Annotated in this window: 42 protein-coding genes and 1 tRNA gene (1 of these 43 running past the window's edge); 25 read left to right on the forward strand and 18 right to left on the reverse strand. The window is 64.7% G+C overall.

Annotated features, from left to right (window positions below):
* From HHL25_RS17395 to HHL25_RS17415, 5 genes are all read right to left on the reverse strand, one after another.
* Positions 1-41: the start of an electron transfer flavoprotein subunit beta/FixA family protein gene (locus HHL25_RS17395; RefSeq protein ID WP_169593911.1), read on the reverse strand. 709 nt of this gene lie to the left of the window's left edge; only the first 41 of its 750 coding nucleotides appear in the window; its start codon is at positions 39-41; its stop codon lies beyond the left edge, outside the window.
* A gap of 175 nt (positions 42-216) precedes the next feature.
* Positions 217-1002: a rhomboid family intramembrane serine protease gene (locus tag HHL25_RS17400; RefSeq protein WP_169593913.1), complete on the reverse strand. Its 786-nt coding sequence runs from the start codon at positions 1000-1002 to the stop codon at positions 217-219.
* 28 nt (positions 1003-1030) lie between these two features.
* A complete protein-coding gene (locus HHL25_RS17405; RefSeq protein WP_169593915.1) occupies positions 1031-1609 on the reverse strand; it encodes a cob(I)yrinic acid a,c-diamide adenosyltransferase in 579 nt (192 codons plus the stop codon).
* A gap of 13 nt (positions 1610-1622) precedes the next feature.
* A complete protein-coding gene (locus HHL25_RS17410) occupies positions 1623-1820 on the reverse strand; it encodes a twin transmembrane helix small protein (RefSeq protein ID WP_169593917.1) in 198 nt (65 codons plus the stop codon).
* A gap of 27 nt (positions 1821-1847) precedes the next feature.
* Complete coding sequence (locus HHL25_RS17415) at positions 1848-2681, reverse strand: SDR family oxidoreductase (RefSeq protein ID WP_169593919.1); 834 nt, start codon at positions 2679-2681, stop codon at positions 1848-1850.
* Positions 2682-2777: 96 nt separating this feature from the next.
* On the opposite strand from HHL25_RS17415, the gene HHL25_RS17420 reads away from it, so the two are divergent.
* The gene (locus tag HHL25_RS17420) at positions 2778-3677 is read left to right on the forward strand and encodes a YihY/virulence factor BrkB family protein (RefSeq protein ID WP_169593920.1); all 900 of its coding nucleotides are present in this window, start codon (positions 2778-2780) and stop codon (positions 3675-3677) included.
* On the opposite strand, the gene gluQRS is transcribed toward HHL25_RS17420, so the two are convergent.
* Positions 3645-4538 carry a tRNA glutamyl-Q(34) synthetase GluQRS gene (gene gluQRS / locus HHL25_RS17425; RefSeq protein ID WP_169593922.1) on the reverse strand — a complete coding sequence of 298 codons (894 nt, stop codon included), beginning with the start codon at positions 4536-4538 and terminating at the stop codon, positions 3645-3647. The genes HHL25_RS17420 and gluQRS overlap by 33 nt on opposite strands.
* 53 nt (positions 4539-4591) lie before the next feature.
* Between gluQRS and HHL25_RS17430 the strand changes: the two genes are divergently transcribed.
* The gene (locus tag HHL25_RS17430) at positions 4592-5239 is read left to right on the forward strand and encodes a DNA-3-methyladenine glycosylase family protein (protein ID WP_169593924.1); all 648 of its coding nucleotides are present in this window, start codon (positions 4592-4594) and stop codon (positions 5237-5239) included.
* Positions 5240-5324: 85 nt separating this feature from the next.
* Positions 5325-5882 carry an HNH endonuclease gene (locus HHL25_RS17435; protein WP_169593926.1) on the forward strand — a complete coding sequence of 186 codons (558 nt, stop codon included), beginning with the start codon at positions 5325-5327 and terminating at the stop codon, positions 5880-5882.
* 4 nt (positions 5883-5886) lie between these two features.
* Here HHL25_RS17435 and HHL25_RS17440 read toward each other — a convergent pair whose 3' ends face one another.
* Positions 5887-6402, reverse strand: a complete 516-nt coding sequence (locus HHL25_RS17440; protein ID WP_169593928.1) for a disulfide bond formation protein B — start codon at positions 6400-6402, stop codon at positions 5887-5889.
* A 15-nt stretch (positions 6403-6417) separates the two neighbouring features.
* Positions 6418-7008, reverse strand: coding sequence for a YqaA family protein (locus HHL25_RS17445; protein ID WP_169593930.1), 591 nt, complete (start codon positions 7006-7008; stop codon positions 6418-6420).
* A gap of 191 nt (positions 7009-7199) precedes the next feature.
* Here HHL25_RS17445 and HHL25_RS17450 point away from each other — a divergent pair.
* Positions 7200-7284 (forward strand) — tRNA-Leu (locus HHL25_RS17450).
* Between the two features lie 227 nt (positions 7285-7511).
* A complete protein-coding gene (locus HHL25_RS17455) occupies positions 7512-8549 on the forward strand; it encodes a lysylphosphatidylglycerol synthase transmembrane domain-containing protein (protein WP_169593932.1) in 1038 nt (345 codons plus the stop codon).
* A gap of 31 nt (positions 8550-8580) precedes the next feature.
* On the opposite strand, the gene HHL25_RS17460 is transcribed toward HHL25_RS17455, so the two are convergent.
* Positions 8581-9444: a LysR substrate-binding domain-containing protein gene (locus HHL25_RS17460; protein WP_169593934.1), complete on the reverse strand. Its 864-nt coding sequence runs from the start codon at positions 9442-9444 to the stop codon at positions 8581-8583.
* Positions 9445-9559: 115 nt separating this feature from the next.
* On the opposite strand from HHL25_RS17460, the gene HHL25_RS17465 reads away from it, so the two are divergent.
* The gene (locus HHL25_RS17465; protein ID WP_169593935.1) at positions 9560-9967 is read left to right on the forward strand and encodes a tautomerase family protein; all 408 of its coding nucleotides are present in this window, start codon (positions 9560-9562) and stop codon (positions 9965-9967) included.
* Between the two features lie 51 nt (positions 9968-10018).
* Here HHL25_RS17465 and HHL25_RS17470 read toward each other — a convergent pair whose 3' ends face one another.
* On the reverse strand, positions 10019-10453 hold the full coding sequence (locus tag HHL25_RS17470; RefSeq protein WP_169593937.1) for a hypothetical protein: 435 nt from the start codon (positions 10451-10453) through the stop codon (positions 10019-10021).
* 200 nt (positions 10454-10653) lie between these two features.
* On the opposite strand from HHL25_RS17470, the gene HHL25_RS17475 reads away from it, so the two are divergent.
* Positions 10654-12291 (forward strand): AMP-binding protein, encoded by a 1638-nt coding sequence (locus HHL25_RS17475; protein ID WP_169593939.1) that lies wholly within the window; start codon positions 10654-10656, stop codon positions 12289-12291.
* Between the two features lie 11 nt (positions 12292-12302).
* On the opposite strand, the gene HHL25_RS17480 is transcribed toward HHL25_RS17475, so the two are convergent.
* The 3 genes from HHL25_RS17480 to secA all read right to left on the reverse strand — a co-directional run bounded on the left by HHL25_RS17480 (position 12303) and on the right by secA (position 17873).
* Positions 12303-13580 (reverse strand): GNAT family N-acetyltransferase, encoded by a 1278-nt coding sequence (locus tag HHL25_RS17480; protein WP_169593942.1) that lies wholly within the window; start codon positions 13578-13580, stop codon positions 12303-12305.
* A 2-nt stretch (positions 13581-13582) separates the two neighbouring features.
* A complete protein-coding gene (locus tag HHL25_RS17485; protein ID WP_169593945.1) occupies positions 13583-14986 on the reverse strand; it encodes a lipopolysaccharide biosynthesis protein in 1404 nt (467 codons plus the stop codon).
* A 169-nt stretch (positions 14987-15155) separates the two neighbouring features.
* Entirely contained in the window at positions 15156-17873 is a 2718-nt protein-coding gene (secA, locus tag HHL25_RS17490) for a preprotein translocase subunit SecA (protein ID WP_169594066.1), read from the reverse strand.
* A 244-nt stretch (positions 17874-18117) separates the two neighbouring features.
* On the opposite strand from secA, the gene HHL25_RS17495 reads away from it, so the two are divergent.
* The 6 genes from HHL25_RS17495 to HHL25_RS17520 all read left to right on the forward strand — a co-directional run bounded on the left by HHL25_RS17495 (position 18118) and on the right by HHL25_RS17520 (position 22143).
* Positions 18118-18978 carry a peptidylprolyl isomerase gene (locus tag HHL25_RS17495; protein ID WP_169593947.1) on the forward strand — a complete coding sequence of 287 codons (861 nt, stop codon included), beginning with the start codon at positions 18118-18120 and terminating at the stop codon, positions 18976-18978.
* A gap of 64 nt (positions 18979-19042) precedes the next feature.
* On the forward strand, positions 19043-20284 hold the full coding sequence (gene argJ / locus HHL25_RS17500; RefSeq protein WP_169593949.1) for a bifunctional glutamate N-acetyltransferase/amino-acid acetyltransferase ArgJ: 1242 nt from the start codon (positions 19043-19045) through the stop codon (positions 20282-20284).
* A gap of 8 nt (positions 20285-20292) precedes the next feature.
* Entirely contained in the window at positions 20293-21075 is a 783-nt protein-coding gene (locus tag HHL25_RS17505; protein ID WP_169593951.1) for a GNAT family N-acetyltransferase, read from the forward strand.
* A complete protein-coding gene (gene mutT / locus HHL25_RS17510) occupies positions 21072-21485 on the forward strand; it encodes an 8-oxo-dGTP diphosphatase MutT (RefSeq protein ID WP_169593954.1) in 414 nt (137 codons plus the stop codon). The genes HHL25_RS17505 and mutT overlap by 4 nt, the downstream gene beginning before the upstream one ends.
* 99 nt (positions 21486-21584) lie before the next feature.
* Complete coding sequence (locus HHL25_RS17515; RefSeq protein ID WP_169593956.1) at positions 21585-21905, forward strand: hypothetical protein; 321 nt, start codon at positions 21585-21587, stop codon at positions 21903-21905.
* Positions 21906-21969: 64 nt separating this feature from the next.
* Complete coding sequence (locus HHL25_RS17520; protein ID WP_169593958.1) at positions 21970-22143, forward strand: Flp family type IVb pilin; 174 nt, start codon at positions 21970-21972, stop codon at positions 22141-22143.
* Positions 22144-22212: 69 nt separating this feature from the next.
* Here HHL25_RS17520 and HHL25_RS17525 read toward each other — a convergent pair whose 3' ends face one another.
* Positions 22213-23112: a methyltransferase domain-containing protein gene (locus tag HHL25_RS17525; protein ID WP_169593960.1), complete on the reverse strand. Its 900-nt coding sequence runs from the start codon at positions 23110-23112 to the stop codon at positions 22213-22215.
* 65 nt (positions 23113-23177) lie between these two features.
* On the opposite strand from HHL25_RS17525, the gene HHL25_RS17530 reads away from it, so the two are divergent.
* From HHL25_RS17530 to HHL25_RS17550, 5 genes are read left to right on the forward strand one after another with little or no spacing between them, the layout of a single operon-like run.
* On the forward strand, positions 23178-23954 hold the full coding sequence (locus HHL25_RS17530; protein WP_169593962.1) for a ComF family protein: 777 nt from the start codon (positions 23178-23180) through the stop codon (positions 23952-23954).
* Between the two features lie 56 nt (positions 23955-24010).
* The gene (gene grxC / locus HHL25_RS17535; protein ID WP_169593964.1) at positions 24011-24268 is read left to right on the forward strand and encodes a glutaredoxin 3; all 258 of its coding nucleotides are present in this window, start codon (positions 24011-24013) and stop codon (positions 24266-24268) included.
* A gap of 13 nt (positions 24269-24281) precedes the next feature.
* Entirely contained in the window at positions 24282-25139 is an 858-nt protein-coding gene (locus HHL25_RS17540) for a carbon-nitrogen hydrolase family protein (RefSeq protein ID WP_169593966.1), read from the forward strand.
* Complete coding sequence (locus HHL25_RS17545; RefSeq protein WP_169593969.1) at positions 25136-25564, forward strand: DUF1178 family protein; 429 nt, start codon at positions 25136-25138, stop codon at positions 25562-25564. Before HHL25_RS17540 ends, HHL25_RS17545 begins: the two co-directional genes overlap by 4 nt.
* Entirely contained in the window at positions 25565-26149 is a 585-nt protein-coding gene (locus HHL25_RS17550) for a DUF3291 domain-containing protein (protein WP_169593971.1), read from the forward strand.
* A 69-nt stretch (positions 26150-26218) separates the two neighbouring features.
* On the opposite strand, the gene HHL25_RS17555 is transcribed toward HHL25_RS17550, so the two are convergent.
* The 3 genes from HHL25_RS17555 to HHL25_RS17565 are packed head-to-tail and all read right to left on the reverse strand — an operon-like array spanning position 26219 to position 28011.
* Complete coding sequence (locus tag HHL25_RS17555) at positions 26219-26770, reverse strand: DUF924 family protein (protein ID WP_169593973.1); 552 nt, start codon at positions 26768-26770, stop codon at positions 26219-26221.
* Positions 26770-27528 carry a bifunctional 2-polyprenyl-6-hydroxyphenol methylase/3-demethylubiquinol 3-O-methyltransferase UbiG gene (gene ubiG / locus HHL25_RS17560; protein ID WP_169593975.1) on the reverse strand — a complete coding sequence of 253 codons (759 nt, stop codon included), beginning with the start codon at positions 27526-27528 and terminating at the stop codon, positions 26770-26772. The genes HHL25_RS17555 and ubiG overlap by 1 nt, the downstream gene beginning before the upstream one ends.
* 57 nt (positions 27529-27585) lie before the next feature.
* Positions 27586-28011: a hypothetical protein gene (locus HHL25_RS17565; RefSeq protein WP_169593977.1), complete on the reverse strand. Its 426-nt coding sequence runs from the start codon at positions 28009-28011 to the stop codon at positions 27586-27588.
* Positions 28012-28509: 498 nt separating this feature from the next.
* On the opposite strand from HHL25_RS17565, the gene HHL25_RS17570 reads away from it, so the two are divergent.
* The 7 genes from HHL25_RS17570 to clpB all read left to right on the forward strand — a co-directional run bounded on the left by HHL25_RS17570 (position 28510) and on the right by clpB (position 38927).
* The gene (locus HHL25_RS17570; protein WP_169593979.1) at positions 28510-29145 is read left to right on the forward strand and encodes an SH3 domain-containing protein; all 636 of its coding nucleotides are present in this window, start codon (positions 28510-28512) and stop codon (positions 29143-29145) included.
* 267 nt (positions 29146-29412) lie between these two features.
* A complete protein-coding gene (locus tag HHL25_RS17575; RefSeq protein WP_169593982.1) occupies positions 29413-30687 on the forward strand; it encodes an aspartate kinase in 1275 nt (424 codons plus the stop codon).
* Between the two features lie 91 nt (positions 30688-30778).
* Positions 30779-33046: a phosphoenolpyruvate--protein phosphotransferase gene (ptsP, locus tag HHL25_RS17580; protein WP_169593983.1), complete on the forward strand. Its 2268-nt coding sequence runs from the start codon at positions 30779-30781 to the stop codon at positions 33044-33046.
* 23 nt (positions 33047-33069) lie between these two features.
* A complete protein-coding gene (prfA, locus tag HHL25_RS17585) occupies positions 33070-34149 on the forward strand; it encodes a peptide chain release factor 1 (RefSeq protein WP_169593985.1) in 1080 nt (359 codons plus the stop codon).
* Positions 34146-35021 carry a peptide chain release factor N(5)-glutamine methyltransferase gene (gene prmC / locus HHL25_RS17590; protein WP_169593987.1) on the forward strand — a complete coding sequence of 292 codons (876 nt, stop codon included), beginning with the start codon at positions 34146-34148 and terminating at the stop codon, positions 35019-35021. The genes prfA and prmC overlap by 4 nt, the downstream gene beginning before the upstream one ends.
* A 331-nt stretch (positions 35022-35352) precedes the next feature.
* Positions 35353-36039 carry a DUF4167 domain-containing protein gene (locus HHL25_RS17595; protein ID WP_169593988.1) on the forward strand — a complete coding sequence of 229 codons (687 nt, stop codon included), beginning with the start codon at positions 35353-35355 and terminating at the stop codon, positions 36037-36039.
* Positions 36040-36326: 287 nt separating this feature from the next.
* A complete protein-coding gene (clpB, locus tag HHL25_RS17600) occupies positions 36327-38927 on the forward strand; it encodes an ATP-dependent chaperone ClpB (RefSeq protein WP_169593990.1) in 2601 nt (866 codons plus the stop codon).
* Between the two features lie 129 nt (positions 38928-39056).
* Here clpB and HHL25_RS17605 read toward each other — a convergent pair whose 3' ends face one another.
* Positions 39057-41012, reverse strand: coding sequence for a M23 family metallopeptidase (locus tag HHL25_RS17605; protein WP_169593992.1), 1956 nt, complete (start codon positions 41010-41012; stop codon positions 39057-39059).
* Positions 41013-41343 lie beyond the last annotated feature (331 nt).

Consider the following 41343-nt stretch of genomic DNA (forward strand, 5'->3'; position numbering starts at 1 on the left):
TTGTAGTCAACAACCCGCTTGACGGTAACGAGTACTTTCATGAGTTCCTTCCTTCATTGCCCTGCCTGAAAATGCGCTTTCAGGCGGCTATCCGATAGTCAGTGGGCGACATGGATACGCATTTTTTTCCCAATTACAACGTCCTCGGGTGCCGATGACTATCCTTAAAACGATTAACTGACGTTTACGTCCACGTAAAATATTGGCTCTGGCCGCTCATCGGCCCCATTGCAGCGTCCGTCGCGGTCCGCCGGCTTGCGGGACGGGGGTCGACGGCGGCGTGGTGGTCCGGTGCACGACCGCCTTCGGGGTGACGATCGTCCGGTCGAACAGCGGCACGCCGCGCCGCCGCATAACGACGACCAGAAGCGCCCCGGCGAGAATGCCCCCGACATGGGCGCCCCAGGAGACCGTGCCTTCGCCATCGGTCGCCAGCATGACGAATTGCTGGCCGATCCAGAAGGCGAGCGGCAGGAAGGCCGGAAGTGGCAGTGGAAAGCGGAGGAGCACGAGCACCCAGATCCGCACCTTCGGATGCAGCATGAGGTAGGCGGCGACGACGCCGGACACGGCACCCGAGGCGCCGATCAGCGGGGCCTGCGAGAGGGGTGCGACCAGTCCGTGAAACAGCGCACCGGCGGCGGCGCAGAGAAGATAGAAGAGCAGATACCGGACATGTCCGAGCGCGTCTTCGACATTGTCGCCGAACACCCAGAGGAACAGCATGTTCGAGCCGAGATGCATCAGGTCGGCATGGAGGAAGGAATAGGTGACGAGTGTCGCATCCGGCGGCACGATGGCGAGCGCCGGATCGAGCACGGCGCTGTCGAAGACCACCGCCGGGATGAAGCCGAACCCGTAGACACTGGCCTCCGCGACCGCTTCAGGGGTCAGCAGGACGGTGAAGGCGAAGACCAGCGCGTTGACGAGGATCAGGCCGCCGGTGACGTATTGGCGCCGGATGTGCTTGAGGGCGTTGCGATCGTGCAGCGGAATGAACATTCGCGCGCCCCTTCGGCCCGTTGGCGGTTCAGCGGTTCTTGCCGGGAACCCAGAGGATGTCGGCCTTGCCGCCGTCATTGGCGAAACGGGCGGCCACGAAGAGGAAATCCGACAGGCGGTTGATGTATTTCAGCGCCGGTTCGGCCACCGTCTCGCCGTCGAAGCGCGACAGTTCCACCATGATGCGTTCCGCGCGCCTTGCGACGGTGCGTGCGAGGTGCAGGTGTGCGGCTGCCAGCGAGCCGCCCGGGAGGATGAAGGATTTCAGCGGGTCGAGATCGGCGTTCAGCCGGTCGATCTCGCTTTCGATGCGGATCACCTGCGCCTCGATCACCCGCAGCGGTTCATAGGACAACACTTCGCCGGTCTCGGGCGCTGCAAGGTCCGCGCCGAGATCGAAAAGATCGTTCTGGATGCGCATCAGCATGGCATCAAGCTCCGCCATCTCGCCGGTGTGCAGGCGGGCGACGCCGATCGTCGAGTTCACCTCGTCGATCGATCCATAGGCGTCGACGCGCAGGTCGTGCTTGAGGCGGCGCGGACCCGAGACAAGGGCGGTCGTGCCGTCGTCGCCGGTGCGGGTGTAGATCTTGTTCAGTCGGACCATTGCCGGTTCCCCCTCAGCGGCCGCCGCCGGTCAGCCACAGTGTCAGCATGATCAGCGCGATGGCGATCGCCTGCAGGACGAGGCGCGCCTGCATCAGCTTGTTCGACGTGTTGCCGCTGCCGCCCTTCAGCATGTTGAACAGGCCCCGGATGAGGACGAGGACGACGAGGCCCATGACGATCAGGGCGAGGACGGTGGTGAAGCCGGACATGTTTTCTCTGTTGCTTTCTTTTCAGGCTCAGTCCAGCGATCGCATCAGCCTGTAGAACAGGTCGGCCGGCAATAGCCGTTTCAGCAACGCGCCCTGCCGGGCCGGTGTGGTCACGAGATAATGTGGGCGGGGTCGCGCCGCGGTCAAGGCATGTTTCAGCACTTTGTAGACCGCCTCCGGACCGAGCTTGTGGCGATTGATCGGGCCGGTTCCGTTGAGGCGGGCAAGCTGGCGCCTGTACTCCTCCGCATGGGCCGAATTTTCCAGGTCGACATTGGCCTCGATCATCTTCAGCGCGTTGGCGGTGAAGCGGCTTTCGATCGGGCCTGGTTCGATCAGGCTGACATGGATACCGGTGCCCTCGAGCTCCATGCGGAGCGTCACGCTGAGCCCCTCGAGAGCATATTTCGAAGCCGTGTAGGCTCCGCGGTAGCGGTAGGGCAGGATGCCGAGGATCGACGAGCACTGGACGATGCGGCCTTCGCCGCGGGCGCGCATCAGCGGTATGATGCGCCGGGTCAGTTCATGCCAGCCGAAGACGTTCGTCTCGAACTGCCGGCGCAGGACATCGGTCGAAAGGTCCTCGATCGCGCCGGGCTGGCCATAAGCGCCGTTGTTGAAGAGGGCATCGATGCGGCCGCCGGTGCGCTCGGATACGGTGTCGACGAGCGCGGCGATGCTGTCGGTGTCGGTATAGTCCATCAGCAGGGTCTCGATGCCGTCCGCTTCGAGCGAGGCCCTGTCTTCCTCGTTGCGCACCGTGGCGAAGACCCGCCAGCCATCGGCCTTGAGCGCCCTGGCGCAATGGGCGCCGATGCCCGACGAGCATCCGGTCACGATGATGTTGCGGCGATCGGTCATCGAATGTGTCCTGTACAAACCGCTTCCGTTTCCCATATTCGTTCGCGGGTGACAATCGGCCGTCGATCGGTGGCCGGCCGAATTCAAGGAGATCGGATGCCGGCATTCCTGCGCATGCTCTACAAGGTCAGCTTCGACGCGCTCAATCATTTCAGCGAGGATGACGGCTGGGCCATGGCGAGTCACGTCGCATTGTCGGTGCTGCTCGCCGTCTTTCCCTTCCTGATCTTCGGAACTGCGCTTGCCAGTTTTCTCGGTGCCGACAGCTTTGCCGAGACCGCCGTACACATCATCTTCGACACATGGCCGGAAGCGATCGCCAAGCCGCTTTCCGAACAGGTGGTGCAGGTGCTCACCATTCCACGCGGCGGCCTTCTGACGATCTCGGTGCTTGCGGCCGCCTATTTCGCCTCCAACGGGGTCGAGGCGCTGCGGGTCTCCCTGAACCGGGCCTATCGCGTCGTCGAGACGCGCCGGTGGTATCTGACGCGTCTCCTCAGCCTCGGCTTCATGCTCGGCGGCGTGGCGGTGCTCGCCGCGATCAGCGCGCTGCTCGTCGCGGTGCCGGTTGCGCTCGGCTTCGCGGAGAAATGGTTCCCCTGGCTCGAAGGTGTGCTCGCGACCCTTTCGGACTGGCGCATCTACGGCACGCTCGGGCTGCTCGCCTTCGGCCTGGTGCTGTCGCATCTCAGCCTTCCCGATGGTCACCGCCGCATTCGAGATGTCCTTCCCGGGGTTCTGCTGACTCTCGTTCTCTGGCTGATCGGCGCCCTGATCTTCGCCTATTACCTGGCGAGCTTCGCCAACTATGCCGCCACCTATGCCGGTCTGGCGTCGATCATGGTCGTGCTGGTCTTCCTCTACATGGTGGGCGCGATCTTCATCATCGGCGCCGAATTCAATGCGGCGCTCCTGAAGTTCGAGGTGCTCGGCCAGAAGGGCCTGGTCGAAGAGGCCAAGCCGTCAAAGGCCGACGAGCCGGCGAATATCGGCTGAGGTCGCCCCTTCCGCCCTGAGCGCCGAAAGGCCCGTATCGCCCTCGCTCTTCGATAGCTTCCGTCCGTCAGGCCCGAGGATCAGCCGGTGGTGGTAATAGACGGGTGCCGGAAGACCGAGCAGCGTCTGCAGCACCCGATGCACCGACGTCGCGTGGAAGAGGTCGAGGCCGCGCACCACATGGGTGATGCCCTGCGCCGCATCGTCGACGGTGACGGAGAGGTGATAGCTCGACGGCGCGTCGGACCGCCACAGGACCACGTCGCCCCAGGCCGCCGGATCGGCGGCGATTATTCCCGTTTCGCCGTCGCCCGTTTCCGTCCAGGAGAGCGTTCCGCCACATTCCTTGAGGGCGCGAAGCATGTCGAGCCGCCAGGCATGGCGCGTGCCCTCATCGATCATTCTCCGTCGCTCGTCCCCGCTGCGCTCCCGGTCGACGGGGGGGTAGCGGAGGGCGCCGTCCGGATCGCGCGGCCAGGGCGCGCCTTGCTTCCCCCCGGCTGCCTCCATGGTCGCCACATGGGCTTTCACCTCACCGCGGGTCATGAAGGCCGGATAGGCAAGCCCCCGGGCGATCAGGTCGTCGAGGGCCGCCCGATAGGCGTCGAGATGCTCCGACTGGCGGCGGACCGGGCGCTCCCAGTCGAGCCCGAGCCAGGCAAGGTCGTCATAGATCGCCTGTTCGAATTCGGGTGTACAGCGGATCACGTCTATGTCTTCCATGCGCAGCAGGAAGCGCCCGCCGAGCGCGCCGGCCATGTCGGCATTGAGCAGCGCCGAGAGGGCGTGGCCGAGATGCAGGAGGCCGTTGGGGCTTGGCGCGAAGCGCAGGGCCGGTCTTTGAATGGCAGGCGGGATCATCGGTCCATCTGGCACGAAATGCCGGGTGGCGAAAAGAGGGATTACGGGACGACATGACGATCCGCACCGCTGCCGATGTCGAGGCCGGCCTTGCCGCGCTTGTCGCGCTCGACCCGCGGCTCGAGCCGCTCGCCGTGCGGCTTTCCCCCCTGCCACTGCGCCTTGCCGAGCCGGGTTTTGCCGGTCTCGCCCACATCATCGTCTCGCAGATGGTCAGCCGCGCGAGTGCCGAGGCGATCTGGCGCCGCATCCTGCAGGCGGCGGGCGGCCTGCCCTCCGCCGAGACCTACCTGTCGATCGACCCGGAAGCGGCCGCCGGCCTCGGCCTGTCGCGGGCCAAGGCGGAAACTTTGCTCAACGCCGCGCGCGCGGTCGTCTCGGGCGATCTCGATCTCGAAGCGGTGGCAAAGCTCGATGCGGATGCTGCCGTGGGGCAACTGACCGCCCTGAAGGGCATCGGGCTCTGGACCGCGGAAGTCTACCTGATGTTCTGCGGCGGGCATCCCGATGTCTTTCCGGCCGGCGACGTGGCGCTTCGGGCCGCGGTCGGCGATGCGCTCGGTCATGCCGTGCGGCCCGAAATCCGTGAGGTCGCGACGATCGCCGAGGCGTGGACGCCCTGGCGCTCGGTCGCGGCCCGTCTCTTCTGGGCGCATTACGCGTCGCGGACTGGTCGCGAGGCGGCGCCGGCGGCCGAATAGCGCGGGCTTCGGAATTGGGCTTCACAATGCTGTAACAACGGACCTAATATGTAGGCGTAGGTGCCGAATCGCTCAGGAGAATGCCTTGACGATTGCAGTCTCGCCCCAGGCCTTGCCGGCGCTCGTCCTGAATGCCGACTACAGGCCGCTGAGTTATTATCCCTTGTCGCTGTGGTCCTGGCAGGACGCGATCAAGGCGGTCTTCCTCGACCGTGTCAACATCATCGCCGAATACGATCATTCCGTCTGCTCGCCGAGTTTCTCGATGCGGCTGCCGAGCGTCGTCAGCCTCAAGACCTATGTCCAGCCGACCCGCAATCCGGCCTTCACCCGCTTCAACGTGTTCCTGCGCGACAAGTTCGAGTGCCAGTATTGCGGCTCGGATCACGACCTGACCTTCGATCACGTGATCCCGCGCGCCCATGGCGGCGAGACCACCTGGGAAAATGTCGTCGCGGCCTGTTCGCCCTGCAATCTGAGGAAGGGCAGCAAGCTGCCGCGGCAGGCGCAGATGTTCCCGCACCAGAAGCCTTACCGACCGACCGTACAGGACCTGCACAACAACGGCCGTCTTTTCCCGCCCAACTATCTGCACGACAGCTGGGTCGACTATCTCTACTGGGATTCCGAACTGCAGCCCTGAGCGCTCAGGCGATGCGTCGGCGGAAGGTGGCCCAGACCGCGATCGCCGCAAGGGCGAGACTCGTCAGCACGTTCCAGCCGGCAAAGGACAGGCCGAGCACGCGCAGCGCCGCTTCGGTGCAGGAGGGGCCGCGTGTCTCGTTCAGGGCTTCCAGCACATTGCCCGGTGCGGCCCCGCCAGTCGCGCCGACCGCGCAGGTCGTCGGGCCTTCCCAGAACTTCCATTCGACGCCGGCATGATAGGTGCCGAGCCCGATGCTGACGATCATCAGCACGGCGATCACGGCGAACAGGCCGCGGGTGACGGCCGGTGGCAGCCTGAAGGCCGAGGACAGGATGGCGAGGAGACCGACGCCGACGCCGATGTAATAGGGGTTACGCTGCAGCAGGCAGAGCGCGCAGGGAATGTAGCCGCCGATGTGCTCGAAGCCGAGGGCCGAGCCGACGACGACGGCCATGCCGAACGTCAGAACCGCCGCGATCGCGGTGTCGGAGGTAAGGAGGGATGCGGGCTGGTTCATGGACGGTGTCCGATCTCAGTGAAGAAAATAGCGGTAGGCGACGTATAGCACGATCAGCACGGCGGCACCGACGCCGGCGATCTGGCCGAGACGCCTTTCGATGAAATCGCGGATCGGCTCGCCGTAGCGCTTCAGCAGCCAGGCAAGCAGCAGGAAGCGGGCGCCGCGGGCGACGATGGCCGACACGATGAACAGCCAGATGTTGATGTGGGCAACGCCCGAAAGGATGGTCACCACTTTGATCGGCGGAAGATGCGCGAGCCCCGAAGTCACCAGCAGCAACAGCACCATCTGGTAGTCGACCGAGGTGCGCAGGCGCTCGAAGGCGTCGAACTTGCCGTAGAATTCGAGGATCGGCTTGGCCACTGTCTCGAATGCGTAATAGCCGAGGAACCAGCCGGCGATGCCGCCGAGCACGGAGGCGACGGTGGCAATCAGCGCATAGCGATAGGCCTTCTGCGGTCTGGCGAGCGCCATCGGCAGGTAGAGCACGTCGGCGGGCACGAGGAAGACCGAGCTTTCGATGAAGGCGATGACCGCCAGCCATTTCTCCGCCGACTTGCGCGCGGCAAGCGACATGGTCCAGTCATAGAGGCGACGCAGCATGCTTCATTCCCTGATCTTCGGCCCGAGCGGTTTAAAGCAAGCGGACGGCCGCTGTAAACTCCCGGCGCCGCGACCCTTTATCCGCCGGGCAAACATTTGCGTGAACGGTCGCCGGCGTGAAAAAGGCGGTTGACCGCCTCGGCCCGCTTCGTATAGTCCGGCGCAGTCCTACCGACGCAAGTCGCTTCCGTGCCCCATTGGCGGAACTGGTAGACGCGCTCGACTCAAAATCGAGTTCCGAAAGGAGTGCTGGTTCGATTCCGGCATGGGGCACCATCGACATCCGATTCCAACATGCCGAGATGATGTCTTCACGGTCTCCACCCCGTGCAGCAAATGGTCGCGACTTCTTGATTTTCCCGGTGGTCCGGGGGAAGCTCCTGCCGCGGCGGTGAGCTTTGCCGGCGCGTCCGGAAATGACGAGTGCCCCCAGACCGATGTCCGAAACTCCCCGCAAGACCACGTGTGACTCGCTGTCTTCCCCGGTCGACGGAGGGTCTGTCGTGCCGCCTTCCGATGAGGACGCTGCCGGCTCTGCACTTTTCGACGAGATCGCGCGCCAGGGCGCGGGTGTCAGGCGCGCTGCGCTGTGGAGCTGGATCCCGGGCCTGCTTCTCGTCGCGGTCCTTCTCCTTGCGGTTTCCCGGTTCACGGAACTCCAGCATTTCGTCGCGCTCGCTTCGGCGGCCGATCCGCGCTGGCTCCTGCTCGGTCTCGTCGCCCAGGCGCTTACCTATCTCTGTGCCGGGGGCGTCTGGTGGCTGTCGCTCAAGCATGCGGGCTACCGGATGCGGCTGGCCGGTTTCGCCTCGCTCGGGCTCGGAAAGCTGTTCGTCGACCAGGCTCTGCCGACCGGCGGGGCGAGCGGCACGCTTCTGGTCGCGGCGAGCCTGCGCAATCGCGGCGTACCGCTCAGGATCGCGTTCTTCGCCATGCTGGTCGGGCTGTTCTCCTACTATGCGGCCTATCTCACCGCGGCGATCGCGAGCTTTGCGATCATCTGGACGAGCCATCGCATGGGCGCGGCGCTTGCCTCCGCCTTTGCCGTCTTCGCCGTCGTCGCGCTCTTCATCCCGCTTGCCGTCATCGCCATCAAGTCGGTGAGCGCGCGCTTCATCCCGGGCTGGCTCAGGCGCCGCCCGACCGTGCGGATCGTCCTGATGGAAATGGCCGAGGCGCCGCTGTTCGAGCTGATGAGCCTGCCGCTCTTTCTCGGTGCCTTCGGCTTCCAGCTGGCCGTCATCCTGCTCGATGCCGCCACCCTCTGGCTCGCCTTCCGTTCGATCGGCGTCGACGTCGATCCGTTCGTCGCCTTTGCCGGTATGGTCGCGGGCTCGATCGGGGCGACCATCGGTCCCGCCCCCCTCGGTCTCGGCACCTATGAGGCGTCGGCGGTGGCGGTCATGTCCATCCTCGGCATCCCTGTCGCTCCCTCGTTGACGGCCGTCGTCGTTTTCCGCGGCCTGTCCTTCTGGCTGCCGATGCTGCCAGGCCTGTGGTTCTCGCGTCGTGAGCTCGGCAGGTCCGCGCATCGGGCCTGAGATCCCGTCGAGCCCAGTTTGAAAGATCATTTCAGCCTCGATTGCCTGCCAGCGGCAACATCTCTGCCAGCAGATCGGCCAGGTCGGTTGCAGGCGCGCCGGCGTCGGGGCGCAGGCGGAGGGCGAATTCCGCCTCCGGCAGTTTCGGAAGACCGAGATCCCCGTCGAGCGGCCGAATCCCGTCGCCGGCCATGCGTCCGGTGCGGGCGGTGACGGCGATCCCGGCCTTCACCGCGGCCGCGAGGCCCGACAGGCTGGCGCTGGTCGCGGCGATCCGGTAGCGGCGGCCGGCGGCATCGAGGGCGGCGATCGCGGCATGGCGGAAACCGCAGGGCGCGTCCAGCAGGGCAAGCGGTACTTCTCCGTCGATCCCGTGGAGGCAGCGCGGCAGTCCCAGCCACAGCATCGGCTCGCGCAGCACCAGCCGTTCGTCGGTCGACGGGCCGCTGCGCATGGTGAGGGCGATGTCGAGTTCGGCGCGGTCGAAGGCCCCCGTCAGTTCCGCGGATCGACCAATCCGCAAATCGAGGCGCAGGCGCGGATGGCTCTCGGCAAACAGATTTAGGATGGACGGCAGCCCGCTTTCGGCAAAATCCTGGGTGCAGCCGAGGGCAATGCGTCCCTCGGCGCGCGTGCCCTTGAGGCTCAAGAGCGCCTCGCGATGGGCCGCGAGGATGCGGCGCGCATGGCCCACCAGCGCCTCGCCGGCCGGCGTCAGGCTCCGGCCACGGCCCACCTGTTCGAGCAGCGCGTCCCCGACGGTGCCTTCCAGGCGTTGCATCTGTGCCGTGACGGCAGAGGGCGAGCGGCCGACGATGTCGGCGGCGCGGGTCAGCGAGCCGGTCTCGGCGAAGGCGAGGAAGGTGCGGAGCAGTTCCGGATCGAGCGTTTCCATATTTCGATTTTGTCGAAATAATTTTGAATTACAATTCGATTTTTCTGATGTGTTGTTTCTGCGAAAACGGACTGGCCGGCCGAAATGTCCGGTCATCCATCGAGAAAGGTCCATCATGCCGATCATATCCGTCGCCATCACCACGCCACCCGACGCGGAGCGCTCCGCCCGCATCGCCGAGACTGTCACCGAGCTGACCCGCACGCATCTGCGTAAGGATCCGACGGTGACGGCCGTTGCCGTCACCCATGTCGATCCGGCCCACTGGTTCGCCGGCGGACGCGCGCTCGCCGACCAGGGGGCACAGAGCTTCTGGCTCGACATCAAGGTCGTGGACGGAACGAACACCAAGAGCGAGCTCGCCGATTATCTCGCGGCGATCTATGCGGCCTTCGGGGCACTGCTCGGCAATGTTCATCCGGAAAGCTACGTGCTCGTGCACGAGGTTCCCGCCGCCGCCTATGGCTTCGGCGGCAAGACGCAGGAGTTCCGTTTCATAGAGGGGCGCATGAGGGCCGCCTGACTGCGATCGGCCGAGGGTGCATCATCGGCCTGCCATGACAGGGGAAGGATGTCAGGCCTTGTCGGCGGCTTCCTTGCTCAGATGTTCGAGCAGGGTCTTCAACTCGCCGGCGCGGACCATCTGTGCCGGCGTGCGGCCGCCGAGCTCGGCCAGATGGTGGCCGCGATACCATTTTTCGGCGGCCTCGACCGAACCGAGGCTCTTTGCCGTGCGGGCGATCAGCAGGCGCTTGGCCTCCGCAGCCGGCAGGCTGCCGGCTTCGATCGCCGCTCCGACCCGGGAAATCGTGGTCTTCAGAGCCTGCTGCTTGATCTTCTGGCGCGTGGCGGAAACGGCCGGATGCACCGGCGCAACGATGTTGACCTTGGCGGTCGCGCCCGTGTCGGTGGCGGGTTTCCGGTTGATCGTCTTGGGGAGCAGGCTGGCATCCACGGTCACCTGTTTGACGGGTTGGCCCAGGCGGACCTTCTTGCCGGGAGTTTTCATGGATGTGCTTTCTGCCAGTTCGGGACGAATTCGATGCGATGCCGGCAAGGCCGGCTGACGGTCTTTAACGTTAGCATGCGGCTTTGAACGGTGTCCAGCGAACCGCCCCGCGGATCGGCCTTTCGGGGGCAGAGTGCACATCCATTGTGCAGTTGCGAAATGAATGATAGCAAAATGGCGATGTGAACTGGAAAACCGGCATGTTCCTGCCCGAAAACGGCTCCTACGAGCGCATTTATCGCGATTTTTCGTGGGAGATCCCGAAAGACTTCAATATCGGCCGCGCGGTCAGCGACGATTGGGCCGCCCGCGATCCGGATCGCGTCTGTCTGGAGCATTTCTCGCTCGACGGCGTGCATCCGTCGATGACCTATGGCGAACTCGCGGCGAAATCGGCCTCGTTTGCCAATGCGCTTACGGCGCTCGGCGTCGCGCCCGGTGACCGGGTCGCCCTGCTGCTGCCGCAGTCTTTCGAGACGGTTGTCGCCCATGTGGCGATCTACAAGATGGGGGCGATTGCACTGCCGCTCGCGCTGCTCTTCGGCGCCGAGGCGCTGGAGTACCGGCTTGCAGCAGCCGGGGCAAAGGTGATCGTCACCAATGATTTCGGCCTTTCGCGGCTCGGCGAAATCCGTTCCCGCCTGCCGGATCTCACGCAAGTGATCTCGATCGGGGCTGCCGGCGACGGCGTGCATGCATTCGGCGATCTCGTCGCGGCGCATCCGCCGGTCTTTGCCGTTGCCGATACGGGACCGGATACGCCCGCGCTGATGATCTTCACCTCCGGGACCACCGGCCCGCCGAAGGGCGCGCTGCATGGCCACCGGGTCCTGCCGGGCCATCTGCCCGGGTTCCAGATGGTGCATGATTTCCTGCCGCGTCCCGGCGACAAAATGTGGACCCCGTCCGATTGGGCCTGGGCCGGCGGGCTTCTCAACGCTCTGCTTCCGGCGCTGATGCTCGGCGTGCCGGTGGTCGCATCGCCTGCGCAGAAATTCGACCCCGACACGGCCTACCGGATCATGGCCGAGATGAAGGTTGCCAATGCCTTCATTCCGCCGACGGCACTCCGGCTGTTGAAATCGGTCGAGCGTCCGCGCGAACGCTATGATCTCTTGCTGCGCAGCATCGGCTCGGCCGGTGAGGCGCTCGGACGCGAGACCTATGAATGGGTGAAGGCGACGCTCGGCATCGTGCCGAACGAATTCTACGGCCAGACCGAATGCAACTTCGTTCTCGGCTCGGCCGCCCATCTCGGGGTGACGAAGGCCGGCGCGATCGGACGGGCGGTGCCCGGGCATCGAGTGGCGATCATCGACGACGCCGGTCGCGAGCTTCCGGCCGGAACGACCGGCCAGGTGGCCATCGCGCGGCCGGATCCGGTGATGTTCCTCGGTTACTGGAACGACGAGGATGCGACCCGGCGCAAGTTCGTCGGCGACTGGATGAAGACCGGTGATCTCGGGCGTCAGGACAAGGACGGCTATGTCGAGTTCTTCGGCCGCGACGACGACGTCATCACATCGTCGGGCTATCGCATCGGACCGGCCGAGATCGAGGACTGTCTGATCGGCCATCCGGCGGTCAGGCTCGCGGCGGCGATCGGCAAGCCCGATCCGCTGCGCACCGAGATCGTCAAGGCCTTCGTGGTGCTCGCCGAAGGCCATACGCCGAGCGTCGCACTTGCCGGTGAAATCCGCGACTGGGTCAAGCAGCGGCTCTCGATGCATGAGTACCCGCGCGAGGTCGAGTTCATCGACGAGATGCCTCTGACCACCAGCGGCAAGGTGATCCGCCGCCTGTTGCGTGATCGCGAGATGGCGATCGCGGCCGAATAGCCACGGATCCGTCAGTCGGCGAAGCGGCGGGACAGGATCTTGTCGCGCAGGATGCGGGCGAGATTGCGCGTGTTGCGATACATGTGGAGCTGGGTTGCCGCCTGGCGCATGTCGCGGTCGGCATTGGGCCTCAACCCGATCACCAGCGTTCCCATCTCCTCGCGCTCCTTCCAGAAGCGGCTCATGATCGGATGGTCCGACACGGCGCAACTGTCGGTGCGCTCGATGTTCGGGTCGTCGAGATGCCATTCGGTCAACTCGGAGAGCAGCAGCTTGCCCGGCGAATAGCGGGCGAAGCTCTCGTCATAGGCCGTCTTCCACGTATAGGCCTCGCCGGCCATGATGAAAACCACCATCGAGGCGACCGCGCGGCCGTTGAGGTCGAGCGTGTGGATACGCACGGCGTCGACTTCGGCGAGGTTGGTGATCGCTTCGCGGGCGAAAGCGGCGCGGAAGCGGTCCATGACCATGGCGGAACGCTTGCGGCCCTTCCAGCCGCTCGCCTCGAGCGCCAGGAATTCCTCCATCCTGAGCCGGATCTCCTCGGGCTGGCGGGCGACGTTATAGGTGACGCGGCCGTGCTCTCCCAGAAGGCGGAACTGGCGGCGCATCTCGCGCAGGTGCGACTTCGAGATCGTTTCCTTCAGATAGGTGTCGCCGTCGTCGTAGCTCTGCAGCATCGGCCGGTCGAAGGTGTTGGTGACGGTCAGCGGCAGGTCGCGGCCGATCGCCACTGCCTTGGCGAGCTGCGAGAAGCGGCCGTTGAGGCGCAGGTCCGGCAGAACGAGAATGCCCGGCAGCTTCGCCTCGGGACGGGAGAAGGCATCAAGCAGGTTGTCGATCGTCTCGGCCGCACCTTCGGCATCGACCAGCGGCGTGCCGAGCGGACCGAAGGGGTTCGACCACGCCCGGATGATCGAGGGGCCGACCGAAAAGCCGGGCTTCTCGACGGAGAAGGGCAGCATCAGGCGAACGCGGCTGCGGGTGCCGTTCTCGTCGCGCAGCACGGCGAGCCGGATCTGCCGTTCGTCGAGGCGCGGCATGGCGGGTGCAAGGAAGCGCGGAGCGAAAAAGACATTCGCCTCCATCACACGATAGGTGAGGAAGTCGAGTTCCTCCTGCAGGTCGTAGCCGACGCGGCCCGGATAGAGACTGAGCTGGCGGCCGGGGCGGCCCACATCGACACGCAGGTCCGCCGCGGGGCGCATCTCGCGCTCGTCCGCCAGGTTGTCGACCAGGCGATTGGCGCTGCTGTTCATGCTCTCGTTGTAGACTGGAGGTTCCACCATGGTCAGGTCGTCCTCGTCCTGTTCAGGATGGCGAGCGGGTCGGCGAAGGCGAAGAGCACGATGCCGAGTGAGGCGCGTATGGCCACGTGCAGCAGCAGAGCTTCCGTCATCGTCGCCGCCGCAGTTGCGACAGCCGCCCCCGTCAGACCGTAAAGCGGGATCAGCGTCACGTTCAACGTGATGTTGGTTGCGAGCGCGCCGACATAGAGCAGCACGCAGAGCTTCTGCTTGCCGGCCATCGTCAGAAGCACCTCGCCCGGGCCGACAAGGGCCTTGGAAAGGCTGCCGACGAAAAGGATGGCCATCAGGCCGTAGCCGGCCGTAAAGGCAGGGCCGAACAACCCCAGCAGGAACTCGCCGACCGCCAGCACCGAGAGCCCGACCATGAGCGATGGCCAGAAGCTCCAGCGCGCCGTCTTGCCGGCGAAGGCGGCGAGCGGGCGCATGTCGCCTTCGGCCATCATCGCGGAGAAGCGCGGGGCGGCGGCGGCCTTGACCGCGAAGAAGACGAACTGCACCAGCGCCATGGTCTTGGCGGCCGCGAAATAGATGCCGACCTGGTCCGGGTCGAGATAGAGCCCGACGACGACGACGTCCGAATTGGTGAGCAGGAAGCCAAAACCCTCGATCAGGAAGATCGGCAGGGCCACCTTGAACCAGGCCATGAAATCGATCCGGCGCGGACCGTCGATGAAGCGCTTCTGCAGGCGGCGATCGATCGTCAGGAACTGGCCGAGGCTGGTGACATAGGTCGCCGCAAGGGCCGCCTGCATGGCCGTCGTCGCCGTGCGCGGCGCGCCGAGCCAGACGGCGGCGATCATGAAGAGCAGAATGAGGGTCGGCCGGACGATATAGGTCGGGCTCAGCGCCGCGACCGGCCAGCTGTTGGCGCGCGCCGTGCCGTCCAGCACGTCGCCGAGCGCGATCATCGGCAGCGCGAAGAGGCCGAGGAAGAGCGGAATGACGTAATAGGCCTCGATCCGGTCGCCGAAGAAATGCAGGAATCCAAGACCGAAGAGCGCAAGCGCGCTCGCCGATGTCAGCGCGAAGATCCGGGCCGTCATGGTCAGCCCGCGGATCTCGTCATGCTCGTCGCGGGCGTCGTATTGCGGCAGGAAGCGGATGACGGCAGTGTGGAAGCCGAGGCAGGAGAGGTTGCCGAACAGGACGACCAGAACCCAGACGAAGACGAAGATGCCGTATTCGAACTCGCCCATCAGCCGCGCCTGGATGATCTGCGAGACGAAGGCGATGGCGGCCGAAACGATGCGAATGGCAAAGGCAATCAGCGCCATGCGCTGCGCACGCGCCGTCTCGTCGTCGCGGGTAATGGCGGCAACGACCTTGCGCAATGCCGGATGGAGACCGGATGGCAGGAGCTTTTCCGCTGTCTGGATGACTGCCATGATCGACACAAAAGGCCCATTGGTGACGCACGAACAACAGCGTGGACCATGTCAGATCAGGGTTAAGAAACGGTTCCGATCGGCATGGCAGGGCGGATTTCCATTTACGAAAAAAGGCGGCCCGAGGCCGCCTTTTTCGATGTCGATGCCGGTCTGCAATTCGCTACCGTCAGGCGTTTTCGAACGCGCCGTGGCAATGCTTGTACTTCTTGCCGGAACCGCAGGGGCACACCTCGTTGCGGCCGATCTTGCCCCAGGTCGACGGATCGTTCGGATCGCGGTTTTCCGGTGCGACGAAGGGCAGGTTGGAGGTTGCGGAACCTTCGCCGAAATCGTCCTCGCCGGTGGTGGCGTCGAGATGGTGGCCTTCCATCTCCGGCAGGGCAGGCGCCGGCGGCGTCTCGCGCACCAGTTCGACGCGCATCATCTGCGAGGTGACGGCGTCGCGCAGGTTGGCGAGCAGGGCCTGGAAAAGCTCGAAGGCTTCGGCCTTGTATTCCTGCAGCGGATCGCGCTGGGCATAACCGCGGAAACCGACGACCGAACGCAGGTGGTCGAGGTTGACGATGTGCTCGCGCCACAGCGTGTCGATCGTCTGCAGTACGACCGAGCGCTCGACATAGGCCATGATCTCGGGGCCGAAGCGCTCGGCCTTGTCGGCCATTGCCTTGTCGGCCGCTTCGGTCACGCGATTGACGATGTCGTCTTCGGCAATGCCTTCCTCGGCCGCCCAGATCTCGACCGGGAGGTCGAGGTTAAGGGTGACGGCGATCTGCTGCTTCAGGCCGACGACGTCCCACTGCTCGACATAGGCGCGCTCTGGGATATGGGTACGGACCAGGGTCTCGATGACCTCGTGGCGCATGTCCTCGATCGTGCCGGACACGTCGGTCGCGTCCATCAGCTCGATGCGCTGTTCGAAGATGACCTTGCGCTGGTCGTTCAGCACGTCGTCATACTTCAAGAGGTTCTTGCGGATGTCGAAGTTGCGCGCCTCAACCTTCTTCTGGGCGCGTTCCAGCGCCTTGTTGATCCACGGATGGACGATCGCTTCGCCGTCCTTGAGGCCGAGCTTCTGCAGCATCGAGTCCATGCGGTCGGAGCCGAAGATGCGCATCAGGTCGTCCTGGAGCGACAGGTAGAACTTCGAACGGCCCGGGTCGCCCTGGCGGCCCGAACGGCCGCGCAGCTGGTTGTCGATGCGGCGGCTTTCGTGACGCTCGGTGGCGATGACGTAAAGGCCGCCGGCGGCGAGGGCCTTTGCCTTGAGTTCCTGGATTTCCGCCTTGATCGCGGCGGTCTTCGCCTCGCGTTCGGCGTTGTCCTCGACGCCCTCGAGCTCGCGCTCGAGACGCATGTCGATGTTGCCGCCGAGCTGGATGTCGGTACCGCGGCCGGCCATGTTGGTGGCGATCGTCACCGCACCCGGCACGCCGGCCTGGGAAACGATGTAGGCTTCCTGCTCGTGATAGCGGGCGTTCAGGACCTGGAACTTTTCGAAGCCGGTCTGGCGCAGCAGGTTGGCAAGCAGTTCGGACTTTTCGATCGAGGTGGTGCCGACGAGAACCGGCTGGCCGCGTTCATGGGCATCCTTGATCTCGGCGATGATCGCCTTGAACTTCTCTTCCGCGGTCCGGTAGACCTCGTCGTCCTCGTCGATACGCTTGATTGGCAGGTTGGTCGGGACCTCCACGACCTCGAGGCCGTAGATGTTGCCGAACTCTTCCGCTTCGGTCGAAGCGGTACCGGTCATGCCGGCGAGCTTCGAGTACATGCGGAAGTAATTCTGGAAGGTGATCGAGGCGAGCGTCTGGTTCTCGGGCTGGATCTGCACCTTTTCCTTGGCTTCGAGCGCCTGGTGCTGGCCTTCCGAGTAACGGCGGCCCGGCATCATGCGGCCGGTGAACTCGTCGATGATGACGATCTCATCGTTGCGGACGATGTAGTCCTTGTCGCGGGAGAAGAGCTTGTGGGCCTTCAGCGCGTTGTTGATGTGGTGGACGATCGCGACGTTCTCGACGTCGTAAAGCGATGCACCCTTCAAGAGACCGGCCTGGCGGAGCAGGTTTTCCAGCTTCTCGGTGCCGACTTCGGAGAAGTTCGCCGAACGCTGCTTCTCGTCGATCTCGTAGTCTTCTTCCGTCAGCTGCGGAATGAAGGCGTCGATCGTGTTGTAGAGGTCCGAGCGGTCGTCGAGCGGACCGGAGATGATGAGCGGGGTGCGCGCCTCGTCGACCAGGATCGAGTCGACTTCGTCGACGATCGCATAGTTGTGGCCGCGCTGCACCATCTGGCCGCGCTCGTACTTCATGTTGTCGCGCAGATAGTCGAAGCCGAGCTCGTTGTTGGTCGCGTAGGTGATGTCGCAGGCATAGGCCGCGCGGCGTTCCTCGTCGGAGAGCCCGTGCACGATCACGCCGGTGGTCAGGCCGAGGAAGCGATAGAGCTTGCCCATGGTCGCCGCGTCGCGGCTGGCCAGATAGTCGTTGACCGTGACGACATGCACGCCCTTGCCGGCGAGCGCGTTGAGATAGACGGCGAGCGTCGCCACCAGCGTCTTGCCTTCGCCGGTCTTCATTTCGGCGATCGCATTGTCGTTGAGGATCATCGCGCCGATGAGCTGCACGTCGAAGGGGCGCATGCCGAGGGCGCGGCGCGAGGCCTCGCGGGCAACCGCAAAGGCCGGGACGAGGATGTCGTCGAGCGTCTTGCCTTCCGCGAGCAGCTTGCGGAATTCCTGCGTCTTGCCTGCCAAGGCCTCGTCGGAAAGCGCCTTGATGCTCTCTTCGAGTGCTCCAATGGCGGCTACCTTCGGCTGGTACGAGCGAACGCGGCGCTCGTTGGCCGAACCGAAGAGTTTGCGGGCGAGCCCACCGAGACTGACCATTCGACGGTCCTTTCTGACCTTCGTCATGTTTTCGTGCGCGTCCCTGAACCCTGTCGCAAATTCGGCGATTAGGCTCCGAGCCCCGGGAAACGGCTCTGGACGCGCGGTTGCGTGACAGATAAGAGGGGGGTCGAATGATGTCAACGGCGTGGGTCTGCCGGAAAAGCCTGCCTCGCCTTGCATCTGACAATTTTTCGCCCGATTCGAACGGTCTTGAAACGGTTCACCCTCCGAAAGGTTTCTTATGCTTCGTTTTCATAAATTTGCTCTCGCAGCTTGTGTGGCGTTCATCGGGCTGCAGGGCCAGGTCGTCGCGCAGGACGCCGATGCAGTCGTTGCCAAGGTCGGCAAGCTCGAGATCACCCAGTCCGAGCTGGATCTGGCGATCGCCAACCTCGACCCGCAGCTCGCCCAGCTGCCGGACGAACAGAAGAAGGTCGCGGCTCTTTCCGGTGCGATCGACGTCAAGCTGCTCGCCGGCAATGCCGACGGCGAAGGCCTGAAGGACGACGCCGAGTTCAAGAAGCGCATGGCCTTCATCGCCGATCGCGAACTGCACAACCTCTATTTCAAGAAGCATGTCGTCGACGCTGTCACCGAAGACGAAGTCAAGGCGCGCTACGAAAAGGAAATCGCAGCCCTTCCCAAGCAGGAGGAAGTGCGCGCCCGCCACATCCTCGTGAAGACCGAGGAAGAAGCCAAGGCAATCATCGCCGATCTCGATGCCGGCAAGGATTTCGTCGAACTCGCCAAGGAAAAGTCGACCGACCCGAACAAGTCTGAAGGCGGCGATCTCGGCTATTTCACCAAGGGACGCATGGTTCCGGAATTCGAAGAAGCAGCCTTCGCCATGGAAAAGGGCTCCTATTCCAAGGTTCCGACCAAGACCCAGTTCGGCTTCCACGTCATCAAGGTCGAGGACAAGCGCGATGCCGCGCCGCCGGCATACGAGCAGGTCGGCCAGCAGATCCGTCAGCTGGTGATGCGCGACAAGTATCTCGCCATCATCGAAAAGGCCAAGGCCGAGCAGAAGGTGGAGATCCTCGACGAAGCGCTGCGCAAGGGCTACGAGGACGTCAACAAGCCTCAGCAGCCGCAGCAGTAAGCGATAGTCTCCCTTTATCACGGGCCCGCATTTTCGCGGGCCCTCCCATTCCAGGCAGCCGAAGATGTCCGCAACCGTTTCCCCACTCGCCCCCACGTCCTATGCCGACATGCCGTCGATCCGCGGCGTGCGGATGGCAACAGCCGCCGCCGGCATCAAGTACAAGAACCGGACCGACGTGCTGCTGATGGCCTTCGATCGTCCGGCCGCCGTCGCGGGCGTCTTCACGAAGTCGAAGTGCCCGTCCGCGCCCGTCGACCACTGCCGGGCGAATCTCGGCCACGGCCTGGCACTCGGTGTCGTGGTCAATTCGGGCAATGCCAACGCCTTCACCGGCGTCAAGGGCAAGGCTGCCACCCAGCTCACCGCCAGGTCGGCGGCAGAGGCACTCGGTTGCGGCGAGAACGAAATCTACCTTGCTTCGACCGGTGTCATCGGCGAACCGCTCGACGCCACCAAGTTCGCCGGCGTGCTCGGCGACATGGCGAAGGGTGCGACCGGTGACTTCTGGCTGGAAGCGGCCAAGGCCATCATGACCACCGACACCTATCCGAAGGTTGCGACCCGTTCGGCCGAGATCGGTGGCGTCACCGTGACCATCAACGGCATCGCCAAGGGCGCCGGCATGATTGCGCCCGACATGGCCACCATGCTGTCCTTCGTGGTGACCGATGCCGACATCGCGGCTCCGGCACTCCAGGCGCTGCTTTCGGCCGGCGTCGAGCCGAGCTTCAATTCGATCACCGTCGACAGCGACACCTCGACCTCCGATACGCTGATGCTCTTCGCAACGGGTGCGGCGGCGGCCGACGGACAGACGAAGGTCGAGGATGCGAACGACCCGCGTCTTGCCGGCTTCCGTGCCGCGCTCGACGACCTTCTCAAGGACCTGGCGCTGCAGGTGGTCCGGGACGGCGAGGGTGCACGCAAGATGGTGGAGATCACCGTCACCGGCGCCGAAAGCGATCTGGCTGCCAAGAAGATCGCCATGTCGATCGCCAACTCGCCGCTGGTGAAGACTGCGGTTGCCGGCGAAGACGCCAACTGGGGTCGTATCGTCATGGCCGTCGGCAAGTCCGGCGAGATGGCCGACCGCGACCGGCTGGCGATCTGGTTCGGCGACATTCGCGTCGCCGTCGATGGCGAGCGCGATCCGGCCTATTCCGAGGCCGCCACGACGGCCGTCATGCAGGGCCAGGACATTCCGGTCCGCGTCGACATCGGGCTCGGCGCGGGCAAGGCCACCGTCTGGACCTGCGACCTCACCAAGGAATATGTCGCGATCAACGGTGACTACCGGAGTTGATTGCCGCGATGTCGTCCGTGCCCTTCGATCAGAACCTGCCGCTCGTCCGGCGCCTCGAGGCCGTCGGCTTCAGGGCATGGCCGGCGACGAGCGTTCAGTATGACGGCAGCTGGCAGATCCGCCTGACCGGTGGTCATCCCTCCAAGCGGCTGAACTGCATCGTCGCGCTCGATCCTTCCGACTGCCGCGACATCGGGCTGCGGCTGGAAAAGGCCGCACGCAAGTTCGAGGCCCATGGCCGTCCGATCCTGGTGCGCGAGACGCCGCTCACGCCGCCACCGCTTCTCGACCTGATGAAAGGCGAGGGCTGGGAACGCTTCGAGGAAGTGGTCACGATGACCTGCGATCTCGGCGCGATCGAACTGCCGGGCGATACGCTCGATCACCTGCCGAGCCATGACGTCGGCCGTTATGTCGATGCCGACCTTCTCGTGCACGGCAGCGATCCGGCCCTGAAGCCGGCACTTGCCGAAGTGGTGAGCGGCATCAAGCCGCCGACCGGGCTGTTCGTCATCGAGGAGCCAGAAAGCGGGCCGGTCGCGGTGGCGCTCTGCGTTCAGGACAACGATCTTGCGGGCATCATGTCGCTCGCCGTGCGGGCCGATCGACGCCAGCGTGGTCTCGGGCTCGAAATCCTGACGGCGGCACTGCGCTGGGCGCGGATGCGCGGCGCCCGGACGGCCTGGCTTCAGGTGGTCGCCGGCAACGAGGCGGCGCTTGCGCTCTACGCCAAGCTCGGTTTAGTCGAGGCCTATCGCTATGCCTACTGGCGCAAGGGAGCGGATGCATGAGCAACGGCAACAAGCCCATCCTCCTCGTCGCCGCCTGCGCCCTTGTCGATGCCGACAACCGGATCCTTCTGGCGCAGCGCCCTGAGGGAAAATCCCTCGCCGGGCTCTGGGAGTTTCCGGGCGGCAAGGTCGAGCCCGGTGAAACGCCGGAGGAAACCCTGATCCGCGAACTCGAGGAAGAACTTGGGATCGCCACCAAAGTGCCGTGTCTCGCGCCGCTGACCTTTGCCAGCCACACCTACGAGACATTTCACCTGCTGATGCCGCTCTATATCTGCCGCCGCTACGAGGGCATCGCCCATGGTCGCGAAGGTCAGGCGGTGAAATGGGTGCGCGCCAATGCGCTTCGCGACTATCCGATGCCGCCGGCCGACGGGCCGCTGATCCCGTTTCTCCAGGATCTTCTTTAGCCGTTTCTATAATTTGCTGACGTTCTTAACGCAAAGTTTACAGCCATGGGGCAAAGCTCTTGGCTGTTCATACGTTCAAGCGTGTGTGTGGAGCGTGTCATGGCAAACGAGGATTTCTGGAAGGCCGTAAGGTCGAGAGAACGGTCTTCGCAAAGGTCCGGTAAGACGGGCGTACTCAACCTCGCCCTGCTGTTCGGTACGGCGGCGGTGGCGCTTTCGCTCGTCGTCACGCCGATGCTTGCCGGCAAGACCGAGAAGAAGAGCCTGGCTTTCGAGCCGGACCAGTATGACATGATGAGCACCGGTTCTATCCCCAAGGCGGAAGGCGGAAAGCGCTACACCATCCGCCGCAGCGTCCTGCAGGAAACACCTGGATCCGTCTGCATCGTCGACGGCTTCGGAACGGGCCAGGGTTGCTGACCATCCAGAGACTTCATTCCCGTGATCCGGCAAAATGACGGCCGGCGGGTGCCCAGGAGAGACCATGCATCTCGTTCGCAAGTTCTTTGCCGACAACAGGGCCGCGACGGCCGTCGAATACGGTCTGATGGCGGCCCTGATCTCTGTCGCGCTGATCGGCGGGTATGGACAGTTCGCCGATTCGCTGATGAACGTGTTCGGAACGGTCGAAACGTCCGTAAACGGCGCCGGCAACTGATACGATCAGACCACCAGGCAGACCTGTTCGCGCGCACTCCCCGTGCGGGAAGGCGCTTCTCCCCGTGTCTCAGCCGTCCCCCTTGCCCGTCGGTGGTTGACCCTTGGTCGGGTCGAGCGCGTCGGCGAGGCGCATTTTCGCGGAGCCCGGTTTCAGTGGCTTCTGCTGACTTTCGTGGGGCGCCCAGCCTGAAACGTAGATGACCGAAAAGGTGGCGCGGATGCGTCCGTCCGGATCGGAGTATCGTTCGGCATAGCGTTCCGCCGCCTTCAGAAAGAAGGCCCGGCCGAGCGGCTTGCGGCTGCGCCCGATCAGCGGATTGGACATGCCCATCGCCTTCAGATCCCGCATCAGCGCGAAGAGATTGTCGTAGCGGACGGTGTAGCTTTCCTCGTCGATCACCGGCAGGGCGAAGCCGGCGCGCTGCAGGAGCCCGCCGACGTCGCGGATGTCGGCAAACGGGATGACCCGCGGGCTTGCGCCTCCGTAGAGCTCGACCTCGGTCGTCAGCAGCACGTCGCGCAGTTCGCCGAGCGTTCCGGCACCAGGGATCGCCGCAAGGAACAGGCCGTCGGGCTTCAGGGCCCTGCGAATGCGGACCAGCATGCCCGGCGTGTCGTTGGTGAGATGCAGGGCAAGCGGGGAGAGAACGAGGTTCACCGATTGAGGCTCGAGCGGGACGTCCTCGAAGGGGGCGACAGTGAGAGCTTCTCCGGCCCCGCGGTATTCGGCATGCGTCTCGACACGATCCAGACGATCGATCTTGCCGGTCGCGAGTGCGAGCCTTGCGGCAGCGCCGGTTACGCCATGCAGTTCCACGGCATGTTCGAAGCGACGCTCGACGATCGCCAGGCGTTCGGCAAGTTCGCGGGCGGCGACTTCCAGGAGAAAGTCGCTGCCGGCCTCCTGCCTGCGGTGTGCCCGTAGCCGGTTCGCCGTCAGCAGGTCCTGATCGAAAAGCCGCTCCATGTGCCTGTGCTCCAGTCGAAAACTCGGTCTGGCAAAGGCGCCGCCGAGCGCCTAAAGTCAACCGCATGCCGGGTCAAATAGTGCAAAAAGCTCTAGGCGTCAGCCTCGCCGTGCCGCTCGGCATCGCGACCGTGCTGCGCGATCTCGTCTTTCCGCCGAGCTGTGCCCATTGCCACGTGCGGACGGAAAGACATGGCGGCCTCTGCGCGCGCTGCTGGTCGTCCCTGCGTTTCATCGAACGGCCGTATTGCGAGGTGCTCGGCACACCCTTCGCCCACGATCCCGGGACCGGGATGCTGTCGGCGGAGGCGATCGCGCATCCGCCGGTGTTCGACCGGCTGCGCTCGGTGGCACTGCACGAGGGTATCGCCCGCGACCTGGTGCACGATCTCAAATATCGCGACCGCACGGATCTCGCTCCGATGATGGCGGCGTGGATGGCGCGGGCGGGAACCGAGGCACTCGCAGACTGCGATGTCGTCATCTCGGTGCCCTTGCACCGTTTCCGCCTGTTCGGGCGCAAGTTCAACCAGTCCGCCGAACTCGGCCGCCATGTGGCGCGACTTGCCGGCAAACGCTTCTGCCCGCAGGCGCTGCTGCGAAAGAAGCGCACCGCGCAGCAGGTGGGGCTCACGGCCAATGCGCGGGCGCTCAACGTGCGGGGTGCCTTTGTGGTCCCCGAGGCCATGGCGCCCGAGGTTTTCGGTCGGCACGTCGTTCTGGTCGACGATGTCTTCACCACCGGCGCAACCGTCAGTGCCGCGACCCGAGCCCTCAAGAAGGCGGGTGCGCGCGAAGTCACAGTTTTAACCTTTGCAAGGGCAATCTCCGGTCTTATATGACCGCTATACCCATATCCTTTCCGGCATTTGCCGGCTCGTTCCGACCGGAGACATACATGGCATCGGTGACCATCTATACCCGCCAGGGCTGCGGCTACTGCTCGCGCGCCAAGGCGTTGCTCGAATCCAAGGGCGTCGATTTCCTCGAGCACGATGCGACCGGGAAACCGGAACTGCGCCAGGAGATGATCAGCCGGTCGAATGGCGGCATGACCTTCCCGCAGATCTTCATCGGCGATAGCCATGTCGGCGGTTGCGATGACCTTCACGCGCTCGACCGCGCCGGCAAGCTCGACGCCCTTCTGGCAAACTGAGGAAAAGAGACCCATGACCTTCAAGGCTGCCGCCATCCAGATGTGCTCGAGCGTTGACCCGGAAAAGAACGCCGCCGCCATGGCCCGCCTCGTTCGCGAAGCTGCCGGCCACGGGGCGATCTACGTGCAGACGCCGGAAATGACCGGCGCCGTGCAGAAAGACCGTCCGGGCCTGATGGCGGTTCTGCGCGACGAGGCGAATGATATCATCGTTCGAACCGCCGGGGATCTTGCCCGCGAACTTTCGATCTACCTGCATGTCGGATCCACGGCGATCGCGCTTGCCGACGGCAAGATCGCCAACCGTGCCTTCCTCTTCGGACCCGATGGCCGCAAGATCTGCACCTACGACAAGATCCACATGTTCGACGTGGACCTCGACAATGGCGAGAGCTGGCGTGAGAGCGCGGTCTACCGGCCGGGCGAAAAGGCGACGGTCGCCGACCTGCCCTTCGCCAAGCTCGGTTTCGGCATCTGCTACGACGTGCGTTTCCCGCAGCTGTTCCGCACGGAAGCCGTTGCCGGCGCGCAAATCCTCACCACGCCTGCCGCCTTCACTCGCCAGACCGGCGAGGCGCATTGGGAGATCCTGCTTCGTGCCAGGGCGATCGAGAACGGCGCCTTCGTCATCTCCGCGGCCCAGGCCGGGGTGCACGAGGACGGCCGGGAGACCTTCGGCCACTCGATGATCGTCGATCCGTGGGGCAAGGTGCTTGCGTCTGCCGGTGGCAGCGGCGAAGCCATCGTGCTTGCCGACATCGATGTCGCGGCGGTCGGTGCGGCACGCGCCAAGATCCCGAACCTCAAGAATGCCCGCGATTTCGAGCTCAACATGCAGCCAGAACTCGCGAAAGGGGGCGTCACCGTTTGATCCGCTACTCGCTCCACTGCGACAATGCCCACGAATTCGAGGGCTGGTTCTCGGAAAGCGCCGACTTCGAACGCCAGAAGTCGAGCGGTTTCCTGAGCTGTCCGGTCTGCGGCTCGCTCGAGGTGACGAAGGTGCTGATGGCACCTTCGGTCTCGACCGCGCGGCAGAAGGAGGCGGTTCAGGCGCTCGCGGCGAACGAGGTGCAGAAGGAAGCGCTGACCAAGCTCAAGGAGGCCGTCGTCGCGATCCGCGCGAACAGCGAGGATGTCGGTGAGCGCTTTCCGGAAGAGGCCCGCAAGATCCATTACGGCGAGGCCGAGGCCCGCGGCATCATCGGTGAGGCGTCGCTGACCGACGTCAAGGCTCTGGTCGAGGAGGGCATCGAAATCGCGCCCCTGCCGGTCCTGCCTGACGACGTCAACTAAATGAAGTCTCACGGCTTCCACGTCGCAATCTACAATTTCGGCATCCATGTTGCAGAATACGGCGATCCCGCGATCGATGGGTTTCTAACGCGGGAACCCCTGAATTTCGAGGCGGCGGCGCGAGCATCGGGCTTCGTTGCGCGATCGGGTTATGACGGGGAACCGGGACCGGCGAGTTGGGGGCCTCAGGTGTTTCCACGGTTCCTCTCGGGAAGCGGCCGCCAATCCGGCCCATCCTCCCTCTCGCTCTGGCGGGACATCGAGAGCCTGATGGCATTTTCCTATGCAGGCATCCATGCCGAGGCTTTGAAGCATGCCAGACGATGGAATATGCCGCAGCAATGGCCCCCGCTTGTGTTGTTCTGGATCGAAGCCGGCCAGCAACCGGAGTGGCGGGATGCGGTCGAGCGGTTCGAGCTTCTGGCCGATCGCGGCGCCTCGGCGACCGCATTCACCTTCAAGCAGGCGTTCGATCCGGATGGTCGTCCTTACGGGATCGACCGCGCCCGGGTCAGGGAGATCGCCGCCATCAATGCCGAGGGCCAGGCGGAGCTTCTGCACACCGCCCGGAGCCTGCCAGTCTGATGGGGCCATCCGGTCAACGGTCGGGCGCCTGTCTTTGCACTCCTTGAACTGCGTGTGGGCCGCAGAAACTCAACCCTTGAAGCCGCCGCCGTCGAGATAGGCTTGTTCGGATGGGGTCGTCTCGCGTCCGAGCGCGGCGTTGCGGTGGGGGAAGCGGCCGAAACGGGCGATGATGTCGCGGTGCTCGACCGCCCAGCGCAAGCTTTCCGCATCGCCGGTCTCGTCCCGCAGAGTCGTGAACAGCTCGACGCTCAGTTCCTGGTCGGCGGGCTGTTCCGAATGCTCGAAGGGCAGGTAGAGGAAAGGACGCAACGTCGGATCGACGGCACGGTCGAAGCCGCGCTCGAGTGCCTCTCGGGCGATCCGGCGGGCAAGGCCGTCAGTGGCGAAGGCATGACCGCCGTCGCGGAAAAGATTGCGCGGAAACTGGTCGAGGAGGATCAGGAGCCCAAGCGTCCCCTCGGCCGTCTCCTCCCAATCGGCCATCTCGCCGCGGGCGGCGGCAAAATGCATATCAAGAAAATTCTCGCGGATCGCCGCGTCAAAGGCGTCGTCCCTAGCGAACCACTTCGCTGGCCCAGCCTCGCGCCAGAAGGTGACGACGTCCGACGGCATCGTCATCAGGCTTGTCCCGCGGACGGCCGGCGAGCCAGGACCATGTAGTTCACGTCGATATCGGGCGAGAGGTTCCACTGGTTCTGCAACGGATTGAAGAACACGCCCTTCATCTCGACCACGTCGAGCCCGGATTTTTCAATCGGTGCCCGCAGTTCTTCGGGGCGGACCAGCTTCTCGTACTGGTGGGTGCCGCGCGGCAGCCAGCCGAGCACATATTCGGCGCCGACGATGGCAAGGGCGGCCGCCTTCAGCGTACGGTTGATGGTCGAGACGAGCATCAGGCCGCCGGGGCGGACCATCGAAGCGCAGGTGGTGATGAAGAAGTCCACGTCGGCGACATGTTCGACGACTTCCATGTTCAACACGACGTCGAAGGTCTCGCCGGCCTCGGCGAGCGCTTCGGCCGTCACGGCGCGGTAGTCGACGGCAACCCCCGTCTGGGCGGCATGGGTGCTGGCGATGCCGATATTGCGCTCCGATGCGTCAGCGCCGAGGACATTGGCGCCCATCTTGGCGACCGGTTCCGACAACAGGCCGCCGCCGCAGCCGATGTCGAGGATGCGCAGGCCTTCGAGCGGGCGGTGCGCCTTCGGATCGCGGCCGAAATGGGCCGAAACCTGATCCCGGATATAGGCGAGACGGACCGGGTTGATCTTGTGCAGGGGCTTGAACTTGCCGGTCGGGTCCCACCATTCCGCAGCCATGGCGGAAAAACGGTCGACTTCGGCCTGGTCGATGGTGGTGCGTGCCTCTGCGCTCATTGCCGGATCCTCTCTGCACGGATAACGCTTTTCAAGTCGGCCCATCGGTCGCCAAAGTCAAGGGTCGGGCTCGTCGTCGTCCGGGCCACCAAGGAAGCGGCGGTGCGCACGGTCGGGGCTCATGATGCGCCGCAGTAACCTCGGCGGGCTCCCGAAAAGCGCTTCTTCGAGCTGCGGGAGCGTGTTCTGCGCGTGGAGCTCGAACAATTCGTCGTCAAGGTTCACCATGCAGCGGGGAAGACAGGCGACCGCGACGCCACTGAGGCCGAGATCGCGCTCCCTGGTGATCGCCGGACCCTGGCGGGGTGTGGCCAGCATCGGGCCGCTGCACATGCGGTTGCGGCGGCACCGGCGAATGCGGCAGCCCTGTTCGGGGGTGGTGTTGTGGCGGAGCCCGAGGTGGCAGGTTCCCATGAGCCGCCAGCGGGCCTCGTGGCGTGCTTCACGGGCACGCTCCAGTTCGTAGTGATCGCTCTTTGCCATGGCTTGCCTCCTCTTGTGGACGCGGGTCGTCGTTCACGCGGGCCGAAACCCCGTGTCATGCGGTCTTCCCATTCATCCGGCCAGTCGGCCGGGGCGCCCGGCGTGCCGGACAAGGTAGAAACAGTGACACGCAGGGCGCCCCGTTTCGATGATTTTCGCCACCCAATTCCTTTCCCTCTGCAGCATCGGGACCGACGCCTTGTGTGCCGCACAGGCACGCCCCTTTTCAGGGAGGGGGATCGCCTCAGGGTAGCCTGCGACATCCTTCCGCGTTTCAGAAGGACCCTTCGCAGCACCGTTCCCGCCTCGCCGGCAACGCTATCCGGTGTATCCGTGGCGGGACGTGAACATTGTGGGCGAGCCGGGAAGGGCGGGGAAAACAGAATCGAGAAAAATCGAAAAACGCCGAAGGGAACAAAGGGCGGGCAGCATACGTTCAGCATCGGTTCATTTGCCTGGGCGCATATGAGCACCGAATGGCATCGAGGAGATACCCCAATGAAAAAGCTCAGGATTTTCGCTATCGGTGCGGTAATTGCGGCGGCTTTGCCGGGCATTGCCGCGGCCGCAACCGCCTATTCGACCGCGAATGTGAACATGCGTTCCGGGCCGAGCACGCGTTATCCGGCGGTCATCGTCATCCCCGCCGGCGCACGCGTCAACATCCAGGGCTGCATGCAGACCGCCAACTGGTGTGATGTCGCCTATGCCGGCTATCGCGGCTGGGTTTCCGGTCGCTATCTTCAGACGACCTACTCGCAGCGCCGTATCTATGTGGAGCCTGAATACTATCGTCCGCTCGGCATTCCGACGGTGACCTTCTCCATCGGCAGCTACTGGGATCGTCACTATCGCGACCGCGATTTCTACCGCGACCGCGACGACTGGCGTGACGGTTATTATCGTCCGCGCCCGCCGCGTTACGATGACAACGATACCTGGCGTCGTCCGCCGCCGCCTCCGCGGGACTGGGACAATGTCGAGCGGCCGCGCCCCCCGTCCCGCGATGGTGACTACATCATTCGTCGCGAGGGCGGCGTGCTCCAGCCCAAGCGAGACAAGGATGCACCGCGCAGCCGCCAAGGCGGACAGGTCATCTGTGATGCGAACGGCGAGAACTGCCGGCGGCTCTAATCGCTGCTGATCGTCCCAATCGACGGGGGCGGCGGAAGGATCGCCCCCTTCTCAAGTCATCGCAGGTACCTGCCCCGGCACGTTGTACCCCAAGGGTACCCCAGGGCAGGTTTGACCGATGTCATCATCGCCATGCCGCGGCATGGCGGGCCATTGAACTTGCCCGTCGTTTTCGATAAGAGACCGCAACTTCGCCCGACGACCGGTTCGTGGGGCGCTTCTCTCAAGGGGTGCCGGCGAGCACCCATCAGCGTGACGGTACAAGGCATGGCTCGCATCGTGATGAAATTCGGCGGAACCTCCGTCGCCAATCTCGAACGCATCTACAACGTTGCCCGGCATGTCAAACGCGAGGTCGACCAGGGCCACGAGGTCGCGGTAGTCGTGTCCGCCATGTCCGGCAAGACCAACGAACTGGTCGACTGGGTGCAGACCATGCCCAAGGTCGCCGGCGCCGACTCCCCGTTCTACGATGCGCGCGAATATGACGCGGTGGTCGCTTCCGGCGAACAGGTGACGTCCGGGCTTCTCGCCATCGCGCTGCAGTCGATGGGCATCAATGCCCGCTCATGGCAGGGCTGGCAGATCGCCATCAAGACGGACAACGCCCATGGCGCCGCCCGTATCCAGGAAATTGACGGCACCGACATCATCCGCCGCATGGGCGAGGGCCAGGTGGCCGTCGTCGCAGGCTTCCAGGGCATCGGCCCGGACAACCGCATCGCCACCCTCGGCCGCGGCGGTTCCGACACGTCCGCTGTCGCGATCGCCGCCGGCATCAAGGCCGACCGCTGCGACATCTATACCGACGTCGACGGCGTCTACACCACCGACCCGCGCATCGAGCCGAAGGCGCGCCGCCTGAAGAAGATCGCCTTCGAGGAAATGCTCGAAATGGCATCGCTCGGCGCCAAGGTGCTGCAGGTCCGTTCGGTGGAACTCGCGATGGTCCACAAGGTGCGCACCTTCGTGCGCTCAAGCTTCGAAGATCCCGATGCGCCGGGCATGGGTGATCTCATGAACCCGCCCGGCACGTTGATTTGCGATGAGGATGAGATCGTGGAACAGGAAGTAGTGACCGGCATTGCCTATGCCAAGGATGAAGCACAGATCTCGCTGCGTCGGCTCGCCGACCGCCCCGGCGTTTCGGCGGCCATCTTCGGCCCGCTGGCCGAGGCGCATATCAATGTCGACATGATCGTCCAGAACATTTCCGAAGACGGCTCCAAGACCGACATGACCTTCACGGTCCCGTCCGGTGACGTCGAGAAGGCCATGGCCGTTCTCGCCGACAACAAGGACAAGATCGGCTACGACGTCGCCCAGAGCGAAAAGGGCCTGGTCAAGGTGTCGGTCATCGGCATCGGCATGCGCAGCCATGCGGGCGTCGCCGCGACCGCCTTCCGGGCGCTCGCCGAAAAGGGCATCAACATCAAGGCTATCACCACCTCGGAAATCAAGATTTCGATCCTGATCGACGGTGCCTATGCCGAACTCGCGGTTCGGACTTTGCATTCCTGCTACGGCCTCGATAAGAATTGATTCTCTAAAACGGCATTCGCCTTCCTCGTCATTTCGGGACCCGGGCGGCGAGGCCGTCCGACCCAATGACGAATTCGGGAGCACGTACGCGATGAGAGACCTTTCCGCGGGTCCGCGTGTCCTCCTCAAGCGGTTGCGCGAATTGATGGCGGAACCGCTCGAGCCGCAGGAGCGCCTTGACCAGATCGTTCGCCAGATCGCGAGCAACATGGTCGCGGAGGTGTGTTCGGCCTACGTGCTGCGCTCCGACGGCGTTCTCGAACTCTACGCAACCGAAGGTCTGAACAAGGATGCCGTGCACCTGGCCCAGCTGAAGATGGGGCAGGGCCTCGTCGGCACCATCGCGGCCTCGGCACAGCCTCTCAACCTTTCCGACGCGCAGGCCCACCCGGCCTTCCGCTACCTGCCGGAAACCGGCGAAGAGATCTATCACTCCTTCCTCGGCGTGCCGATTCTTCGTGCCGGCCGGAGCCTTGGCGTTCTCGTCGTGCAGAACAAGGCGCAGCGCAACTACCGGGAGGACGAGCTCGAAGCGCTCGAAACCACCGCCATGGTGCTGGCCGAGATGATCGCGACCGGCGAGCTCAAGAAGATCACCCGTCCGGGGCTCGAACTCGACCTGACGCGGGCGGTGACCATCGACGGCGACAGCTACAACGAAGGCATCGGCCTCGGCTATGTCGTGCTGCACGAGCCGCGCATCGTGGTGACCAACCTCCTCAACGAGGACACCGAGACGGAAATCCGGCGCCTTGCCGATGCGCTCGGCTCGCTTAGGATCTCGATCGACGACATGCTGTCGCGCCGCGAGGTATCGATGGAAGGCGAGCATCGCGACGTGCTCGAGACCTATCGCATGTTCGCCCACGACCAGGGCTGGGTCCGCCGCATGGAAGAGGCGATCCACAACGGCCTGACTGCGGAAGCCGCGGTCGAGAAGGTGCAGAGCGACACCAAGGCCCGCATGATCCGCCTCACCGATCCCTATCTTAGGGAGCGGATGCACGATTTCGACGACCTCGCGAACCGGCTGCTGCGCCAGCTCACCGGCTTTTCGCCGCGCAGCGCCGCGGAAGGCTTTCCGGCGGATGCGATCGTCTTTGCCCGGGCCATGGGGGCTGCCGAACTTCTCGACTATCCGCGCGCCAACCTGCGCGGCCTCGTGCTTGAGGAAGGGGCAGTGACCAGCCATGTGGTGATCGTGGCGCGCGCCATGGGCATCGCCGTGGTCGGCCAGGCGGCCGGCGCGGTGGCGCTTGCCGAAAACGGCGATCCGGTCATCATCGACGGCGACGACGGCAAGGTACACGTGCGGCCGGTGGCCGACCTGCAGAAGGCCTACGAAGAGAAGGTCAAGCTGCGCGCCCGTCGGCAGGAGCAGTTCCGCGCGCTGCGCGACGTCGAGCCGGTCACCAAGGACGGCAAGCGTATCACGCTGCAGATGAATGCCGGCCTGCTGGTCGACCTGCCGCAGCTTTCGGAATCCGGCGCCCAGGGTATCGGCCTGTTCCGCACCGAGCTGCAGTTCATGATCTCGTCGACCATGCCGAAGGCCGAGGAGCAGGAGAGCTTCTATCGCAGCGTGCTGAAGCAGGCGGCCGGACGGCCGGTGACCTTCCGCACCCTCGACATCGGCGGCGACAAGGTCGTCTCGTATTTCCGCGCGCAGGAGGAAGAAAACCCCGCGCTCGGCTGGCGGGCGATCCGCCTTTCGCTCGACCGTCCGGGCCTGTTGCGCACGCAGCTGCGGGCGCTGCTCAAGGCGGCGGCCGGTGCCGAGCTCAAGATGATGCTGCCGATGGTGACCGAGGTCGCAGAGATCCGGGCCGTGCGCGAGCTGATGCAGAAGGAGGTCCAGCACCTCTCGAAGTTCGGCCATCCGCTGCCCAAGAAGCTGCAGTTCGGCGCGATGCTCGAAGTGCCGGCGCTGATGTGGCAGCTCGACGAGCTGATGGAGGAGGTGGACTTCGTTTCCGTCGGCTCCAACGACCTGTTCCAGTTCTCGATGGCGGTGGACCGCGGCAATGCGCGCGTGGCGGATCGTTTCGACGTTCTCGGACGGCCGTTCCTCAGGATCCTGCGCGACATCGTCAGGGCAGCCGACCGGCACGAGACCCCGGTGACACTGTGTGGCGAAATGGCGGGCAAGCCGCTTTCGGCCATGGCGCTGCTCGGCATCGGCTTCCGGTCGATCTCGATGTCGCCGACGGCGATCGGCCCGATCAAGGCGATGCTTCTCGGGCTCGACGTGGAGCAGCTCGGCCGGCACATCAATGCCGCGCTCGACGACCACCACACGCATGTGCCGCTCAGGGACATCCTGGTCGGTTTTGCCGAAGACAACAACATTCCCGTCTGATCGAATACAGTTTGGAGTAAAGGGTGGCGAAGCTTCCTGTCGAGAAAATGCGCGAACTCGAACGCCGTTTCGGCGAGATAGAGGCGCGCATGTCCGCCGGACCGGCGGCCGACGTCTATGTGAAGCTGGCGTCGGAATATTCCGAACTGCAGCCGGTGGTGAAGAAGATCCGCGAGTACGAGGCGGCGCTCTCCGAGCTTTCCGGGCTCAAGGCGCTGCTGGCCGACCGGGCGACCGACCGCGAGATGCGCGAGCTCGCCGAGATGGAGCTGCCCGAGGTCGAAGAGCGGATCGAGGGGCTGGAGAAGGATATGCAGATCCTGCTCCTGCCGAAGGATGCCGCCGACGAAAAGAGCGCGATCCTCGAAATTCGCGCCGGCACCGGCGGTTCCGAAGCGGCGCTCTTCGCCGGCGACCTTTTCCGCATGTACGAGCGCTTCGCCTCCACCAAGGGCTGGAAGGTCGAGGTGTTGTCGGCAAGCGAGGGCGAAGCCGGCGGCTACAAGGAGATCATCGCGACGATCACCGGGCGCGGGGTGTTTTCCAAGCTCAAGTTCGAATCCGGCGTGCACCGCGTCCAGCGCGTGCCCGAGACGGAGGCGAGCGGCCGGATCCACACCTCGGCGGCAACCGTCGCCGTGCTGCCGGAAGCCGAAGAGATCGACATCGAGATCCGCCCGGAGGATATCCGGATCGACACGATGCGGTCGTCGGGCGCCGGCGGCCAGCACGTCAACACGACGGACTCGGCGGTGCGCATCACCCACCTGCCGACCGGCCTGATCGTCACCTCGTCGGAAAAGTCGCAGCACCAGAACCGCGCCAAGGCCATGCAGGTTCTCCGGTCGCGTCTCTATGACATCGAGCGGCAGAAGGCCGACAGCGAACGGTCGGCCGATCGAAAGAGCCAGGTCGGCTCGGGCGACCGCTCCGAGCGCATCCGCACCTATAACTTCCCGCAGGGGCGCGTCACGGATCACCGTATCAACCTGACGCTCTACAAGCTCGACCGGATGATGGAAGGCGAAATCGACGAGATGGTCGATGCGCTGATCTCCGACTACCAGGCGGGCCAGCTGGCCCAGCTCGGCGACCAGACGTGAGCGGAGCGGAGGCGACGATCGCTTCGCTGCTGGCGGAGGCCCGCCGCCGCTTCGCGACCGTCGAAGGGCTCGACGATCCGGCGACCGAGGCCCGGATGCTGATCGGCGGGCTGCTCGGGCTCAACCAGACCGACTTCGTGCTGCGCGGTGCAGAGCCTGTCACGCGTGCCGATGCCGCCCGTATCGAGGCGGCGATCCGTCGGCGCGAGGCCCGCGAGCCGGTCCACCGCATTCTCGGGCACCGGGAATTCTACGGCCTCGACCTGACGCTGTCGCCCGACACGCTGGAACCGCGGCCGGACACGGAAATCCTGGTCGACACGGTGCTGCCGTGGGTTCGAAGGATCGTTCAGCAAAAGGGCAGCGCGCGGATCCTCGATCTCGGCACCGGAACCGGGGCAATTGCGCTGGCGCTGATCAAGGAATGCCGCGAGGCGCGGGCGGTCGGCGTCGATATTTCTCCCGGCGCCCTTACAATTGCCACAAGCAATGCCTATCTCAACGGTGTGACCGAGAGGTTTGGGACCTGCGAGAGTGCATGGTTCGACAAGGTCGAAGGAAGCTTCGACATCATCGTGTCAAATCCGCCCTATATACCGACCCTAGTGGTCGAGACGCTGGATCCAGAGGTCAGGGACCATGATCCGCGTGCCGCCCTCGATGGCGGTGAAGACGGCCTCGAGGCCTATCGCGCGATCGCGGCGGATGCGGCGCAGCATCTGCTGGAAGGCGGGGCGGTCGCAGTCGAAATCGGCTACGACCAGAAGCTTAGCGTCAGTCAAGTCTTTGAGGAAAAGGAGTTTTCCCTTTCGGAGGCACGGCAGGACTATGGCGGCAACGACCGTGTCCTGCTCTTCGTCAAGAAGGGCTGATCCGCATTTGCTGCGTACGCTAAGGATATTTTGGCTTTTGGAAGAAAAAGGCTTGGTTTTCGTAAGGAAGCGTAATAGTTTGCGGGCACGCAACGGGCAGCGGGGAATGAACGAGATTCGTTCGGGTCTGGGTCTGCTTCGATTTCGGCTCGTGACAGGGCTACACGGGGCGCGGAAATCCCGGTGCGTAACTCAGTAAACTTGACTATCACCAGCGGCACAAAAGCGATGGCGCAGTCTGCCCGCGGCACGCATAGCCTTGGTCCGGTCCAACCAGAACCAACAGCGTTGCCATCTATCAGCACAACGGAAGAATTCAGGTGAATCATCTATGAGGCCAGGACAGCAGAACAAGCGTGGTCGGGGGCGTAACAATGGCGGCGGTGGTGGCGGCGGCGGTGGAGGCAACTTCAACCGCAAGGGCCAGAACCCGCTGACCCGGACCTATGACAGCTCCGGCCCCGATGTGAAGATCCGTGGCACTGCCCAGCATATCGCCGAGAAGTACGCCACGCTCGCCCGCGACGCTCAGAGCGCCGGCGACCGCGTCATGGCCGAAAACTACCTGCAGCACGCCGAGCACTACAACCGCATCATCGCCGCCGCCCAGGCGCAGATGCAGGAACGCTTCCAGCGCGAGGACCGCGACGACCGGGATGACCGCAACGACTACGGTGATCGTGACGGCGACGACATGGACGGCATGGAAGACGTCGGCGGCGCTCCGCAGCCGCAAGCACAGGCTCAGCCCCAGCAGCAGCGGTCGCACCAGCAACCGCGCCAGCCGCGCCGCGAGGTCGAAATCGCCGGCACCGGACCGCAGCCGGTGATCGAGGACATGCCGGCCGAGGCGGCAGCCGCCGCTGCGGAGAGTGCAGCCGAAGAGACAGGCGAACGCCAGCCGCGCCGCCGCAACACACCGCGCCCGCGCCGCCAGCCGCGTCGCGGCAATGCGGAAGAGGGCGGCGAAGCCCAGGCTTCGGCCGAGGCGCCGGCACTCGAGGCCGCTTCGGAGTAAGTGCTCCGGACAGGTGACAGACCAAGGCCCCTTCTTCCGACCGGGAGGAGGGGCTTTTTGCATCCATGGGGCGAGACGGAGGGTTTCGGAGGACTTTCCGAGGTGGTGCTTGCCGATCGTCAAGGGCCACAGATTTTGCTCCAAATCGCTCTTTAAACGCCGAAAATGCCTCCCCATATCACGGTCAAGGGGACGGCGACGTCCCGCACGGTCCGCCTTGTCAGGGGGCCGTATCTCAACCGCCGCGCTGTGCCGATCGGGCAGGGCGGCTACCGGAGACAGGCACGATGAACATCGAAAAATATTCCGAGCGCGTCCGCGGCTTCCTGCAGTCCGCCCAGACGTACGCACTTTCCGAAGGCCACCAGCAGTTCACTCCCGAGCATGTGTTGAAAGTCCTGCTCGACGACGACCAGGGCATGGCGTCCTCGCTGATCGCGCGCGCCGGCGGCGACGCCAAGGAAGCGCGGATCGCCAACGACGCCGCTCTCGCCAAGCTGCCCAAGGTTTCGGGCGGCAATGGTCAGGTCTATCTGTCCCAGCCGCTGGCGAAGGTCTGCACCACCGCGGAAGAAGCCGCCAAGAAGGCCGGCGACAGTTTCGTCACCGTCGAGCGCCTGCTGCTCGCGCTTGCCATCGAATCCTCGGCCTCGACATTCCAGACCCTCAAGAAGGCCGGCGTGACCGCGCAGGCACTCAACCAGGTCATCAACGAGGTCCGCAAGGGCCGCACCGCCGACAGCGCCAATGCCGAGCAGGGTTTCGACGCGCTGAAGAAATATGCCCGCGACCTGACGGCGGAAGCCCGTGAGGGCAAGCTCGACCCGGTGATCGGCCGTGACGACGAAATCCGCCGCACCATCCAGGTCCTGTCGCGCCGCACCAAGAACAACCCCGTGCTGATCGGTGAACCCGGCGTCGGCAAGACGGCGATCGCCGAAGGCCTGGCCTTGCGCATCGTCAACGGCGACGTGCCGGAGAGCCTCAAGGACAAGCGCCTGATGGCACTCGACATGGGCTCGCTGATCGCGGGTGCCAAATATCGGGGCGAGTTCGAGGAACGGCTGAAGGCCGTCCTCAGCGAGGTGCAGTCGGAAAGCGGCGAAATCATCCTGTTCATCGACGAGATGCACACGCTGGTCGGCGCCGGCAAGGCCGATGGCGCGATGGACGCCTCCAACCTGCTGAAGCCTGCCCTTGCGCGCGGCGAGCTGCATTGCGTCGGCGCGACCACGCTCGACGAGTACCGCAAGCATGTCGAGAAGGATGCGGCGCTGGCCCGCCGGTTCCAGCCGGTCATGGTCGACGAGCCGAATGTCGAGGACACCATCTCGATCCTGCGTGGCCTCAAGGAAAAATACGAGCAGCACCACAAGGTGCGGATCTCCGACTCGGCGATCGTCGCGGCCGCGACGCTGTCGAACCGCTACATCACCGACCGGTTCCTGCCGGACAAGGCGATCGACCTGATGGACGAGGCCGCCTCGCGGCTGAGGATGCAGGTCGACTCGAAGCCCGAGGAACTCGACGAGCTCGATCGCCGCATCATGCAGCTGAAGATCGAGCGCGAGGCGCTGAAGAAGGAAACCGACAGCGCGTCCGCAGATCGGCTGAACCGGCTCGAAAGCGAAGTGACCTCGCTCGAGGAGCAGGCCGATGCGCTGACGGCGCGCTGGCAGGCGGAAAAGCAGAAGCTCGGCCTCGCCGCCGACCTGAAGGGCAAGCTGGACGAGGCCCGCAACGAACTGGCGATCGCCCAGCGCAAGGGCGAGTTCCAGCGCGCCGGCGAGCTGACCTACGGCGTCATCCCGGCGCTGGAAAAGCAGCTGGCCGAAGCCGAAGCCCAGGACAGCACGACCAATGCCATGGTGCAGGAAGTCGTCACGCCGGATGCGATCGCCCATGTCGTGTCGCGCTGGACGGGCATTCCGGTCGACAAGATGCTGGAAGGTGAACGCGAAAAGCTGCTTCGCATGGAAGACGAACTGGCAAAGTCGGTCGTCGGCCAGGGCGATGCGGTGCAGGCGGTGTCGCGTGCGGTCCGCCGTTCGCGCGCAGGCCTGCAGGATCCGAACCGACCGATCGGCTCGTTCATCTTCCTCGGCCCGACCGGCGTCGGCAAGACGGAGCTCACCAAGTCGCTCGCCCGCTTCCTGTTCGACGACGAAACGGCGCTGGTCCGGATCGACATGTCGGAATACATGGAGAAGCATTCGGTCGCCCGGCTGATCGGCGCACCTCCCGGCTATGTCGGCTATGAGGAAGGCGGAGCACTTACCGAATCCGTCCGCCGCAAGCCGTATCAGGTCGTGCTGTTCGACGAGATCGAGAAGGCGCATCCGGACGTGTTCAACGTGCTGCTCCAGGTGCTCGACGACGGTCGCCTGACCGACGGCCAGGGCCGCACCGTGGACTTCAAGAACACGATCATCATCATGACCTCGAACCTCGGCGCCGAATACCTGACCGGTCTTCGCGACGACCAGGACAGCGAGGCGGTTCGCGACCAGGTGATGGACGTGGTGAAGGCATCGTTCCGTCCGGAGTTCCTCAACCGCGTCGACGAGATCATCCTGTTCCACCGGCTGCGCCGTGCGGAAATGGGGGCGATCGTCGACATCCAGCTCAAGCGGCTGCTGGCGCTGCTGGCCGAGCGCAAGATCGCCATCGAGCTTGCCCCGGACGCCCGCGAATGGCTGGCCGACAAGGGCTACGACCCGGTCTATGGCGCGCGTCCGCTGAAGCGGGTGATCCAGAAATACGTCCAGGATCCGATGGCCGAGCAGATCCTGTCGGGCACGATCGCCGACGGCGCGACCGTCCGCATCGCCGCAGGTTCCGACCGGCTGCTGTTCACGACGGTGAAGGCGGTCAGCGAAGCGGCCTGACCTCAGCCGAAACTCCCAACAGACAGGAAAGGCGGTCCCGCAAGGGGCCGCCTTTTCGTCGTGCGGACGAGCGCCGTGCGTGAAGACCGGCTGGCGGTACTACAGGCCGCCGGTCCGGGCTCAGGGATCTCAGTTGCTGGCGACTTCGGGCGGCTTGCCGCCGCCCTCGAGCAGGGCGTCGATGCGCTGGCGCTCGGTCTCGAACTTGGCGAGGGTTTCGCCCTCGAGCGACTTGCCGCCGGGCAGGCGGACGCGCAGCGGGTCGACCTTGGTGCCATTGACGATCAGCTCGTAATGCAGGTGCGGACCGGTCGACAGGCCGGTATTGCCGACATAACCGATCACCTGACCCTGACGGACCTTGGCGCCCGGCGTGACGCCCTTGGCGATGGCACTCTGGTGATTGTAGGAGGTGACATAACCGTTGGCGTGACGGATCAGCGTCTGGTTGCCGTAGCCGCCCGAATCCCAGCCGGCCTTTTCCACCGTGCCATTGCCCGACGCGATGATGGGCGTGCCACGGGGTGCTGCCCAATCGGTGCCGGTGTGCATGCGTGAATAGCCGAGGATCGGATGGCGACGCATGCCGAAACCGGACTTGAACACGCCGTTCGGCACCGGGTTGCGCAGCAGGAACTGGCGGATCGACTTGCCTTCCTCGTTGAAGTAGTCGACCGAATTGTCGGCCGGGTCCTGGAAACGATAGAAGGTCGTCACCGTGTCGCCGAAGCGGGCCCGGACATAGAGCAGTTCGCTGTCCTCGGTCGCGTGACCCTCCTCGTCCTCGACCGAGAAGAAGGCCTCGAGCGTGTCGCTCGGCTTCAGCTGTGCCTGGAAGTCGACATTGGCGGCGAGCAGCTTGATCACGAGCGCCGTCATGTCGCTGTTCATGCCGTAGGACAGGGCGGCCCGATAGATCCCGTCATAGACGCGGGGCAGGTCGCGCGCTGCCGAGGGAACCTGCGGCGCACGCTCGTCGAAGGCCGTGGCGATCGCGTCGAGGGCCGGCGGCTCGGAGCCCGTAACCAGGCGGCCGGCATCGCTCACCGCAAGCGTCACGACATGGGTCGCGCGGCGGTAGAGGCTGATGCGGACGATCTTGACCTCCTCGCCGCGCTGGATGATGCCGATGCGCAGCACGTCGCCTTCTGCAAGCTGCTGGCCGCCGGCATAGGGTTCGAGCGCCTTGGCGATGTCACCGGCCTTGGCCTTCGGGTAGCCGGCCGCCATCAGCACGGCGTCGGCGGTCTGGGCGCGGCGCACGGGCAGCACGTCGTCGGCATATTCGGGCGTTTCCGGCGTCAGCATTTCCGGCTCGGAGACAGTCATGTTCTGTTCGACGATGCGGGCGGTGAGCCCGGCGGCGAGGTCGACGCCCGAGGTCTCGGTGTCAAAGCGTTGCGGGTCGATGTAGTAGAGGGCGGCGACCTGGGTCGAACCGTCGGTCAGAACCGAACCGTTGGTGCGGACGTTTTCCTCGACCTCGTCGAAGCTCATCTCGCCGGCGAAGGGGCGGCTGGCGCCGCCGGTCGGAAAGGGCGTGGTCTTCAGGCTGACCTCGGATTCGACATCGGAGCCGTAGAGGGTGCCGGTACGGGTCGCGGCAGGCGCAACCTTCTCGTCGGTGGCGAAGATCGCCAGCGGGTCGAAGGGCGGATAGTTTTCCTGGGTCTTGTAGTTGGCGGCGAGCGCCATCTTCACATGGGCGAAGGGCTGGCGGCGGACCACCTCGCGTTCGCCGTCATGGGTGACGGTGGAAACCTCGAGGATTGCCTTGTCGACCGGACGGGCGGCAATCTTCGGACCGAAGAGGCGGGCGCCGCGGCTGACGGTCTCCGCCTCCAGGCCGGCCTTTTCCCCTTCGCCGGTCACCGCATAGGCTTCGGCCGGGATCGCCAGTTGCTGGCGGCCGTCGAGGGCGGCGAAGAGGGCAACGCCCATCAGGATGCAGGAGGTGATGCCGGTGAGGAAGGTGCCGGACAGCCAGCGCAGCGAAATCTCGCGCCGGTCCGGCGCGCGATGGCCGTCGGCAAGGATCGGCGGTTCGCTTCCAAGCGATCGCACCATGTTGCGGTCGTTGATCATCCGCGCGGCATCCGTGCTTTCCCCATGAACCCCGCCCGCGTGTCACGCGGGCCGGCCAACATCTGCATGTTTCGACGCGCCCCGTCAAATCCCGGGGTGCCTGAGGAGCCCGCGCGATTGCCCGTGCGCGAGGCAGGAGACCCCCCGCGTGCATCCTCAAGGCATGCTCTAGACCATGCAATTGTGAAAATCCCGGGACGGAAAGATGGCATGCCGGTGGCTCGGGGCCGGATGAGCCTGGAAGACCGAGCGATATCCAGGTCCCTCGGCCTGCTCCTTGTCGCGTTTTACGGAATTTCCTTTTCCTATCAACGACTTGTTTGATTTTTCT

Origin of the sequence: Rhizobium terricola (genome assembly GCF_012927355.1) — a bacterium.
In the GTDB taxonomy this organism is placed as follows: Bacteria; Pseudomonadota; Alphaproteobacteria; order Rhizobiales; family Rhizobiaceae; genus Allorhizobium; species Allorhizobium terricola.

Bases quoted from the DNA above. Each gene is read 5' to 3' on its own strand.
- HHL25_RS17400 (WP_169593913.1), bottom strand. From the start codon at position 1,002: ATGTTCATTCCGCTGCACGATCGCAACGCCCTCAAGCACATCCGGCGC.
- HHL25_RS17405 (WP_169593915.1), bottom strand. From the start codon at position 1,609: ATGGTCCGACTGAACAAGATCTACACCCGCACCGGCGACGACGGCACG.
- HHL25_RS17410 (WP_169593917.1), bottom strand. From the start codon at position 1,820: ATGTCCGGCTTCACCACCGTCCTCGCCCTGATCGTCATGGGCCTCGTC.
- HHL25_RS17415 (WP_169593919.1), bottom strand. From the start codon at position 2,681: ATGACCGATCGCCGCAACATCATCGTGACCGGATGCTCGTCGGGCATC.
- HHL25_RS17420 (WP_169593920.1), top strand. From the start codon at position 2,778: ATGCCGGCATTCCTGCGCATGCTCTACAAGGTCAGCTTCGACGCGCTC.
- gluQRS (WP_169593922.1), bottom strand. From the start codon at position 4,538: ATGATCCCGCCTGCCATTCAAAGACCGGCCCTGCGCTTCGCGCCAAGC.
- HHL25_RS17430 (WP_169593924.1), top strand. From the start codon at position 4,592: ATGACGATCCGCACCGCTGCCGATGTCGAGGCCGGCCTTGCCGCGCTT.
- HHL25_RS17440 (WP_169593928.1), bottom strand. From the start codon at position 6,402: ATGAACCAGCCCGCATCCCTCCTTACCTCCGACACCGCGATCGCGGCG.
- HHL25_RS17445 (WP_169593930.1), bottom strand. From the start codon at position 7,008: ATGCTGCGTCGCCTCTATGACTGGACCATGTCGCTTGCCGCGCGCAAG.
- HHL25_RS17460 (WP_169593934.1), bottom strand. From the start codon at position 9,444: ATGGAAACGCTCGATCCGGAACTGCTCCGCACCTTCCTCGCCTTCGCC.
- HHL25_RS17465 (WP_169593935.1), top strand. From the start codon at position 9,560: ATGCCGATCATATCCGTCGCCATCACCACGCCACCCGACGCGGAGCGC.
- HHL25_RS17470 (WP_169593937.1), bottom strand. From the start codon at position 10,453: ATGAAAACTCCCGGCAAGAAGGTCCGCCTGGGCCAACCCGTCAAACAG.
- HHL25_RS17475 (WP_169593939.1), top strand. From the start codon at position 10,654: ATGTTCCTGCCCGAAAACGGCTCCTACGAGCGCATTTATCGCGATTTT.
- HHL25_RS17480 (WP_169593942.1), bottom strand. From the start codon at position 13,580: ATGGTGGAACCTCCAGTCTACAACGAGAGCATGAACAGCAGCGCCAAT.
- HHL25_RS17485 (WP_169593945.1), bottom strand. From the start codon at position 14,986: ATGGCAGTCATCCAGACAGCGGAAAAGCTCCTGCCATCCGGTCTCCAT.
- secA (WP_169594066.1), bottom strand. From the start codon at position 17,873: ATGGTCAGTCTCGGTGGGCTCGCCCGCAAACTCTTCGGTTCGGCCAAC.
- HHL25_RS17495 (WP_169593947.1), top strand. From the start codon at position 18,118: ATGCTTCGTTTTCATAAATTTGCTCTCGCAGCTTGTGTGGCGTTCATC.
- argJ (WP_169593949.1), top strand. From the start codon at position 19,043: ATGTCCGCAACCGTTTCCCCACTCGCCCCCACGTCCTATGCCGACATG.
- HHL25_RS17505 (WP_169593951.1), top strand. From the start codon at position 20,293: ATGTCGTCCGTGCCCTTCGATCAGAACCTGCCGCTCGTCCGGCGCCTC.
- mutT (WP_169593954.1), top strand. From the start codon at position 21,072: ATGAGCAACGGCAACAAGCCCATCCTCCTCGTCGCCGCCTGCGCCCTT.
- HHL25_RS17515 (WP_169593956.1), top strand. From the start codon at position 21,585: ATGGCAAACGAGGATTTCTGGAAGGCCGTAAGGTCGAGAGAACGGTCT.
- HHL25_RS17520 (WP_169593958.1), top strand. From the start codon at position 21,970: ATGCATCTCGTTCGCAAGTTCTTTGCCGACAACAGGGCCGCGACGGCC.
- HHL25_RS17525 (WP_169593960.1), bottom strand. From the start codon at position 23,112: ATGGAGCGGCTTTTCGATCAGGACCTGCTGACGGCGAACCGGCTACGG.
- HHL25_RS17530 (WP_169593962.1), top strand. From the start codon at position 23,178: ATGCCGGGTCAAATAGTGCAAAAAGCTCTAGGCGTCAGCCTCGCCGTG.
- grxC (WP_169593964.1), top strand. From the start codon at position 24,011: ATGGCATCGGTGACCATCTATACCCGCCAGGGCTGCGGCTACTGCTCG.
- HHL25_RS17540 (WP_169593966.1), top strand. From the start codon at position 24,282: ATGACCTTCAAGGCTGCCGCCATCCAGATGTGCTCGAGCGTTGACCCG.
- HHL25_RS17550 (WP_169593971.1), top strand. From the start codon at position 25,565: ATGAAGTCTCACGGCTTCCACGTCGCAATCTACAATTTCGGCATCCAT.
- HHL25_RS17555 (WP_169593973.1), bottom strand. From the start codon at position 26,770: ATGACGATGCCGTCGGACGTCGTCACCTTCTGGCGCGAGGCTGGGCCA.
- ubiG (WP_169593975.1), bottom strand. From the start codon at position 27,528: ATGAGCGCAGAGGCACGCACCACCATCGACCAGGCCGAAGTCGACCGT.
- HHL25_RS17565 (WP_169593977.1), bottom strand. From the start codon at position 28,011: ATGGCAAAGAGCGATCACTACGAACTGGAGCGTGCCCGTGAAGCACGC.
- HHL25_RS17570 (WP_169593979.1), top strand. From the start codon at position 28,510: ATGAAAAAGCTCAGGATTTTCGCTATCGGTGCGGTAATTGCGGCGGCT.
- HHL25_RS17575 (WP_169593982.1), top strand. From the start codon at position 29,413: ATGGCTCGCATCGTGATGAAATTCGGCGGAACCTCCGTCGCCAATCTC.
- ptsP (WP_169593983.1), top strand. From the start codon at position 30,779: ATGAGAGACCTTTCCGCGGGTCCGCGTGTCCTCCTCAAGCGGTTGCGC.
- HHL25_RS17595 (WP_169593988.1), top strand. From the start codon at position 35,353: ATGAGGCCAGGACAGCAGAACAAGCGTGGTCGGGGGCGTAACAATGGC.
- clpB (WP_169593990.1), top strand. From the start codon at position 36,327: ATGAACATCGAAAAATATTCCGAGCGCGTCCGCGGCTTCCTGCAGTCC.
- HHL25_RS17605 (WP_169593992.1), bottom strand. From the start codon at position 41,012: ATGATCAACGACCGCAACATGGTGCGATCGCTTGGAAGCGAACCGCCG.